The organism is Actinomycetota bacterium (assembly GCA_030682655.1).
In the GTDB taxonomy this organism is placed as follows: domain Bacteria; phylum Actinomycetota; class Coriobacteriia; order Anaerosomatales; family JAUXNU01; genus JAUXNU01.
This window is the reverse complement of record JAUXNU010000032.1, coordinates 1-46,588: the sequence shown is the minus strand read 5'-3', so window position 1 is coordinate 46,588 and position 46,588 is coordinate 1. Positions and strand designations below refer to the sequence as shown.

Below are 46,588 nucleotides of genomic sequence, written 5' to 3'. Positions count from 1 at the left end.
GAATCCGCCCGAGGGTGCGGATCCGTCCGGTGTCATCAAACGACGAGCTCGGACGTCGCACCTCGGCAGCGTCCTTGGCAGGTACCACCACGTACGACTGGAACGCGCTGGGGCAGCTCGCGAACGTCGGGAGCACGGGAGTGACCGCGACGTATTCCTACGGCGCTTCGGGCATGAGGGAGCGCAAGGTCGTCGTGCGGCCGGGGTCGACCAAGACGACCGACTCGTTCTGGATCGGCGAGCAGCTCGTCTCCGAAAAGGACTCCGACGGCCGTGTCTACACCTACGTCTACGGGCCGGGTGGCACCCCGCTGGAGCTCGTCGTGACGAGCGGGGCCACGTCTGTGAGCTACGCGTACGTCACCGACGCCCTCGGATCGGTCGTCGGACTCGCCGATGCTTCCGGGCGGTGGGTCGCGACCTATCGCTACGACCCGTGGGGGCGCGTGGTCGAGGAGGGGGACTGGAACTCCAGCGGCCTCGCCGCCCGCCAGCCGCTGCGCTACCGGGGCTACTACCACGACTCCGAGACCGGCATGTACTACCTGCCCGCCCGATACTACGACCCGGCCGTGGCGCGCTTCATCTCGGTGGATCCTGCACCGCCGAAGGCCGGCAGCCCGGTCTCGCTCAACGCATACGTCTACGCGGGAGACAGCCCGATCATGTTCCTCGACCCCGACGGGCGGGACATCCTGCTCGGGAACTACTATCCGGGGGACAAGGACATGTACGAACCGGACATCGTGCAGCACGATGCGGCGCCCGGCGGGAAGGGCTTCGCACCGAGCCCGGGGCGCACGGGCAGCGCGGGTACGAGAAGCAGCCATGCGCCGTCGAGTTCCGGACAGAGGGAGAGGCAGGCCGCCGAGGCGCGACTTGCACGCGTCAGCTTCCGATCGCCTGATGCCATCGCCGGCAACTCGGCGTCTGCCGGCCCGGATAGGTGGGACTCCCTCGATTCGAAGGGCAAGGCCGGAGTTGGTATCGTGATGGCTGCGGGAGTCGGCGGAGCTGGGACGCTGCTGACCGCGAGCGGATATCTCGTGGGGTCGATCGTCGTTGGTGCATGTGCCATTTCGGTATCGGGTGCGGTGCTTCTCGCGGGCGTCTTCATCGTTGGCAGTTTTGCCTGCCTGTGGAGCGTACACAAGATGGCAGAGATGATCATGCCCAACCGGCTGGACGCAGCGAAGGAGCGGTTCCGATGATTGAGATATACCTGGTGTTCCTGTCCGCAACGTGTCTTGCGCTGGGTGTCTATGTTGCGGTGCGTGTGAGACGTGAGCGCCCCGGATCACTGCTGGAGGCATCTCTGCTAGGACTGTTCACAGCCGAGGGCCTAGCGACGCTTCTGATCGTGATACTCCTCCTTGAGGAGGACGCGAGAATCGGGTTGGCTGCTCTTGCCGCTGCTGTGTGCCTGCCGCCAGTGACCGGAGCCTCCGTTGCAGTTGTCATGAGAAGGAGGCAAACGCAGGAGAGCACTGGGGACAAGAAAGCGGATTCCTCGACATGGTAGCGCAAGGTCGTCGCGCGGCCAGGGTCGACAAGAGACGACCGACTCGTTCTGGATCGGCAGCCAGCTTGTGAGCGAGAAGGACTCGGACGGGCGTGTCTACACCCTACGTCTACGGACCGGGCGGGATGCCGCTGGAGCTCGTCGTGACGAGCGGGACCACCTCGACGAGCTACCGCGTTGCCTGCTCGCATACCTCGCCGACGCAGCTCTTGCTCACCGTAGACCCAGCGACCGCTTCAAGGCTTCGTCGACTTCTCGCATGACGGAATCATCGAGCAATGCAATCCGTCTTCCAATCAACCGTGACTGGTCAATGGTCATGATTTGCTCGCACATGATGGTGCCATGCTTGGGCAACACGCCCTCGGGTACGGGCACATGAAACGGATACCGCTTCCTCATCTCTCTGGTCGTGAGCGATACGACGATGGTCGTTGGCGACAGCTCGTTTCCGGTGTCGTTCTGCACTACCAGCGCAGGACGGTTCCCGCTCTGCTCTGAGCCCCTGGATGGATTCCAGTCGACCCAGTAGATCTCGCCTCTCGCAGCCATGCTCTCTCCAAACGCCAGCCCTTGAGCGCGACGAACAAGTCGTCCTCGCCTCGCTAGCCCCCACGAGGAGATGTCCGACGCACAATCTGTTGGATAACTCCTTCTGGCGAACCACAACAGATAGTATGTACTTACACCATGCATGTCAAGGCGGTATACGGACTGCACTACTGTTGGCGCGCTATTCGCTGTTCACTATTGCACAGTGCCTTGTATGCCGATACTTGTTTCGGTCGACCAATACCGGTTATATTGCACATACAGGCGACCTGAGAAGGAGGCGGCAGGATGTCCATGGGCGCCGTTGGAACCAAACCAGTTCAGTTCAGGTTGCCGGCTTGGGCTCGCACGTTCCTTGAGGAGCAGTCGCGTCAGGCCGGCACTACGAAGACCGACGTTGTCGTCGAAGCGTTGGAGTGTTTGCGCGAGAAGGAGACGGCAGCCCTGATGGCCGAAGGCTATCGCGAGCTTGCTGATCTCAACTCGCAGATGGCTGAGGAGTCTGTTGGGATTGCGTCCGAGACGCTTCCCGAATGGGACTGATCGGACCGCTGCATTGGCGCGAAACGAAGGCCCTCTGCCCGGGGGGCCTTCTCGCATCTTCTGGGCGATTGCGGATCACGACGCGCCCATTCTGCGGAGCGAGTGCAGCGGACTCGTCAACGAGCTGAGAGCTGCGGACTGACCAGCGTCGCTCGGACGCCGTACGGCTCTCGCGTCCTTGGCGGGTAAGGTCGTCGCGCGGCCGGGGTCGACCAAGACGACGAATGAAGCGAGTCCGCTCGATCTCCGGGTCAGTCTACTTCTCCCAGGCCCTCGAGCAACTCCATGCATTCCTGCCTGAGATTGGGCACGTCCGACCGTGCCAGTCCGAAGACGGTCTCATCGTCAACCGCCGCGTAGTCATGTGTGAGAACGTTGCGGAAGCCGATGATCAGGCGAGCATGCGATATCTCCGCGAACATCGCAGGCGCCAGGCGGCCCAAGGCGCCCACAGCCTCCCCGATGATGATGAACTCGCGTTCGACAGCGGAGCGGATGGCGCGAGCGTTCTGGTATGCGGAAAGGTCAACCCCCGACAAGACGTCGTCAATCGCCTCGCACGCCTCAACGATGTCTGAGAGGTAGACTGCAGCGCTACGCGGCATACAGCATCTGCTTCGTACGCTCGATGTCGCGGGCAATGTAGCGGTTCTTCACCGCTCCCGCCATGACGAGATCGACTTCTGTGCCGAGCAACTCTCGCAGTTCGTCGAGCATGTCGAAGTACGCATGCGCTTTCGAGTGTCCGTCCATGGGGCCGAATTCCACGAGGAGGTCGACATCACTCTCGCCCAGGCGGAAGTCGTCGCGCAACGCCGAGCCGAAGACGTAGAGGCTCTTCACCCCGTACTTGCGGCACACGTTGGCGATAGATTCGCGCTTGTCCTCAACGATGGAAACCATGCTCTACCTCCACCGCCTATCCTAACCCCTGGGCGGATGAGCTGCCACGCCGACGAGCTACGTCGCGGTCCGACGAGTACTGCAGTCATCGTTGCGAAACCGTCCCGAAGCGGGCACACTCCAGCCATGAGCAATGCAGCCCACAGTTTCGACAGGCTTTCGGTCTCCGAGCGCATCCAGCTCGTTGAAGACCTGTGGGACAGCATCGCCATCAGCAGCGCTGACATCCCGCTGACGACAGCCGAGATCGAGGAGCTTGACCGTCGGCTTGCTGACATGGGCCGTGATCCCGATGCGGGCGTGCCTTGGGAAGAGGTCCTTGCTCGCATCGAAGAGCGGCTCCGGCTCTGCACCTGATGCGCGAGCTGATCGTCAGACCGGACGCAGAGACTGACGGCTTCTCCGAGGCTCGCTAGCCGGCGGGTGATTCGGGGCAGCAGCGGCGCGCGCCTTCGTTCGCAAGCGTGGAGTGCGTCAACCACGCGCCAGCCACGCCAGGCTTGGTACCCGCGCGGGGCCTGTCGTACAATACGGCTCTACGTCACGGCCGGCACCGCGGCGCACCCGAATTCCCGGCCGGTCCGATCCGAGTTCGTACCAGACCCGAGAAGGGGTCTTTGCACGCTACGGGAGGAAGCTTTGGATAACATCAAGGCATACCAGATGCCCTTCGAGAGCCTGCTGGGCACCACAGAGGTCAAGCTCGACGATACGACGCTGCGTGACGGCGAGCAGACAGCGGGTGTCGTCTTCGCGAACCAGGAGAAGATCCGCATCGCCAAGCTCCTCGACGAGATCGGCGTGCACCAGATCGAAGCCGGCATCCCGGCGATGGGTGGCGATGAGCGCGACACGATCGAGGAAATCGCGCACCTTGGACTGAAGGCGTCCGTCCTTGGCTGGAACAGGGCGAACATCGACGACATCAAGACCTCGATCGACTGCGGAGTCGACGCGGTCGCGATCTCGCTCGCGACTTCGGACATCCACATCGAGACCAAGCTCATGAAGGACCGCGCCTGGGTCATCAAGTCGATGCAGGAGGCCGTTGCGTTCGCCAAGAGCCACGGCGTCTACGTGTCCGTCAATGCCGAGGACGCGTCACGCACCGAGATGGCGTTCCTGATCGAGTATGCCGAGGCTGCCAGGGCCGAGGGCGCCGACCGCATCCGCTTCTGCGACACGATCGGCATCATGGAGCCGTTTCGCACGTTCACGGCGATCCGGACGCTGAAAGAGAACGTCGACATCGACATCGAGATGCACACCCACAACGACTTCGGCATGGCGGTCGCCAACGCCATCGCCGGCATCCGCGGCGGCGCCAACTGGGTCAACGTCACAGTCGCCGGTCTCGGCGAGCGGGCGGGCAACGCGGCGCTCGAAGAGGTCGTCATGGCGCTCAAGTACGTCGAAGAGCTCGAGGTCGAGATGGACACGAGCCGCTTCCGTGAGATAGCGGAATACGTCATGAAGGCGGCCGGCCGCAAGATCCCGATCTGGAAGTCGGTCATCGGATCGAACATGTTCGCGCACGAGAGCGGCATCCACGCCGACGGTGTGATCAAGAACCCCAAGACCTACGAGGTCTTCTCGCCGGCCGAGGTCGGGCTGGAGCGCCAGATCGTCATCGGCAAGCACTCGGGCTCCAAATCGATCGAGATGAAGTTTGCCGAATACGGGATCGAGCTTCCGCGGGAGCAGGCTTCTGAGATGCTTCCGCTGGTGCGCTCGATGGCCATCGAGCTCAAGCGCAGCCTCTTCGACAAGGAGCTGCTCTACATCTACAACGACTACCTAGCGAACAAGGCCAAGCACGACGCTGTATGAGAGGGTGATCCACCATTTCCGGACAGACGATCGCCGAGAAGATCTTCTCGGCCCATTCCGGCACCGAAGCGCATGCGGGCGACATCGTCGTCGCCGATGTCGACTTCGTGATGGGACAGGACGGCACGTCGCCGCTCGCCATCCGCGCACTCGAGAACATGGGTGTCGACGAGGTGTTCGACCCCGCGAAGGTCGCTCTCGTCATGGACCACAGCTCGCCGAGCCCGATCGAGGGCGTCTCCGCGCTTCACACCATGATGCGCGAGTTCGGCGCCAAGACCGGCGCGACCGTCTACGACGTGGGCGAGGGCGTGTGCCACCAGCTCATCCCCGAGAAGGGTCACGTCGTTCCCGGCGACCTCATGGTCGGTTGCGACTCGCACACCTGCACCTACGGCGCACTCAACGTGTTCTCCACCGGCGTCGGCTCCACCGACGGCGCGGCAGCGATGGCGTCGGGCAAGCTGTGGTTCAAGGTGCCCGACACCATGAAGGTCATCTACACCGGCAAGCTCGCGCCCGGCGTGTTCTCCAAGGACCTCATCCTCTACCTCGCCGGCGAGATCGGCGTAGACGGCGCCACCTACGAGGTGATCGAGTTCCACGGTCCCGTGATCGACGAACTCTCGGTCGAGGCGCGCATGACGATCTCCAACATGGCCATCGAGGTCGGCGCCAAGGCCGGGCTCATGAAGGCCGACGCCAAGACGCTCGCCTGGTTCGCTGGCCGAGGAGACAAGCGACCGGCACCGGTTGACCCCGACGCGGATGCCACGTACCTGCGCGAGCTGACCCTCGACGCCTCCGCGATCGGTCCACAGATCGCCAAGCCGCACGCGGTCGACAACGTCTGTCCGATCGAGGAGGTCGAGGGCACGCCGATCGCCGAGGGTGTCCTTGGCACGTGCACGAACGGGCGTCTCGAGGATTTCGCAATCGCGGCGCGCATCCTGGAGGGTCGTCGCGTCCATCCTGACGTGCGCTTCATCGTGGCACCCGCCTCGCGCCAGATACTGCTGGACGCGATCGAGGCCGGCTACATCCAGACGCTCGTGGCGGCCGGTGCCGCGCTCGTGACGCCCGGCTGCGGGCCGTGCGTCGGTACCCACAACGGTGTGCCGTCGGACGGTGAGAACGTCATCTCGACGGCCAATCGCAACTTCAAGGGCCGCATGGGCAACAGCAACGCATTCATCTTCCTCGGCAGCCCGGCCACTGTGGCCGCGTCCGTGATCGAGGGCAAGATCACCGATCCGCGGAAGTACTTCGGGTAGCGCGGACGAGAGGAGGGCTACCGCGTGGACATACGGCTGGGTTTCAGTCGCGCTGCTCTCGCCGTATCCACGGGCATGCTCGTGATTGCCGCCCTCGCTCTCTGTGGGTGCGGCAAGACGACCCCCGGTCCCGAAAGAGTGGACTCGTCTCGCGAGTCTCAGGAAGCGACCGTCGTTCTGTTGCCGCAGGGAATGCCCCGAGGTGTTGCGCCACGTGAAGACGCGCTACCGAGGCAAATGTCCGTGAACCGGCGCCTTGCGGAGCGCATGGCGCAGTACGATGAGATGTACGTTCGCGTGGAAGACACCGTGCCGGTGCGCAAGACGTACGGGATAGACGTAATGCTTCCGGAGGAAGCCGCAGGCGGGAAGCTCGCCGGGCTGTGGATGCAGGTACCGGATGTTGACGGCGGTTTCGCATGGGCGCTCTACGACACCAGCCTCGTTGAGATCCAAGTGTGGATTGCGCCAAGCGAAGGCGAGGCGGAGAGAGGGGCACGGTCGGGCGGAGGGCCGTACGGAGACGAGGCAGAGAGCTTCGAGATCAAGGTGGACGGGCACAAGGCCATGGCAACGCCTCGGGTCTGGATGCCGGCGCAACGGATTCGGTATCCGGGCACCCCGTCCTACTCGGCGGCCGGCTGGAGTTCTGCCGTGATCAGCTGGGCCGTCGGGCAATGTACCATCACTGTCTCCAGCACGGAGCGCGACGTCGAGGAGCTTGTCGAGGTAGCACGTGCCGTGCAGCTGAGCGGTGAGGCTCATCTGCCAACGCCTGTCAAGGAATAGAATCCAGACCGATGGGAGATGTGACGCGATGGAGCTTACGGCCAAGGCCTTCAAGTACGGTGACGACATCAACACCGACTACATCATCGCCGGCAAGTACAAGTTCAAGTCCGCCGACATGGAAGCCATGGCGGTGCACGCCATGGAGGAACTGGATCCGGACTACCACGCAAAGGTGAAGCCGAACGGCGGATTCCTGGTCGCGGGCAAGAACTTCGGAATGGGTTCAAGCCGGGAGCAGGCACCGCTCGTGCTCATCCACAGCAACACGAAAGCGGTGCTCGCGAAGGGGTTCGCGCGCATCTTCTACCGCAACGCGATCAACACCGGGCTGCCGGTCGTTGAGTGCGACACCGATTTGATCGACGACGGCGACGAGCTGACCGTCGATCTAGAAGCGGGCGTCGTGCGCAACGTGACAAAGGGCATAGAGATTCCCTTCGCGCCGCTGCCGCCGGTCATGGCGCAGTTGCTTGCCGACGGTGGACTGGTCGAGCACTTCAAGAAGCACGGCGGATTCGCGCTGTAGCGAGGGGCGCCTACTACTTGGCTTCGTCGAGCGAGCAGACCATCTGAGTCTGCGCCGCCAGCCAGTAGAGCACGCCGGACAGAAGCATCGGGCCCATGACCAGAATCGCCATGGCCACCCACGAACCGGACTCCCATCCTGCGACGACGCCCCAGATGGCGACGCCAACCGCCCCGACTACCAGGAGCGCCGCCGCAAGCACCTCGAAGTACAGGCCTACACGGAAGATGACCACTGCGATAACGAGCGGAACCGCTGCGGTTCTCGCGTACGCTATCGGTGTCCGGGCGGTGTAGCCCATCTCCGCAAACGCTCCGAGCACGGCGACTCCGCATACGAGTACCCCGAGCAGCACCACGCCTCGAGCGACTATTCGCTGTACGTTCATGCGCTCGTAGTTGCAGGTCTTGACGAGGAGATTCACGGTTCGTCCCCTTTCTCCCGGCCTTGGCCGTCCCATCGTGGCCCATCTGTCCCGTATGTTGCCGAGTCAACGGCTCGCGAAACGCGGTCGACGTGCGCGAAGGACGCCTGCCTGCCGCCGCATGCCCGCGCAAACCGTCCCCTCGATGTGAAGAAGTTGGGGTGAATATCCGGTTTCGGCCAGGAGTTGTCGCCCGTGCGGGTAATATGTCTTGGGACACATACGGGGCGGAGCGCCTCGAGACCGGGTCAACACAGGCTAGGAGCGAGTCGGTATGGCGACACAGAAGACACTCGAACTCGGCGACGACAAGAGCCAGATAGCGACGCGGGCGGCCGGGAACGAGAAGTTCCTTGGCAAGGTGCTCGAGGTGCTCAACGGCGAGAACCGTACGCAGAGGGTGCAGGCGGCGCGTGCCGTTCACGAGCTCGCGGTGCATTCGCCGGACACTCTGCGTTCGCACGGCCAGGCGCTGGCCGACGCGCTCGAGAAGCCCGAAGCGCAGACCAGGTGGGAGACGCTCGGTGCGCTCGAGAAGATGGTCGCCTGTGACGCGCGCGTGGTGGACAAGGCGATCGGACCGGCGACGACGGCTCTGCACGACGAGGAGTCCGGCGTCGTGCGGCTGGCGGCTTTCCGGCTGCTTTCGGCCTACGGCGCCACGACCGCGAAGCGCTCAGAGAAGGTCTGGCCGCTCATCGACGAGGCGATTCGCGTCTACCACGGCGATCCCGAGTTCCCGGCGATGCTTACCGGCGTCTACCGGCTCGTGATGGGCGCCGCGTCTGACAAGGTCAAGATCGCCGCCGCGGAGCGGATGGACTTCGACGCCGAGAACGCGAAGGGACTCCTTGGCCGGCGCGCGAAGCGCATCGTCGGTTGCGCACCGAGAAGGCGGCGCAAGACGACGTAGTGCGACCGGACCCTTCTCGCGTACAATCGCATTCGCGCAAACCGCGGAAGCGCGGGGCGCGTCATACATCCGAGGGCGAGCCGCTGTGAGCCGTCCCCGTTCAATCTAGAGGAGCCAACCTTGGCAAAGCACACCGTGACACTCATCCCTGGCGACGGCATTGGTCCCGAGATCACGCGCGCGATGACGCGCGTCGTCGAGGCGACCGGTGTAGACATCGAGTGGGAGTCCGTCGAAGCTGGCGCTGACGTCTTGGAGAAGTACGGAACGCCGCTGCCGGGGCACGTGCTCGACTCCATCCGGAAGAACAAGGTCGCCATCAAGGGCCCGATAACCACGCCGGTCGGCACCGGGTTCCGCAGCGTGAACGTCGCGTTGCGCAGGGAGCTCGACCTCTACGCATGTCTTCGGCCGTCGTTCTCGATCGAAGGCACGGGTGCGCGCTACGACAACGTCGATCTCGTCATCGTGCGCGAGAACACCGAGGACCTCTACGCCGGCATCGAGTTCGAGGAAGGCTCCGAGAGCGCCAAGCGGCTCATTGAGTTCGCGGCCGCCGAGGGCGCGGGCACGATCCGTCCCGACTCCGGGATCTCGCTCAAGCCGATCTCTATCACGTGCACGCGCCGCATCGTCAAGTTCGCGTTCGACTACGCCATCGCCAACGGCCGCAAGAAGGTCACGGCCGTGCACAAGGCCAACATCCTCAAGCACTCCGACGGGCTGTTCCTGAAGGTCGCCCGCGAGGTGGCCGAGGAGTACAAGGACTCCGGCATCGAGTTCGAGGACTACATCGTGGACGCCACATGCATGCAGCTCGTTCTGCACCCCGAGTGGTGGGACGTGCTCGTGCTCCCGAACCTCTACGGCGACATCCTCTCCGACCTGGCGGCTGGTCTCATCGGCGGTCTCGGCATGGCGCCGGGCGCCAACATCGGTGCCGAGTGCGCGGTATTCGAGCCGGTCCACGGCTCGGCGCCCAAGTACACCGGCAAGGACATGGCGAACCCGACCGCACTCATCCTTTCCTCGGTGCTCATGCTCAATCACCTCGGCGAGCGCGATGCGGCCGATCGGATCCTGCACGCGGTCAAGACCGTGCTTGCCGAGGGCACGCACGTCACCTACGACATCAAGCGCACGAACACCGGCAGCACCGATGGCTGTGTCGGCACGCAGGCCTATGCCGACGCGCTCATCGACCGGCTGTAGCGCCGCGACGCGCGACGCGATCTGCGGGAGGAGGCGACATGGAACAGCCGGAGGTCCGGGACGTGCCCGAGTCGTTTCTCGAGCGCATCCGGAAGCACCCTGCGATCGGCATCGGCATCGCCGTGGCCGTCCTTGCGATCTCGCTGCTACTCAACTACTACGTCCCGCGCATGGGGAGCGAGGCCGACGGGCCGACCGGCAACAAGATCGAGGATCCGGTGACTGCCGAGGGGACATCGAGCGCCTCTGCCGAGGCCAGCTCGACCACCACCACGGCCGATCCCGGCAGCGAGCCGTCCACGCCCGACACGGCCAACGATGGTCCCGCGGGGTCGGTCGACTGGCCCGCGAAGCCCGTGAAGCGAGCCGCACTCCTCGCGTACCGCTTCGAGGGCGGTCTGTGGGTGGCCAAGGAGGACGGCACCAAGCCGGTCCGCGTCGTGGAGAAGGCTGCCGACGGCACCTTCTCGCTGTCGCCGGACGGCAAGACGCTGGCCTGGGTGAATGAATCCAAGCACCAGCTGCATCTGACGGACGTCGCCTCTGCCAAAGACAGGACCGCCGGCCCGGCCGACAGCGCCCGGATCTCCTGGGCGCCGGACTCGTCGTGGCTCGCGTTCACCGTGGAGACCCCGGAGCGCGCGGAGGTACGTCGCGTCGCTCGCGATGGGACCGGTCCGGCGACTCTCGGTGTTGGTCATTCCCCGATGCATTCCCCCGATGGCAAGTCGGTCGCCTACGTGACGAACGCGGGACTGCTGCAGGCCGGCGACGTTGCGATTGCCGAACTCGGCGGCCCCACCGTGACCGTGAAGGGGGTCGGCGCGACCGAGGTGGCATGGGGCGCGGACGGGCTCATCTACGCGGTTCCCGGAAGCGGCACCGCATGTGAACTGCGAACGTCTGCGCGCGATGGCAGCGGAATGCGCCTGCTGGTGGGAGCGTCGAAGCAGCCCAGGCCGGTGATGTACGGCTCACTTCACGTGTCCGGCGACGGGCGGTTGCTCGCGTACTCGGCCTCGGGCGACGACGGATTCTCGCGCACCTACACGCTCCAGCTCGGTTCGAACTCGCCGATCGCACTCACCGTTCGTCGCGACACGTACCCGCTCGGTTGGAGCGCCGACGGCCGCTACATCCTCTTTGTCGAGGGCAACGCCTTCCAAGGAGAACCGGTCGCCGTGCTCCGGGCCACTCCCGATGGGCTTGGCCGCGCTGAGATCGTGCCGGGCGGCGGGCTGTAGGGCGGCGAAGAGCGGCCGCGCTCGGTCGGCGATAGTCGGCCGACCTGAGGCACTCCGCCTCTACGTGATCAGCTTCACGCGACAGGACCGGGTGGCGGCTTGGCGGGCGTCGGCGGTGACCAGCTCGGCGTCGAACCGCGCAGCGAGCGCCACGTACACGGCGTCGTAGAGTGCGATGCGCTCTTCGGTCGATATGCGGGCGGCTTCCCGGAGGAGGTCGCGGTCAAGGGGAATCACAAACAATTCGAAGTCAAAGAGCGCGTCGATGGCGGTCGCAAGCTCATCGCCTGCCTGCCGCCGGCCGAGCGCGTGGGTGATCTCGATCAGCATGTGTTCCGGCACCATGAGCGCAACGTGTCCATCGCCATGTTCGGCCAGAACACGAGCGGCGGCATCGGCACCCGGCTCGTGGGTGGCGAACCACTTGAAGCCCACAGACGCATCGACGACCAGCGGGGTTGGGGTCCAGGTTAGGAGGTCGTCAGACATCGCCGGCGTTCTCCTCGCGCGTCAACCGTGGGGGAGCGTCTCGAAGCTCTCGTATCAGGGTCGCTCCGTCGGGTCCGGGGGCCAGGCGATCACCGATCTTGCGCGCACGTTGCCGGGCGCGCTCGACGCGCTGTGCGCGCTCGACACGCTCGTGCTCCTCGGCGGTGGCGGTGATGTAGCGTGCGCCAGCCTCCTGCAAGAAGCCACTGCGCGTCTGGCCGATGGCTCTCGCCGTCCGGTCGATGTCGTCGAGCAGGCCGTCCGGGATGGTGATGTTGACTCGGGCCATGATGCACGCTCCAATACACACGGCAGATACACACTCTGAGTGTACATCGGGGGTCCGACACAGTCGAGCGGTCTTTCGAAAGCCGACTAGCGCCGGACCGTCCTTGCACATGCTACGCTTGCGTGGTTCGGTGTCGATCGCCCAGAGTAGGAGAAGCAGCTTGGCCAGCCACATCTCACCCGCCCAGTTCGTGCGACTCGTCGAGTCCGAGATCACGAACGAGAACGGCGTTCTGCGACTTCGTACGGACCTGGGTCAAGACGCGTATTCGCCCTGCATGATGGTCGTCAACGCGCAGACCTTTCTTTCCGCCATCGCGGATGCCCCGCCGCGAGCGACCGCGACACTCGGCAATCTCGAGCGGGCGTTCGTGGGCCGGGTATTCGAGGCCATGGATGTGCGTTCCTCGGAGAGAGCCCAGATAGTCGCAGGCCGCAAGGTTCTCGACGAGCAGGACGTCCCGCGTTTGCACCACCTGCGCGTGACCCTTGAACTCGCTGGACTGGTGCGGAAGCGCAAGGGCCGGTTCCATCTGACGAAGGCCGGGGCGGCACTTGCAATCCCCGAGCGCATCGGCGATCTGTTCGGCGTCGTGTTTCGAGCATTCTTCGGTAAACTGAACCTCGGATACTTGTCTGCCTTGCTCCCGGAGGATGCGGTCATGCAGCAAGGCATCGCGACCACGTTGTGGGCGATGCGCCAGTGGGAAGGGCCGTTCACCGCCACTGAGCTCGCCGAGCGAGTGCCTACCGACGACGATGTGTGGGTCGGCGATCGCGACGACTTCTTCCCATACGAACTCATGCGCGCGTGGGCGCTCTATGCCTACGTCATGGCACCGCTGCGGGATTTCGGCCTTATTGCCCCGGCCGAGGATCTAGCGCCGCTCTCGGTAGCTGCTTTGATCTCGGTGCCGTGGTCGGTAACGCCTCTGTTTGATGAGCTCATCGGGTTCGATCTGGGTCCGGAAGAGCCGGACAGTGACACTGACGGTCCGGGCTTCGTCCCATCTGAGAGCGTTAGCGCTCGAGACGCGATCGAGCGCTTCTGGGAACACCGCCCCGCTCCTGATGCCGAGGCTGCCGACATCGAGCGCATGCTCGTGGACGGCTGGATCGCGTTCCTCGACCGGAGTGGTCCGGAGACATTGGATGAGTGGGACGGCGCCGTGTTCGACAAGGCGACCCGCGATGATGGGTTGTCGTTCTCCCAGTACTTCGGTCCTGACGGGGCAATGCGGGCGGCGGATCCCTTCATCGAGGCCGTGCGATCTGGTGCACGCCCCGGTGAAGAGGTGGTAGTCGTGCTCGCGGCGTCACTTATCTCGGAATTCGCGCTTTGGTGCGGCGCGACAGGGTTGGTGTCACACGTCGACGTTGTCGAGTGCCTGCAGCGCACCGACGCGCTCGTCACCGAACTCGCGCCGGAACTGAAGGCCAACGTTGGGTACATCGGCGACGAGATGATCGTCCGGCTCAAGATCACGTTGCGAGACGTGCGACCTGCAGTCTGGCGTCGAGTCGAAGTCTGGGATGACGTGACTATGGGCGAGCTACATTCCGTCATCAATGCGGTCATGGGGTGGGAGGAGTGCCACCTGCATCGATTCACCGTCGGCGAGAGATCGATCGGGTATCCCGACGACTTCGGATTCCCCGGTGAGGAGGACGAGGACGAGGAGTCCGTCATGCTCTACGAGATCCTCGATCAAGGTGTGAAGCGGTTCAAGTACGAATACGACTTCGGGGATGGCTGGCGGCACGACGTGATAGTCGAGAACATCGGCGAACCTGCCGACGAGACCGACTATCCCCGCTGCATTGCAGGCGCCAACGCCTGCCCGCCGGAAGACGTGGGGGGCACGTCGGGGTATGCGGGGTTTCTCGCCGCGATGAAGAATCCACGCGCCAAGGACCCGGAGGGGTTCCGGCACTGGTACGGCGGGCCGTTCGACCCGACGGCGTTCGACCTTGGGCGGGCGGACCTCAACGCGCGGCGACGACTCGAGGAGTGGCGGGCCGGGGGCTACGATCGCTAGCTTGCTCACTCGGACGCATGGTGCGCACGCCCATTTCGCGCCCTCATGCAGGTCAGACCACCAAGGATCAAGAAACCTGCGCTTGCCTCCGGGGGGTCCGCTGCGAGACTCGACCTCGGAGACCGTTCCGGCGGCGTTCCCGTCCTGGGGGCCGGGGGCCATCGGAGCTTCGTGCGAAGTGCCGGGCACGCGTGCCCGGCAAGGGGAGAGGGGTTCCAACGGTCCGGAGGCGACCGCGATCTCGCGCCAGCCGCTGCGCTACGCGAGCTACGCCTTCGACGAGCACTCGGGGCTCTACTACCTCTCGCAGCGCTACTACGACCCTGCTACCATGCAGTTCATCTCCAAGGACCCGGCACGGGCCGATCGCGAGGAGAGCGCGTACCAGTACTGCGCGGGCGAGCCGGTGGGGAAGGTGGATCCGAGCGGGGAGTACACCCAGGCATTGTGGGCGAGGTGGATTCCTTCCTACAAGATCCATTCCTGGGTGCTGAGGCAGGTGCTATATGCAATGGCCACTCAGTACGCGGCTTCGGCGGCAAGTAGCCGTCTCTGGGGATACTGCGCCACTCGTGTTCAAGCGACTGCCGTGACAAGGGCGGCGAGAGGACTCATCAACAAGGTGGGCACGGCCCTGTCGTGGGTTGGCGTTGTCGACCGTACATTCGCCAGAGTCTCGGACGCGTACTGCAAGCACCTAACCGGATGGAAGGCACGAAAGGCTCACGTTGGGCTGATGCTCTACCGTGAGACGACGATGAAGGCAACGTATCTTAAGGTTTCGGGTTGGGAGACGCGCAAGCTGTTCACCAACTCTGGATACCGCTGCACCTTTCAGTTCACCCGGCGCATTGCGACAGACAAGCAAGTCGTCAGTGCCGTGAAGACCTACACGTATGTACGGACCTGCCGATGACCCGTCTTCTCGACGCCATCTGGTGCCTGCTCGGACTTGTGGTCATGTGCGCCGCCGGGATACTGCGATATGTCGTTGTCGACTATCTGTCGGCGCCTTGGTCGCTGAGAAGCGGTGAACCTGAACTCGGAGTCAGTCTTGAGGCCGATTTGATGCGCCTCAATCCGTGTCTGCTCGACGAGCGGCGGGCCGCTGTCCTCTATCCGCGAATCGCCCGACAGGCAATCAAAGCCGTCTCGGCGAAGCGTGCCTCGAGCTACCGAGATTGTGAGACTGTGCTCAAGTCAGTATTCGAATCCGAGGGTTGCTCTTGGTCACCCCTGGTGATGAGGCGTGCAGCTCGAACACTGCGCGCATGGGATCGCCGAGTACACAGCCACCGACGCAAACATTGGACTGACCGTGATGGATCCCACGGCCAGGGGACTGCATGAGATCGTCCTTCCCAACCAATTGGTTCTGTGGTGACACGATGGTCGGATGAGTCGCGCGACCGTCACTGTCGTATGTCGCGCCCGACGAGAACGACAGCCCGTCCATGTTCACCTTGACCTGCGGCGGTAGCGAGCCGAAGCGGCTGACTCGGGATGATGATTGAGCGGCGCACAGGTGTGGTCGCTGGTTTGGAGATCCTGTCGTAGCAGAGTGGCGGTCGGCGGCCGACAGTTGCCGTGGCCCGACGCGCTCCGTTCAGTTTCTGCTGTTGTTGCCCGAGGTCGGGTGGCGTATACTCCCGTCCTACAACTGAGAACGCGAATGGCGTTGAAGGGGAGAAGTAGAGGCCAATCCTCGCTTCAGAGAGTCGGGAGAAGGTGGAAACCCGACGCAGGACGTCTCGAAACTGTCCCCCGAGCCACCCGGAAGAACGCAGTGACGACTTCACTCACGCGGATGACCTTCGCAGGGAGTCACGGCAAGTAGGCCGGGTCGGTGGCATCCGTTACCTGCCGTACGAGTGGATCTGCGGTTCTTGGGGCAGATGGATTCCAAGGAAACGCAGGTCAAGCGGGGTGGTACCGCGGGAGCAGTGCTCTCGTCCCGGCGAGGGACGACGCACGTGTCCGCGGTTCTTTTTCGTCCAACCTCGCACCACCCTCGGCCGGTTGACCGGTCGGGAAGCGCGGCTCGTGCGGCACCATCGGGGGCCACCTATGAGGGAAGGTGGATGATGCTGAGAAGCGAGCACATGAAGGCAGGGGTGTCCAAGGCGCCCCACCGCAGCCTGCTCAAGGCCAACGGGCTCACCGACGAGGAGATCTCGCGGCCCATAGTCGCCGTCGTCAACTCGGTCAACGACATCATTCCCGGCCACCTGATGCTCGACAAGATCGCCGACGCGGTCAAAGCCGGCATCTACATGGCTGGCGGGACCCCCCTCGAATTCGCGACCATCGGCATCTGCGACGGCATCGCCATGAACCACGCGGGCATGCGCTACTCGCTCGCGTCGCGCGAGGTCATCGCAGATAGCGTCGAACTCGCCATCCAGGCGCACGCCTTCGACGCGATGGTCATGATCCCCAACTGCGACAAGATCATCCCCGGCATGCTCATGGCAGCCGCCCGGCTCGACATCCCGACCGTCGTCGTGTCCGGCGGCCCGATGCTCGCCGGCCGCTTCCACGGCAAGGACGTCGACCTCGACACCGTGTTCAAAGCGGTCGGCGAGGTCAGCGCCGGGAAGATGGACGAGGCCGATCTCCGCGAGCTGGAGGACGCCGCCTGCCCGACCTGCGGCAGCTGCGCGGGACTCTTCACAGCCAACTCGATGAACTGTTTGACCGAGGCGATCGGCCTGGGACTTCCCGGCAACGGGACGATCCCCGCGGTCTACTCGGAGCGCATTCGGCTTGCGAAGCGCGCGGGCGCTGCCATCATGGAGTTGCTGGAGGCCGGGGTGACCGCGCGGCAGATCATGACGCCCGACGCCATCCGCAACGCGATGACGCTCGACATGGCCTTCGGCGGCTCCACAAACACGGTGCTGCACCTGATCGCCATCGCCCACGAGGCTGGCGCGGACATCACCCTCGATGATTGGGCCGCGATAAGCGATGTTACACCCAATCTGGTGCGTGTCTCGCCGTCATCCGACTACCACATGCAGGACCTCTACGCCGCGGGCGGTATCCCCGCGATCATGCACGAGCTCGACGCGGCCGGGCTGGTCAAGCGCGAAGCGCTGACCGTCGATGGCCGCACCATGGGCGAGATCGCTGACGGTGCGCGAAACACCGACACTGCAATGGTGCGTCCTGTGGCCGATGCCTATGCGGCCATCGGCGGTCTCGCCGTGCTGCGCGGCAACCTGGCGCCCGATGGCGCGGTCGTGAAGCGCTCCGCGGTGTCGGCAGAGATGCGCCAGCACGGCGGACCAGCGCGGGTGTTCGACTGCGAGGACGATGCGGTGACGGCAATCCTTGGCGGGAAGATCGAAGCGGGCGACGTCGTCGTGATCCGCTACGAAGGCCCGAAGGGCGGCCCCGGTATGCCGGAGATGCTCACGCCGACGAGCGCCATCAAGGGCATCGGCCTTGGCAATGCGGTCGCGCTCATCACCGACGGGCGCTTCAGCGGCGCCACGAGCGGCGCCTCGATCGGACACATCAGCCCGGAGGCCGCGAGCGGCGGGCCGATCGCGCTCGTGCACGAAGGCGACCGTGTATCGATCGACATCGACGCCGGGACTATCCAGCTTGAAGTCTCGGACGCGGAACTCGCCGCACGCCGTGAGGCGTGGACGGCTCACGAACCGCGCATCACAACCGGCTACATGGCGCGCTACGCACGGTTCGTCTCGAGCGCGGACAAAGGGGCGGTGGTTTCATGAGTGAGAGAATGACCGGAGCCGAAGCGCTTGTGCGCTCGTTGGAGGCAGAGGGCGTCGAAGTCGTCATGGGCTATCCCGGCGGAGTCGCGCTGCCGATCTTCGACGCACTGTACGACTCCAAGCAGATCCACACGGTGCTTCCCCGACATGAGCAAGCCGCCGTGCACGCCGCGGACGGCTACGCTCGCGTCACCGGCAAGGTGGGCGTCGCGCTCACCACGAGCGGCCCGGGTGCCACCAACACCGTCACGGGCATCGCGAACGCCTACATGGACTCGATCCCGCTCGTCGTGATGACCGCCCAGGTCGCGACCCACGTCATTGGCACGGATGCGTTCCAGGAGTCCGACATCACCGGGATCACACTGCCCATCACGAAGCACAACTACCTTGTGAAGGACCCGGCGGACATCCCCGAGGTCATCAAGGAAGCGTTCCACATCGCAGGCACGGGCCGGCCCGGCCCGGTGCTCATCGACTTGCCCGTCGATATCACGAAGGGCGAGCTCGACTTCGTTTACCCGGATTCCGTGAACCTGCCTGGCTACAAGCCGACCTTCAAGGGCCATGCCAAGCAGATCAAGCAGGCCGCGAACATGATCGCCAAGGCCCGCAAGCCGCTGCTCTACGTCGGTGGCGGCGTGATCGCGGCGGGCGCCTCGGCCGACATCAAGGAGCTCGCCGAGCTCATGCAGCTCCCCGTCACCACGACGATGATGGGCAAGGGCTGCTTCCCCGAGGACCATCACCTCTGGATCGGCATGCCCGGCATGCACGGCGCCAAGTACACGAAATACTCGATCACCGAGACCGACCTGCTCATCGCCGTTGGCGTGCGCTTCGACGACCGTGTGACCGGCAAGCTCTCGACATTCGCGAGCAAGGCCAAGGTCTTCCACGTCGATATCGACCCGGCCGAGATCGGCAAGAACAAGCTCGCGGACGTGCCGATCGTGGGCGATGCGAAGCACATCGTTGCGGCGATTGTCGCCGAGCTGCGCAAGATGGGCTCGGAGCCGCGCACCGATGCGTGGATGCGGGCGATCGACGACTGGCGCAAACGCTTCCCGCTGCACTATTCGACGGAGAGCGGCGATCTGATGCCGCAATACGTCGTGCAGCGGATCAGCGAGCTCACGAAGGACCGCGACACCGTGCTCACCACCGAGGTCGGCCAGAACCAGATGTGGGCGTGCCAGTTCTACACGCTGCGCAAGCCGCGCACATGGGTCTCCTCGGGAGGTCTCGGCACGATGGGCTTCGGCTTCCCCGCAGCCCTCGGCGCCCAGCTCGGCCGCCCCGACGCGCTCGTGGTCAACGTGGCCGGCGACGGTTCGATCCAGATGAACATCCAGGAGCTGGCCACGGCCAAACTGAATGGACTTCACGTCAAGAACGTCATCCTGAACAACGGCTACCTCGGCATGGTCCGCCAGTGGCAGGAGCTGTTCTACGAGCGCCGGTACGCGAGCTCCGTGCTCGACCGGGACGTGCCGGACTTCGTGAAGCTCGCCGAGGCCTACGGGTGCTTCGGCGCGCGGGTGAAGGATCCCGCCGAGCTCGACGACGTGCTCAAAGCCGCCTTCGAGTTCGATGGCCCGGCCATCGTGGACTGCCGCGTGGCCGAGGAGGAGTGCGTCTACCCGATGGTCGCTCCCGGTGGCTCGATCGACGAGATGCTGGGCGGCATCCCAGGCGGATCGGTATCCGAGATGCTCGACGACGAGCTGCTTGAGGAGGTGTGGGAGTAAATGAAGCACACACTCTCAGTGCTCGTTGAGAACAAGCCCGGCGTGCTCACGCGCGTCACGTCGCTGTTCGCCCGCCGCGGCTTCAACATCGACTCCTTGGCGGTCGGTATCACCGAGGACCCGACGCTGTCGCGCATAACGGTCGTGGTCAGCGCCGAGGACACGCCGATCGAACAGATCACGAAGCAGCTGCACAAGCTCATCAACGTGATCAAGATCCAGGACCTCGACCCGGGCGAGATGATCGACCGCGAGCTCGTGCTCTACAAGGTCAACGCACCGCCCGATCGCCGCCATGAGGTCATCGAGATCGCGAACCTGTTCCGGGCCAAGATCGTCGACGTCGGCAAGAACTGCCTCACGATCGAAGCTACCGGCTCCGGAGACAAGCTCACAGCGATGGAAGACCTGCTGCGCGCGTACGGCATCAAGGAACTGGCCAGGACCGGCAAGATCGCCCTCGCGAGGGGCTCGAAGGAAAGCTAGGAGGAGACATGGCCACCATGTACTACGAGAGCGACTGCGACCTGTCGCTCATCAAGGACCGCAAGATCGCAGTCATCGGCTACGGTTCGCAGGGTCACGCTCACTCGCTCAACCTGCACGACTCCGGTTGCGACGTGCGTGTCGGTCTGCGAGCTGACTCGAAGAGCTGGGACAAGGTCAAGGAAGACGGCCTCAAGGTGATGACGGTCCGGGAGGCCGCTGCCGAGGCCGACATCGTTATGATCCTTGCTCCCGATGAGCTGCAGGCCCACATCTACTACAGCGAGATCCACGAGTCGATGAGCGCGGGCAAGGTCCTCGCCTTCGCCCACGGCTTCAACATCCACTTCGACCAGATCGACCCGCCGGAAGGCGTCGACGTGATCATGATCGCGCCGAAGGGCCCCGGCCACATGGTCCGCCGCGTCTACACCGAGGGCTCCGGCGTCCCGTGCCTCATCGCCGTCTACCGTGACGCCTCCGGCTCCGCGCGCGAGATCGCTCTCGCCTGGGCGCTTGGCATCGGTGGCGCGCGTGCAGGCGTCATCGAGACCACCTTCGCCGAGGAGACCGAGACCGACCTCTTTGGCGAGCAGGTCGTGCTGTGCGGTGGGCTCACCGAGCTCGTGAAGGCCGGCTTTGAGACGCTCGTCGAGGCTGGCTACCAGCCTGAGATCGCGTACTTCGAGTGTATGCACGAGGTCAAGCTCATCGTCGACCTCATGTACGAGGGCGGCATGGCCAAGATGTTCGACTCGATCAGCAACACGGCCGAGTACGGGGCGTATGTCACAGGTCCGAAGATCGTGACCGACGATACCCGCGAGGCGATGGCGCAGGCCCTCTGGGAGATCCAGAACGGCTCGTTCGCACGCGACTTCATCCTCGAGAACAAGGCCGGATCGCCGCATTTCAAGGCGACGCGTCGCATCGGTGCCGAGCACCTCATCGAGGACGTCGGTGGCGAGCTGCGCAACATGTTCGCCTGGCTCAAGAAGGACTAGCGACCCGGCGAGTGAGGACATGAGCCGCCGGAGCCGGACGGCGGCGCAGGAATCGTGAACAGGGAGAGAGCACGATGCAGAAGAAGTACCTTATGACACCGGGGCCGACGCCGGTCCCCGCCGAGGTCCTGCTTGCGCAGGCACGGCCAATGATCCACCACAGGACACCGGACTTCTCCGCCACGCTCATGGAAGCGGTCGCGGGTCTGCAGTACGTGTTCCAAACAGCCGGCGACGTGCTCGTCATGGCATGCTCGGGTACCGGTGTCATGGAGTCAGCGATCGCGAACTGCTTCTGCGCCGGTGACACGGTCATCGTGACGCGCAACGGCAAGTTCGGCGACCGCATGAAGCAGCTTTCGGACGCCTACGGGCTCAATGTCATCGACCTGCAGTACGAGTGGACCCAGGTCGTGAACCCCGCTGACGTGAAGGCTCAGCTCGAAGCGAACCCCGGCGTACGCGGCGTGATCGTGACGCAGTCGGAGACTTCTTCAGGAGTCCTGAGCGACGTGAAGGCCATAGGCCAGATCGTGCGCGCCTATCCCGAGTGCGTTCTCATCATCGACTCGATCACCGGCATCGGCGCGGTTGACTGCAAGACCGATGAGTGGGGGCTCGACGTGGTGATGACCGGTTCCCAGAAGGGGCTCATGCTTCCGCCGGGTCTGGCCGCCGTCACTGTCTCGCAGAAGGCGTGGGAAGCGTACAACCGTTCCACGCTGCCGAAGTTCTACTTCGATTGGGGTCGCTACAAGAAGTCCTTGGCCAAGGACACTACGCCGTTCACGCCCGCAGTCTCGCTCATCATCGGCCTGAACGAGTCGCTGAAGATGATCCGCGAGGAAGGCATCGAGAACACTATCGCACGCCACAGCATGCTGGCCGAGGCGACTCGCAAGGGCTGCGAAGCGCTCGGGCTGACGCTCTTCGCCCCGCCGGAGGGTCGCGGCAGCGCGGTGACGCCGGTGTGGGTGCCCGAGGGTGTCGACGGCAAGGCCATCGTGAAGATCATGAAGGACAAGCATGGGGTGACGATCGCGGGCGGGCAGGACGATTACGCCGGACGCATCTTCCGCATCGGTCACCTGGGCTACTTCGGCCCGTTCGACATCATCACAACGCTCGCGGCGCTCGAGATGACCCTGGCTGAGCTGGGATATGGTTTCGAGCCGGCTGCCGGCATCAAGGCTGCCGAGTCCGTCTTCATGAGAACGAGGGGGTAGCACATGAAGGTCCTGGTTGCAGAGAAGATCGCCGCATCCGGTATCGAGATGCTCAAAGGGGAGTTCGAGGTCGACGTCAAGACGGACCTCACTCCCGAGCAGCTGGTCGCGGAGATTGGGGTCTACGACGCGTTGATCGTGCGGTCGGCCACCAAGGCCACTCGCGAGGTCATCGAGGCTGGCGTGAACCTCAAGATCATCGGCCGCGCGGGCGTTGGTGTCGACAACGTCGACGTCCAGGCTGCCACCGAGCGCGGCATCATCGTCTGCAACGCGCCGACGTCGAACATCGTGTCGGCCGCGGAGCAGACGATCGCTCTCATGCTGGCGCAGGCGCGCAGCATCCCGCAGGCGAATGCCTCCATGAAGGAGGGCAAGTGGGAGCGTTCCAAGTTCACCGGCACCGAGGTCTACGAGAAGACGCTCGCCGTGTTCGGTCTGGGGCGCATCGGGTCGCTTGTCGTGGAGCGTGCACGAGGACTCGGCATGAAGATCGTCGGCTTCGACCCCTACATCACGCCCGACAGGGCGGCTGCTATGGGCGTTGAGCTGTACGGCAGCGTTGATGACCTCCTGCCGCTCGCCGACTTCATCACGGTGCATCTTCCCAAGACCAAGGAGACCATCGGGATGTTCGGCGCGGAGCAGTTCGCCAAGATGAAGGACGGCGTTCGCCTCATCAACACTGCCCGTGGCGGCATATACCAGATGGAAGCACTCGCCGACGCGTTGCGTAGCGGGAAGGTCGCCTCGGCGGGCATCGACGTCTTCGAGGTCGAGCCATGCACGGATTCGCCGCTCATCGAGTTTCCCAACGTCGTGCTGACACCGCACCTCGGAGCGTCAACCGAAGAGGCGCAGGATCGGGCCGGTGAGCAGATCGCCGACTTCGTCGCGGCAGGGTTGCGAGGCGAGATGGTGCCCACGGCGGTCAACATCGCCCCGGTCGCTCCCGACGTGTACGAGAAGGTCGGGCCCTACATCCAGCTCGCCGAGAACCTGGGCAAACTGATGGCACAGACGGCTCGCGGCGGGATCGAGTCGCTCAACATCAGCTTCATCGGCGGGCTCGCTGAGGTGGACACGCGGATTCTGAAGACGGCGGTCCTGAAAGGGCTTCTCACGGTCGCCAGCGCCGAGTCGATAAACTTCGTCAACGCCGACTACTACGCCGAGCAGCGCGGTATCCAGGTCAGCGAGACCAAGCGGGCGGAGACGCACGACTACGTCTCACTCATCACCGTGAAGTCCGCGACTCCCACCGGTCCCGTAGCCGCCGGGGCCACGCTCGTGGGCAAGCGTGACGAGCCACGGCTTGTCTCGCTCTACCAACACGACATCGACATGACGCCGAGCCAGTTCATGGCGTTCTTCATCTACGATGACCGTCCCGGCATGATCGGCAAGGTCGGCACGCTCCTTGGCGCACACGAAATCAACATCGCGTCGATGCAGGTCGGCCGCACGACGGTCGGAGGCGAGGCGCTCATGGGCATCAACATCGACACGCCTGTCCCTGCGGAGTTGCTCGAGCAGATCGTAGGCGAAGCGGGCATCAACGACGCGTGGAGTGTCGAGCTATAGGTCCCTCGTTCTCGCGATGGCGTGGTCCCGCACTAGCGGGAGGCCACGAGGCGACTTCGGGTGAGGAGACACGACGGTGAGCACTGACAGGGTCTACATATTCGATACGACGTTGCGAGACGGCGAGCAGTCGCCGGGCGCCTCGATGAACACCGATGAGAAGCTCGAGATCGCGCGGCAGCTCGTGCGCCTGGGCGTTGACGTGATCGAAGCGGGCTTCCCGATATCGAGCCCTGGCGACTTCGAGAGCGTTTCTCGCATCGGCACCGAGGTCGGCGACGCGTGCGTGGTATGCGCTCTCTCGCGAGCGATTCCCGCCGACATCGAAAGCGCAGCCAGCGCGCTCAAGACCGCCGCTCGCCCGCGCATCCACACGGGCATCGGCGTGTCCGAGTCGCACCTGCGCGACAAGTTGCGCATCAGTGGCGACGAGGCGCTAGAGCGCGGAGTCGCCGCGGTTCGCCTCGCGCGTACGTTCGTCGAGGACGTCGAGTTCTATGCCGAGGACGCTGGGCGCGCAGAGCCGGAGTTCCTGCACCGCATGATCCAGGCGGTCATCGCCGCCGGTGCGACGGTGGTGAACATTCCGGACACGACCGGCTACGCGTATCCGGAGCGCTTCGGCGCGCTGATCTCCGGACTCGTAGAGCATGTGGACGGAATCGAGAACGTGACCGTCTCGGTGCACTGCCACAACGACCTCGGGATGGCGACAGCGAACGCGCTCGCGGGTGTACTTGCAGGTGCGCGGCAGATCGAGTGCACCGTCAACGGGCTCGGCGAGCGCGCGGGCAACACGGCCATGGAAGAAGTCGTCATGGCGCTGCACCAGCGCCGCGACATCTTCGGGGTCGACGTAGGTGTCAACACTCGCGAGATCATGCGGACCTCGCGGCTCGTATCCAGCATCACCGGCATCAACGTCCAGCCGAACAAGGCGATCGTGGGCGCGAACGCGTTCGCTCACTCCTCGGGAATCCATCAGGACGGCGTGCTCAAGGAGCGTTCGACCTACGAGATCATCGACCCGGCCGACGTAGGGGTCGGGGGCTCGAGCATCGTGCTCTCTGCACGTAGCGGTCGCCATGCGCTGCGTCACCGGCTGGAGGAGCTCGGTTTCGTGCTGGCCGACGCCGAGTTCGAGCCGGTCTACGAGGCATTTCTGGAGCTGGCCGACAAGAAGAAGGAGGTCTACGACGAGGACCTCGAGGCGCTCGTGGGCGAGCAGGAGCGCACGTTGCGCGAGATCTATCACCTCGAGACGGTGCACGTGATGTGCGGTGAGCCGGGCATTCCGACCGCGACCGTCGAGCTCGTGGACCGCGACGGCAACCACCTCGTCGACTCGAGTCACGGCACCGGTCCCGTCGACGCGGTCTACAAGGCCATCAACCGAATGATCGATGTGGACAACGATCTCACGGAGTTCTCGGTCAAGGCCGTCACCCGTGGCATCGATGCCCTCGGCGAAGTCACCATTCGGGTGCGGAGCGGCGATGACCGCGTGTTCACCGGTCGGGGCGCGCACTCGGACATCATCGTCGCCTCGGCGAAGGCCTACACCAACGCACTGAACCGGCTGCTCGTCAGCCAGACGAAGACCGTTGCCGAAGAGCTGTAAGTCAGGTTCGCGTCCCGGCCTTGCGACAACGCATGGGCGGTCAGCACATAAGGAGTCGCGCAGATGCCTCGACCTATGACGATCACCGAGAAGATCCTGGCCGCGCACGCCGGGCTGGACGAGGTCGAGCCCGGCCAGCTCATCAACTGCCGGCTCGATATCGTGCTCGCAAATGACGTCACCGCGCCTATCGCCATCAAGGAGTTCCGCAAGATCGGCGTCGACAAGGTCTGGGACGCATCGCGTGTCGCGCTCGTGCCAGATCACTACACGCCGAACAAGGACATCAAGAGCGCCGAACAGGCCAAGATGATGCGCGACTTCGCCCGCGAGCAGGACATCACGCACTACTGGGAGGTCGGCTGCATGGGTGTGGAGCATGCGCTGCTGCCCGAGCAGGGTGTCGTCGTCTCCGGTGACGTCATCATCGGCGCGGACTCGCACACGTGCACCTACGGCGCACTCGGCGCGTTCGGTACGGGTGTGGGCTCGACCGATGCCGCCGCCGGCATGGCGACCGGCGAAGCCTGGTTCAAGGTGCCCGCGTCTCTCAAGTTCGAGATCAACGGCGAGCTCGGGCCCTGGGTCTCCGCCAAGGACATCATCCTGCACATCATCGGCATGATCGGTGTGGACGGAGCGCTGTACCAGGCCATGGAGTTCACGGGCGACACGATCCGCGCGCTCGACATGGACGGCCGCATGACCATCTGCAACATGGCCATAGAGGCCGGCGGCAAGAGCGGCATCATCGCCTTCGATGGCGTGACCGCCGACTACGTCGGGGTGCGAGCGCAGCGCCAGTGGGAGGTCCACCAGTCCGATCCCGACGCGGTCTATGCGCAGGTCTTCGAGATCGACGCTGCCAGCATCAAGCCCACCGTGGCCTTCCCGCATCTGCCGTCGAACACCAGACCTGCCGAAGACGCCCGCGACATCACCGTCGACCAGGTCGTCATCGGATCTTGCACGAACGGCCGGTTGGAGGACCTGCGTGTGGCTGCGGAGGTTCTCAAGGGTCGCCGCGTCCACGAGGGCGTGCGCCTGATCGTGATCCCCGCGACCCAGAGCATCTATCGCGAGGCGATGCACGAGGGGCTGTTTGACATCTTCCTTGACGCGGGCGCGGCGATCTCCACGCCCACCTGCGGTCCATGCCTCGGCGGGCACATGGGCATCCTCGCGGCGGGCGAACGCGCGGTCGCTACGACCAATCGCAACTTCGTCGGCCGCATGGGCGATCCCACGAGCGAGGTCTATCTCGCATCACCCGCTGTGGCCGCTGCAACGGCGGTGGCGGGGCACATCGCGCTTCCATCCGATCTGCCGTAGGGGAACACTTCGCGCAGGTTAATACGCTGCAAGAATCGACGCGAGAAGACCGGACCGGAGCACGGCGCCCCGGTCTTTCTTGTGCGCCGGTGTTAAGAAACCCAAAGAAGATTGAGATTTCTTTCACATCGCCGCACGTTGGGCCTGAATCTTGCTTAAAGGGTTGTGGAGATTCTGCGAAGAGCGACCCACCGGGGACGAAACGCAAGTAGTCGCAGGTCTCCGTGACAAGGAAGGAGGTGCACAGACATGTCACTCATAATCGCAAACAGAACTCACAAAGGAGGTAGAGACGTGAAGAAGGCTCTCTTGATCGGCCTTGTCGCTACGTTTGTCTTTGCGTTCGCCGCGACGGCTTTCGCAGTCGCACCGAGCGTCATCGACCCGGCCACTGGTGCTTCTGCCTGGAGCTACCAGGACCTGCATGACGCTGGCGCCAAGTATGAAGGCGGTTATGCCGCGTTCGACAACTCTGGCGAGACCACGTACTCGGTCAACCCGCACGGCGGATACAACACCACGACCAACAAGTGCAAGGTGTGTCACGCCGTTCACCGGGCAGAGGGTGCGTACTATCTGCTCCGCGCCGATAGCCAGGACGACGCATGCTCGTACTGCCACATCGGCTCCGCTCACTCAACGAAGATTGTCTACGACCTGAACGTTGATGGCATCTACACCATGAACGGTCACACGATCGGCGCCCAGGCGCAGATCCCGGATTCGACAATCCTTCAGGAGGCTCAGGCGGTAGTGCTCTCGACGACGGACGCTAACGGCGACCCCGTCACCGAGACGATCCACGTTCGTGGTTACGACTCCGAGAAGAACGAGATGTTCCGCTTCGCCCGTCACCACGGCCAGGCCGCGGTGTCCTTCAACGCTCCTGCCGGCTTCGCAGGTGGGGTCAACTCTTCCTCTCGTAATGGCTACCAGCGGATCGGTCCGCTGGCCCTTCGCTGCATGAGCTGCCACCAGCCGCACAACGCCGTCAACGAAGTATGGCGTCCGCGCGTCTTCGGCACGTTCACGAGTGCTACCTACGCCACGGCCGTCGATGGCGCGTTCGATCCGGACGGCTACAAGCTGCTCCGCCGTTCGCCTTCCGCGACGGTCATCGGCAACCCGTACTTCACGAGCGCTAGCGATCCCACCGAGTACTGGGGCGCCAACCAGGTCGTGAAGGCCATCGAAGACAGTGCCACTTCGGGCGTGAACTTCAGCCAGGAGGAGTCCGGCGAGAAGACCTATGTGGAGAACGGCGTTACCCGCTCTCAGCCGGTATGGATCGCTCAGGACATCCACGCCGAGGGTTCTGGCGCGGACACCGGCATCTACCGCTACCCGAACAAGGTCAACACCATGGCCGTGTCCTGGTGGTGCGCCGACTGCCACAACCTCAACATCGGTGGATGGGAGCCGCTCACGGATCCCGAACTCGGCTTCAAGGCTCACACCGAGCGCACCCACCCGGCTCCGTTCTATGGTGCCTACACCGGTCCGGGCCAGTGCTACAGCTGCCACCGCAACAACCTTGCACCGCAGATGGGCCTCGCTGCAGCAAGCGACCCGACCTCCTCGACCATCGGTGGCGTTGCACGTCGCGCCGCCATGTACGTTGGTCGTGAGTCCTGCACGCAGTGCCACTACGGCACGTCGGACTACTACCAGGAGCGCACCTCGACATACGCCGAGAAGCTCGACTTCCCGCACTCTGGTGCCGCTACCGACATCAAGCTGCTGGGTTCGTACAACGTCAGCAACACTAGCGCGACCGGTGGCTGGACCCCGCGGTACAACGCGGCGACCATCACCCCCACGACCCTCGACCAGGTCTGCCTCCGCTGCCACCCCGGCATCGGCGTCAACCACTAGTCTTGATCGAGTGAGCTTCTGGCTCAAACGAGGCAGGGTCCCTCTCCGGAGGGGCTCTGCCTCATCTTCTTCGGGTCCATAACAGCAGGTTATGTGGGGTTTGTGTGCCCTGGCGAGGTGGAACGTCCCTTGCTATAAGATGAGCGAGATGGACAGTGATCTTCGGAGACCTTCAGATGCAGGACGAGACAGTACAGCCAGAACCGGCGCGATCCACGGCCGCCACACCTGAGTCCCCCCGTGATCCGCTGCGCACCGACCGGCGAGTGCTGAGATGGCTCGGTGTCGCGGTGCTGCTTGCGTTGGCGGTGGCCGTTCTCGTGAACTGGTACGCGCTTCGCGATCGCCCAGGGCAGTTCGCTGCGAACCCGACCCGGCAGGTAGCCGTTTCGGACGGTCTGGCTCTGAACTTCGACGTTGACGCGGCCGCCGTTGATCTGCTGCCGTCGAGCATCATCTCCTACGAGACCATTACCCGGCAGCCCGTTCCCGGACGGGGCAATCAGGCCGCGGAGGCTATCTACGTAACGCTGAACATGGACATCGAGATCCAGGTCCCGATATCGGTGTACGCCCGCGTTGAGACGTATCCGTCCTCGGCGGAGGCCCAGAGCAAGCTCGACGAGCGCATGGCAGAGTTCACGGTCCGTCCCGAGACACTCCTTGTGGGGGTGAAGACCGTCGAAGCCGGATTCAGGGCTGACGAAGGCGCATGGGCGGCCGGGTGGACGACGGGATCCAGCTACGTGTTCGTGCGCTCCGCATTCAAGGACAAGATCCCGGCCACCAAGCGGGACTTCCTTCACAACCTGGGACTGCCTGCAGTCGAGGGCATCGAGAAGTTCCAGCGCACGGGAGAACAAGGGCTGTCGTTCTGAAAGGTCCGACGATCTTGATAACAAGTGAGGCCAATGGGTTGAGCGGCCCCGAGTTGCGCGCCGCGCGGGCCAGCCGTGTCTGGTACATGGTGGTTGGCGTCGTCCTCGCGATTGTCGCCGTCTCACTGCTCGTGAGCGCAGCCGCGGTTAGCCCGACATACTGCGGACTATGCCACGGGTCGGCGCGATCCGCACTGTCGGAGAGCGAACACACGTCGCTGGCCTGCGACAGATGCCATGTAGAGCCGGGCGTCTATGGGCTCATCGAGAGCCGGCTCTCCGTCGTTTCGATGCTTCCGGCCGCGGTCACTCCCGGACGCGGCCAGATCGCAACCTACGTCTCCAATGATGTCTGCCTTGAGTGCCACGTGGACGTTCTGACCACGGTTTCGGCGACGGCCGGAATCCGCATGAGTCATGCCGAGGTGGAGGAGGCAAAGTGGTCGTGCACCCGGTGTCATGCCGGCACGGCGCACGGTCGCGAGGACGTAGCACCTCTCGGTTCCTACACGATGGGAGACTGCCTCCAGTGTCACAACTCGAACCCCGGTCAGACCGAGGGTTGCGCGACGTGTCATGTGGCGGGAGCTCCCGGACAGGGCGAGGATCGGGCGATCACACCCTGGCGCGTGACACATGGAGCCAACTGGGAAAGCGCGCACGGCATGGGAGATCTTGACACGTGCAAGGCATGTCACCGTCCGGACTACTGTGTACGCTGCCACCAGATGGCGATTCCTCATGCGCCGACGTTCAAGAAGACGCATGGCAAGTTCGTGGCAGGCGATGAGGCCCTTCGCACGTCTTGCCAGGTCTGCCACAAGGGCCGTGTTTGCGACGACTGTCACGGGCTGCCTATGCCTCACCCGGACGGCTTCCTCCAGGCCCACTCCAAGAGCGTGACCGAGGATGGCTCCGAGGTGTGCGACAGGTGTCATGCCACGAGCTCATGCGATGAGTGTCACACGCGGCACGCGCACCCTGGCCTGAAGCCCGACTACATCGAGCAACTACGCGACAGGCCGGTGAGCTAGATGCGCCTGTCCGAGGTCATCGCGCGTTTGAGAGACGGCCTGATCGCCGGCGGCGGATCCGGTCAGCTTATGCTACTGCTGGTCATCGTCGCGGTCGTGCTGGCAACGGTCGGTGTGGTCCTGTGGCTCGCGCAGCGGAACACACCAAGCGGCAAGCTGAGGTCGCTTCTCCAGGATCGCGCTCAGACCGCGGTCGTGACGGGCGATGACGCGACGGTCTGGGTGGCCAGGATATCCGTGCCGCTGATCCTCTTGGCTGCGGTCTTCGCGGCGAACGTCTACATGGCGCGTCCGGCCACCTGCGCCCAGTGTCATGGCGGGAGTGTATACAGCGACTCGCTGGGCGAGACGGCGCATGCGGCAGTCGCGTGCATGCGATGCCACACTCCGGCAGGGGCTCTCGGAACGGTGCGGCAGAACGTCACCTACGTGCGATGGCTCGCAACCTACGGGATCACCAAGAGCGAGCCCGAGCCTGATCCGGGCAGCGTTGACTCCGGTGCCTGCTTGCGCTGCCACGGACAGGTGCGCTCCGGGGTTATCGAGTCGCGGGGCATTCGCATGCGCCACAGCGATGTCCTTGAGACCGGCGCGGCCTGTCGAGACTGCCACAACTCCGTGTCCCATCCCGGTGTCGCGATCGAGCCGTCCAAGCCATCGATGGACTACTGCGTGACGTGCCATGACGGCTCACGGGCGCCCTCGGATTGCGAGACCTGCCACATCAAGGACAGCGCGCTGCGCCCGGACACCGGCAGGGGCTACAGCAAGCTCAAAGTCTCGAGCGCCTGGGACGTGTGCTATCGCTGCCACAACGAGAAGCCCTGTCTGAGCTGCCACGGTGTCCGCATGCCTCATCCCCCCGGGTGGTCTCCGGACGAGCCCGGAGGCGGCGGTCTCGGCCATGCTCGCGATGGGTTCGTGAAGCGCGATGTCTGCTGGCGTTGCCACTTCGCCGAGGGCAAGCCCTTCCAGCCGGCCGATGAGGCGTGCTCGTGCCACGGGCTCTTCGGTACGGTGCACGGTGGAGAAGTGTGGGTCCGGGAGCACGGGCTCGAGGCATCGGGCCAGCGCAGCGGTGTCAACGCGGCATGCTTCTCGTGTCACACGCAGACGCTTTGCGACTCCTGTCATCCGCCGTCGTACCGGGAGCGCTATGCCCCGAATCCACTGGCGCCCGCAACCCCCGGGTACGAGGCGCCCGCAGACCCGCTCCTCGACTATTAGGGATGCGGGCCTCTTGGTACGAGATTTGTTGTTAGACCTGTGGTCGCTTGACTTAACAGCGGATTAATCCGCTGGTAGACCAGCAGACCGCTCAAGACGGAGGAAAAGGCCACATGCGAAGAATCTACATTGTGCTCGTTGCCCTGATGGTCGTGTTCGGAGCAGGCGCCGCCTACCTCGTGGTGAGGCCGGAGGCCGTCAAGGAGCTTCGCGGAACCACGGCGATCACCGACGAGAAGCTGATGAACGATACCGCCCGCGTGTTCGTCCGCAACCCCTACAAGGACGACTACGGTGTGGCCCGCATCCCCGGCTATGTTGACAACCTTGGTGCCCAAGACATCGCCTCTGTTTCGCTCGAGATCCAGCTGTACGAGAAAGAGGACAAGCGCGAACTCGTGAAGTACGAGGTTCGCGGCGTCCCCGGGGGCACGCGCAAGAGCTTCGATGCCAATGCGGGCACTCTTGGCGATGCGCGTACCGCAACCGTCAAGATCGTGGGACTTGAGGTGTATAAGTAGCCGTGATGAGGAACCGTCCATCGATAGCAGCGCTTGTCCTTGTCGGCCTCCTTGCGGGAGTCGCTCTGTCGACGACTGCATGTCGCAGCGACTCGCGACAGACCACCGTGCTCGAGCAGACCCCCTCGACCGAAGACACATCGACGATCACTCCGATCGAGCGCGGTGAGATCCGGCGCGATGCACTGCGCGCTACGCAGGCCGGTATCGATGTCTGGCTGAGAGACGACATCGACGGCATGCGCGAGTATTTCGCCGACGACCAGTACGACTACTTCAAGAAGCAAGACGACTCGTATCGCACCGACGGCAAGAAGCGGGTGCGCGCACACGAGGACGCGAGTATGGACGTCATGGAGATGACTCCTGACGGGCGCGAGGTAAGCATCAAGTACCGGTTCATCGACCGCTCGTACTTCCAGGCGGCCGACGGCTCCAGACTCTCCGAGCCCACGGGTAAGGACACAGAGATGACGATCGGCGCGGTGGAGTTCGAAGGGAAATGGCTCCTCGTCCGCATCATTGCCGGCAGCGACGTGCTGCAGTAGGTGACGGCGACCCCTTCGGGGGGCGCACGACGTTCGTGAAAGGTGATAGTTGATGTCGATATCAACCTCAAAGGTCCTTCGTATCGTCAACATCGTGCTGATCGTTGGCATCGTCCTTGGGCTGGGCGGGGTGGCGTACCGGGTTCTAACCACCGATCCCTCAACGCCCACGACCGAGCTCGAGCGTGCGCTGCTCACCGCCGAGGAGGCCGTGAAAGCCAATCCTGAGGACCCGACCGCGCGCATCAAGCTTGCGGCTGCGTACCTCGAAAGAGGCAATCTCACCGGTGCTTTCGAGCAGGCGGACATCGCCGTGCGGCTCGACCCCGAAGACCCCACCGGCTACTACATGAAGGGTCTGGCCGAAGCAGATCTCGGACGTACATCCGACGCGATCAAGTCCCTGTCGAAGGCCGTTGAGACCGAAGGCCAGCTCGCCGGGTTCTACCAGGATGCCTGGTTAGCGCTGTCACGGGCACATGAGAAGGACGGCAACGACGAGAAGGCTCTCTTCTCGATGACCAAGGCGGTGAACAACGGACCCGAGAACGTCGTGCTCCTCAACGAGCGCGGCCAGCTCTACGAACGCATGGAGGATTGGCAGAACGCGATGGACGACTACGCTTCCGCGCTCGAGTACGTGCCGAACTACGAACCGGCACTCGCGTCCTTCAACCGTCTGAAGAAGGATCATCCCGACGTATTCAAGAAGCTCCAGGAGCTCTATGGCATCGAGGACACCTCGACGCCCGCTCCTGGCGACAAGTAGCCGAGGAGGTTACGTCAGTGGCACGCACTTCAACGGGTTCCATGGTCAAGAGCGTGATTGTCACGCTCGTTCTGCTCCTCCTCTTCGGCGCAGTGGCGGCGTTCTACTACACGTTGTCGAAGCCGGCACAGGTGCGCGGTGAGGGCGAGCAAGACCGCAACTTCCTCTTCTCGATCTACGGTTTCGAGGGCGATCTTCTTCGCAGGCCGAGCTCTGTGGCCGTTGCGCCCAACGGCAACATCTACGTTGCCGACACCGGCAAGAAGCGCATCGTGGTCTTTGACGCCGAGGGCAACTTTGTCACCACATACGGAAACGTCGGCGAAGGTGAGACCGACATCTGGGAGCCCCTGGGTGTCGCTGTAGCGCCTGACGGGCGTTCGTACGTCGTCGAGAAGTCCAAGAAGAAGATCGTGTTGTTCGACGCCCAGAACCAGCCGATCAAAGCGGTAACGCTCGAGGAGTACCCCTTGTCGGCACGCGTCGCGAACGACCAGCTGTTCGTGACCACCGAGTCCGGCGTGCTCATCGCTGATCTGGACGGCAATCTCGAGACCGGCTACATCAAGCGCGGCAAGCAGCCGGGCGAGTTCGATCGCCCGGGGGCGGTCGCTGTAGGCGAGGACGGTACCCTCTACGTTGCCGATTCGCTGAACTACCGCATTCAGGCTATCGGTACCGATGGCCAGCCCATCTGGCAGTACGGCCAGCCCCTTCCAGAAGGTGCGACTCAGAACATGACCCAGGACAGTGGCCAGATATTCGGCCTGCCTGCGAGCATAACGATCGACGAGAACGGCTATCTGTACGTCGTTGACGGGCTGAACAGTGAGCTCGTCATCCTGGAGGCGGAGACCGGCGAGCGTATCGAGAAGATCGGCGATGTCGGTCACGACGATGGCAAGTTCTACTATCCCGACGGCATCGACTACGGCGACGGCAGGCTCGTTATCGCCGACAAGTACAACGACCGCGTCGAGGTCTTCTCTGTACCGACGTCGCTTGGCGGCAACGCGTGGGCCCCGCTGGTGCCGTGGCTCGGGCTGCTGCTCCTCGTGCCGCTGCCCTTCCTCTTCCTCCTGCGCCGCAAGCCGCGCTACATCCTGTCCCCGGCGTTCTTCACCCGTCTGTCTGCCGATGAGGCCGATGGCACAACGCTTGCCAAGGCAATCGGCGCGGCTCTTGCCGCGGAGCCTTTCGTCGTCGGCCTTGCGAAGGATTCTGAGAATCGTGGGCTCGAACTGAAACCCAAGAAGGTGGCCGAGGACCGGACGGCGACGGTTGCCGAGCGCTTCGGCCTGGCTGTGCCAGAGGCGGAAGCGCTGGTCCTTGCGACGGACACTCGCGGCAAGCGCGTGCTTCTCGCCAATGACGAGGCGCTAATGGCCGCCGGCCGCGAGCTTGGTCTTGTGACGTTGTCCTACGACGAGATGATCGAAAGCCTTCGCGAGGACGACAAGGCTGCCAGTGAGACCCCGACAGCCGACGACTCGGGTTTCGACGACGGGTCTGGTGATTCGGATGTCTAGGCGCTTCGCGATCGGCCTGGCGGCCCTCGTGAGCGCTGCCCTGTTGCTGCTGTCTGCAGGGTGCAACTCCGGTTCGCCGGGCATTCCCGATCCGAAGGACCTGCCGACGGAGACCACGAGCACGGCCGTGTTCTTCTCCACCGGACGCTCGCTCGTCTCTGAGCCGGTGCGCGTGGATGCGACGAATGCCATCGAGGAGACCGTGAGAGAGATGCTCAAGTCCGCTCCTACGGTCAATCGTGACATCGCGATCGTGCAGACGACCGCAGAACTTCTGTCGTTCTCGATGGACGAATCCACGGGCGTGGTGACTCTCGACTGGGCAGGCGACGTTCTCGCATTCGACGCTGAACCGGCCGAGAAGAGACTGGCCTACGCAGCCATTCTTATGACCCTAGGACAGTTCCCCGAAGTCGAAATGGTGCGGTTCACGGTCGAGGGCAAGGACACTGGTGTCATCGATGGCCGCGACATCCAGGTTTTCTGGGTGGATGTCAGCCTCATGGACCAGCCGTGGGACGCTCTGCGCCCACCGGAGCCCGTTGGGGAATCGAGTACAGAGACCGGCACTGCCGGCTCCGATTAGACTCCGTACGGCGCCGCAAGGCGTCGTACGTCTTTCGGCGCCCGACACGCAGTCCCGTTCTTCGGTCCTCGGCCGGAAGAACGCGCTGCGGCCTACCCCATTTCTGCTGCTCCTTGTAGTAAAATCATTCCTCAACCTTCGCGGGACGGAGGCTTCGCCGACTCCCGCGTTGCACCGCCGAAGGGAGCGCGACCATGAAGTTCCAGGGTACGGCCCACAAGTACGGCCGCGATGTCGATACGGACGTCATTATTCCGGCCCGCTACCTGAATACCAGCGTGCCCGAGGAGCTGGCCAAGCACTGCATGGAGGATCTCGACGCCGGATTCGTTTCCAAAGTCGAGTTCGGTGACATCCTGGTGGCCGAGGAGAACTTCGGCTGCGGGTCGAGCCGCGAGCACGCACCCATTGCGATCAAGGCGGTCGGCGTAAGCGTCATCATCGCCAAGAGCTTCGCGCGCATCTTCTACCGCAACGCCATCAACACCGGGTTGCCGATCATGGAGGCGCCCGAAGCGGTCGACGGCATCGGCGACGGTGACACCGTCACGGTCGACGCCGACCAGGGCGTGATCGTGAACGAGACCACCGGCGAGACCTTCCGGGCACAGCCCTTCCCGCCGTTCATCAAGGACATCATCGAGAAAGGCGGGCTCATCGAGTCCGTGAAGGAGAAGGTGGGCACGTGACGGGCCCCTTGCGCATATGTCTCATACCCGGTGACGGCATCGGTCCCGAGATCACGGCCGAGGCGGTCAAGGTGCTCGACGTTCTCGGCGCACGTCACGGTGTTGCGTTCGAGTACGAGCGCGCGCTCCTTGGCGGAGTGGCTATAGACGAGACTGGCTCACCGCTGCCTGAGGAGACACTTCGCGTGGCCAAACGCGCCGATGCCGTGCTGCTTGCGGCTATCGGAGGGCCGAAGTGGGACACGACCGACCCGGACAAACCTCGTCCGGAGCAGGGGCTCCTTGGCATGCGCAAGTCACTCGAGCTGTACGCGAACCTACGGCCTGTGAGGATATTCCCGGCTCTGCGCGACGCGAGCAGCCTCAAGCCCGAGTTCCTCGAGGGCGTCGACATGCTCATCGTGCGCGAGTTGACCGGCGGGCTGTACTTTGGCGACCGCGCTCGCGAGCGTGACGTGCCGGGAGCAGCCGTCGGTGGCGGCCCGGGCATGCGGGCGTACGACACGATGGAGTATCGCGAGTTCGAGATCGAGCGCATCGCACGTGTGGCCTTTGAGGCCGCACGGGGTCGCGGGAACCGCGTCCACTCGGTCGACAAGGCCAACGTGCTCGAGAGTTCCAGGCTGTGGCGCGAGGTCGTTCATCGGCTGCACGAAACCGATTTCGCGGACGTGGAGCTTGTCGACCAGCTCGTGGACAATAGCGCGATGCAGCTCATTCGCAATCCCGCGCAGTACGACGTCATGGTCACCGAGAACATGTTCGGCGACATCCTGTCCGATGAGGCCAGCATGCTCGCGGGCTCGCTCGGCATGCTCGCGAGTGCGTCGCTCGGCGACAGCACGGCACTCTACGAACCGAGTCACGGCTCGGCGCCGGATATCGCAGGGCAAGGGGTCGCGAACCCGCTCGCGATGCTGCTGTCCGTCGAGCTCATGCTGCGCTACAGCTTCTTCATGGACGATGCTGCCGACGGGCTGGCTGCCGCAATCGAGAGAGTGCTCGACGACGGGTGGCGCACGCGTGACATCGCGGGCCAGGACATTCCGCCGGACAGGGTGCTCGGCACATCGGCCATGGGAGATGCCGTCTTGGAGCGGCTGGCGTAGTGTAGTCTAGAGGTGTGACAGCACCTTTGGTGCGGCACCCGGGTTTCGCGTATCCCGAGCCACGCGCACCGCAGCGGAAGCCAAGAGCAAGACGACTGGGAGATGGCAATGGCTGAGCGGAGGCAAGGCGAAGGTCTCGTACTGCCATCCCTGATCGTCGCCGGACTCGTCGCGCTTGCCCTCGTGGGCACCACAGTCTACCGGAGTGAGGAGCGCAAGCTGTATGAAGAGGCCGAGGCGCAGCTGACGAGCATCGCTGATCTCAAGGTCTCCCGTCTCAGGGAGTGGAGGGCCAACAGAGTAGCCGAGTTCGAGGTCTTGCACGACAACCCGGCGTTCGCTTCGGTCCTGGCGGCGGCGCTCGAGGATGAGCGGGACGCGGTCGCGCAGGCCGAACTCGATGCGTGGCTTGGGGCGCTCGGGCGAAATCCGAACTACGTGCGCTTCTACGTGACGGATTCGGACGGCGGGCTGAGGAGGTCTGAGGGCGAGACCTGGGAGGTATCCTCCGGGCACGTGGAGGGGACCGTGGACGAGTTCCCCTCCGACCGCGTGACGTTCGTGGACATCCACAAGGATGCCGGGGGCAAGCCTCACATGGCCCTGATCGTGCCGGTCAACGGTCCGGATTCGGAAGACAAGGTGGTCGGCACTGTCGTGGCGATCATAGACCCCCAGGTGTTTCTCTATCCCTTCCTAGAGTCTTGGCCGCTTCCGAGTTCCACCAACCAGACAATCATCGCTCGCCGTGAGGGCGATTACGCGCTTGTCCTGAATGACTGCACTCGGACGGGGCTCGCTGCCCTGGAGGACCGTATCCCTATCGACGAGGATGTGCCGGTGGCCCGGGCCGTCCTTGGGGAAGAGGGATTCGCGGAGGCCGTCGGTCACAGCGGGGACTCTGTCGTGGCCGTCATGCAGCAGGTGCCCGACTCGCCGTGGTCTCTCGTCGCGAGTGTCGATCGCGATGAGGCATACGCGGGACTCAGTAGCCGACTCTCTCTGTTCCTGGCCTTGTTCGCGTCCACCGCGACGATCGTCGCGGTGGACGCCGCTCTCATCTGGCGCCACCGGCGCGTGCGGTTCTACCGGGATCTGTACGAGTCGGAGCGCGAGACGGCGTGGCTTCGTGATGTTATCGAACAGAGCGCGAACGAGATCTGTACTTTCGATGCCGAGACGCTTCGGTTCCTCTTCGCCAACAAGGGGGCGCTTCTGAACCTCGGTTACGACACCGGTGATCTCTGCGAAATGACTCCCCTGGATGTGATCGTCGAACCCACGCCGGACGTCTTCCGCGAGACGCTTTCGGTCCTGAAGGAGAGCGGTAACGAGTCCGTTGTCGCCGAGATCACCTGTTGCCGAAAGGACGGGACCACCTATCCTGCCGAGGTCATGCTGCAGTTGAGCCGGGCCGGTGACAGGCCCATGTTCCTCGCCATCGGGAGTGACGTCACCGAGCGAAGGAGCGCCGAGAGATCTCTTCGGGAGAGCGAGATGCGGTTCCGGCTCATCGCCGAGAACATGCCCGGTGTGGTGTACGTGTGTGCGAACGATCCTGAGTGGACGATGCACTACCTGAACGAGGAGATCCAAACACTCACCGGCGTGAGACGTGAGGAGTTCCTCGACGGGACGGTCTCATACTCTGAGATCTGCAGTGCCGACGATATCGAGAGAATCCGCGTCGAGATCGCCAGTTCGGTGGACCTGGGAAAGCCCTTCCACCTGAAGTACAGGATCCGCCACGAGGACGGCACTATCCGATGGGTCGAGGAGTTCGGAGAGGCCATCAGTGGTCCGGAGGACGAGACGCGGCTGGAGGGCGTCATCTTTGACATCAGCGAACGCGTCCGCGACGAGATGGAGCTCGGCGTGTATCGAGACGAACTCGAATCCATTGTCGTCTTGCGCACGGCAGAGCTTGCCGCCGCCAACGAAGAGCTCGACGCGGTCAACGAGGAACTGCAGTCCTTGAACGAGCTGCTGCACGGCACCAACGAACAGCTCGAGCAGGCGAGTGCGGCCAAGAGTACCTTCCTCGCGAACATGAGCCACGAACTGCGGACTCCCCTGAATTCGGTGATCGGGTTCTCGGGCGTTCTACTGCAGGGGCTTGCCGGACCGCTTTCCGATGAGCAGCGACAGCAGATCGGCATGATCAACGGCTCAGGCAAGCACCTCCTGTGCCTCATCGACGACATACTGGACCTGTCGAAGGTGGAGGCCGGCAAGGTTGTGCTGAAGCGGGAGCGCATCGACACGGTGGCTATCGCGAGTGAGGTTGCCGAGGCGGTCAGGCCGGAAGCGCAGGACAAAGGTGTCGACGTTCGTTTCCACTCCCTTGTGGGCGAGCACATGATTCTCTCGGACGGCGGCAAGCTCCGGCAGATCCTGCTTAACCTCGCGGGTAACGCCGTGAAGTTCACCGAGGTCGGTGAGGTGTGTCTGGAGGTGGCCGTGCTTCCCACCGGCACAGTGGCGTTCTCTGTCTCGGATACCGGCCCCGGCATACCGGCCGAGATGCAGGAGCGGGTGTTCGAGCCCTTCACGCAGGTGGACTTCCCGGATCGGGCCAAGTTCAAGGGAACCGGTCTGGGGCTCGCCCTTTCGAGGGAGTATGCGCGCATGCTCGGGGGTGAAGTCACGCTCATCAGCGAGGAGGGGGTCGGCTCGAAATTCACGCTGACGCTTCCGCGGGAGTGTTCGAAGTAGCTCGAGATCACCCCGCGCGCTCCCCGGGAGTGGTCGTGACTAGGGCATCGTGCTAGCCTCCGCTACACTGGTTCCTCACAGCGTGAGAGCACGAAAGGGGACGAGAGATGTCTTTGCCCAAGGTGGACAAGATCTGGATGGACGGCACGCTTGTGGACTGGGATGCCGCCCAGGTCCATGTTCTTACCCACGCGCTGCACTACGGCAGCGGCATCTTCGAGGGCATCCGGTGCTACGAGACCGCCGACGGTCCTGCGGTCTTCCGGCTCCTCGACCACATGAAGCGATTCGACCGGTCGGCGCGCATGCTGCTCATGGATCTCGACTACTCTCCCGAGGAGATGGTCGAGGTCGTGAAGGACACGATCCGCGTGAACGGCCTGCGGTCCTGCTACATCCGTCCGCTGGCGTTTCGCGGCTACGGAGTCATGGGACTCGATCCGCTTCCTGCACCGGTGAACGTGACGGTCGCGGCGTGGCCATGGGACACCTACCTCGGTGAGGACGCGGTTCTGCACGGGGTCGCCGTCGGCGTGTCGTCGTGGCGCCAGCGCTCGATCAACGCCAGTCCTCCCGCGATCAAGGCGACCGCGAACTACCTGAACTCCTCGCTCGCCCGCATCGAGGCGAACAAGCATGGATACGCCGAAGCGGTCTTGCTCAACGAAGACGGCAAGGTCTGCGAGGGCACCGGCGAGAACCTCTTCATCATCCGCGACGGTGTGCTGGCGACTCCGCCGATCTCCGATGGCGTGCTCGAAGGCATCACCCGCGACTCCATCATGAGGATCGCGCGCGACAAGGGTATCGAGGTCGTCGAGCGTTCGATGGTCCGCACCGAGCTGTACACCGCCGACGAGATGTTCATGACCGGTTCGGCCGCCGAGGTAGTGCCGGTGAACTCGGTCGATGGCCGCCGGATCGGCGATCCGGGCCCGATCACCAAGGACCTGCAGGAGACGTTCTTCCGCATCGTCCTTGGCAAGGAGCCTGCTTACGAGGCGTGGCTGGACCGCGTCTAGGGATATCTGCCAAGGAGAGAGGTCCCGGGGGATCGAATGGTTACGCTCTACGACACCACGTTGCGTGACGGCACCCAGCGCGAGGGGCTCTCGCTCTCGGTCGAGGACAAGCTGCGCATCTGTGCTCGGCTCGACGACCTGGGCGTGCACTACATCGAGGGCGGCTGGCCGGGAGCCAACCCGAAGGACACGGAGTTCTTCGTGCGTGCCCGCGACCTTAACCTCGCGCAGGCGGTGATTTCGGCGTTCGGTTCCACTCGTCGCAAGGACACCGAAGTCGAAGACGACCCTCAGGTGGGTGCGCTGCTCGACACCGGCGCGAAGGCGCTGTGCATCTTCGGCAAGGCGTGGGACCTGCACGTGACCGAAACGCTGCACGCTACGCTCGAGGAGAACCTCGCGATGGTCGCGGACACGGTGGCCTACCTCAAGGCGCAGGGCCGCACCGTGTTCTTTGACGCCGAGCACTTCTTCGACGGCTACGCGAACAACGCAGGCTACGCGATCGAGGTCTGCCAGGTTGCTGCCAAGGCGGGGGCCGCCGCGATCGTTCTGTGCGACACCAATGGCGGCACCATGCCCCATGAGATCCTGCGAGCGGTGAATGCCGTCAAGCTCGTGGTCGATGCACCGCTCGGTATCCACGCGCACAACGACGCAGGATGCGCCATCGCGAACTCCCTGCTTGCGATCGATGCAGGATGCGAGCACGTCCAGGGCACGATGAACGGCTATGGTGAGCGTGCGGGCAACGCCGACCTCGTGGCGATCATCGCATCGCTTGTGCTCAAGATGGGTGACGACTGCATCGACGCTGAACAGCTGAAGCTGCTCAGCGAGGTCAGCCACTTCGTTGCGGAGACGGCGAATCTCAGTCCGTATCCGCACCAGCCATACGTGGGCGCGAGTGCCTTCGCGCACAAGGGCGGCATCCACGTGAGCGCCGCCGCGCGGTTGCGTACCGCGTACGAACACATCGATCCTACAGCTGTCGGCAACCTCGCACGCGTGGTGGTGAGCGAGATGGCCGGCCGCGCGAGCCTGACCATCAAGGCCAAGGAGATGGGCATCGACTTGACGTCCGACCCCGAGACCGTCGGCCAGGTGCTCGACAGCATCAAGGAGCTCGAGCACGCAGGCTACTCGTTCGAAGCCGCAGACGCGTCGCTGGAGATCATGCTCAAGAAGCGCCTTGGCACGTACAAGTCGTTCTTCAGGCTCGAGTCGTTCCGCTGCCTCATGGAGAAGCGCGAGGACGGCAAGGTCATGACCGAGGCCACCATCAAGATCCACGTCGGCGGGCACCGATACATCGCCACGGCCGAGGGCAACGGTCCCGTCAACGCGCTCGACAAAGCGCTCCGCATCGCCATCGGCGCGTTCTACCCGGACCTCGAACACATCGCGCTCACCGACTTCAAGGTGCGCGTGCTCGATGAGAAGAAGGGCACCGGCGCGGTGACTCGCGTTCTCATCGAGTCTTCCGACCGCGACAAGGGTTGGGGGACAGTCGGCGTTTCCGAGAACATCATCGAGGCCTCCTGGGAGGCACTCGTCGACTCCGTCGACTACGGCCTGTCCCATCCTCGGCAGGAGAACCCCGCCGCTCATGGAACTTAACTCTCAAGGGGAGTTCCAACGAAGCGGTTCGGAGGGGCACGATGAGGGTCGTCCGCGTGATCAGCGACGGTGATTGTCGGTACGGTCTTGCCGACGATGCCAGCGTGACGCTCATCACCGACGAGCCCTTCGCCGCGTGGGAGCCCGAGGGAAACATAGGCCTTTGCACCGCGGAGCTGCTCGCACCGGTCGTGCCGACCAAGATCGTGTGTGTCGGAATCAACTATCGCGGCCACGCCGAGGAGATGGGGCACGCCATCCCTGACGAGCCCGTCATCTTCCTCAAGCCGCCCACGACCTTGAACACTCCGGGTGGAATCATCGAGCTGCCGAAGAACGCGGGACGAGTCGACCACGAGGCCGAGCTCGCCGTTGTGATCGGGCGGCGAACGCATGGTGCCAGTGTTGCGGAGGTGCGCCAGAACATCCTTGGCTACACGTGCGCGAACGACGTGACCGCCCGCGACATCCAGCGCCGCGACGGGCAGTGGACGCGGGCCAAGAGCTTCGACGGCTTCTGCCCGCTCGGTCCCTGGGTCGACACGGACATCGACCCGCGCGACCTGCTCGTCCAGTGCAGGGTCAACGGCGAGGTGCGCCAGTCCGCGCGGACGTCCGACATGATCTGGGACCCGTTCGAGCTGGTTGCCTTCATCAGCAACGTCATGACGCTCGTTCCGGGCGACATCGTTCTCACCGGCACCCCGTCGGGTATCGGTCCGATTCTGTCGGGCGACACCGTTGAGATCGAGATCGAGGGCATCGGCGTGCTGACCAACACCGTCAAGTAGACGTCCAGGGTTGCGCGGGGTTCCGGCGATGCCGCTACGGAGGGTCTGCCGCCTGTCGGAGTGACCGGCCGTTCGGCTATCCGCAGGCCCGATATGTCGCGGGTGCGTGCTAGACTAGACACATCATATTGTGTCTGGGAGAGGATCAGGGACGCACCCCGTCATGGCCGATGACCGTCTGAGAACCGACGAGGTCGAGGAGTTGTGCCGCGCAATTCTCGCGCTGCGCGACACCGATGAGGCGTACGCCCTGCTGCAGGATCTGTGCACGATTCGCGAGATCCACGACATGGCGCAGCGACTTCACGTCGCAAAGATGCTCGCCGCCGGCGGGCACTACGCAAGCATCCAGGAAGTCACGGGTGCGTCCGCGACCACCATCTCCCGCGTCAGCAAGTGCCTCAACTATGGGGCGGACGGCTATACCGCTGTCCTCGCGCGTCTGCGCGAGGATGAGGAGGCGCCGAAGTAGCACGATGACCGGCTTCGTCCACCTGCATACACATTCCGAGTACTCGCTCCTTGACGGCGCGGCTCGCGTCAAGGACCTCGTGGACCGCGCGCGCTCCCTTGAGATGGGCTCGCTTGCCATCACCGACCACGGTGCGATGTACGGCGCCGTCGAGTTCTATAAGGCCGCCAAGGAGGCGGGAATCAAGCCGGTCATCGGCTGTGAGATCTACTTCACACCTGATTCGAGAATGAAGCGCGACGGCAAACCGCGTCTCTACCATTTGCTCCTGCTCGCCAGAAACAACACCGGCTACCGCAATCTCATGGCACTCGTGAGCGACGCCGCAGTCGCCGGTTTCTACTACAAACCCCAGGTGGACCTCGAACTGCTGCAGAAGCACAGCGACGGACTCATCGCCACGAGCGCGTGCATGTCGGGCATCGTGAGCAAGTCGTTCGAGAACGGGCAGGCCGACGATGCGCGGCACTGGGCGGAGACGTACGCGGGCATCTTCGGCGAGGGCAACTTCTACCTCGAGATCCAGAATCAGGGCATCACGTCGGACAACGGCACGACACAGGCGCAGCTGATTGAGGCTATTGCAGGCCTCGGCAGGGAGATGGGCCTGCCGCTCGTGGCCACGAACGACATCCACTACATCCATCCCGAGGATGCGATCGCGCAGGACATGCTGCTTTGCATCGGCACCGGGTCGATGCTCGAGGACACCAAGCGCATGAAGTTCTCGTGCGAGGAGTTCTACATGAAGACCGCCGAGGACATGGAGCAGGTGTTCTCGGCCTATCCCGAAGCGATCTCGAACACGATCGCGATCGCCGATCGTTGCGACGTGGAGCTTGAGTTCGGCAAGGTTCTCCTGCCCGCGTACGAGGTGCCGGTCGAGCACACTCTCGACACCTACCTGCGCGAGCAGTGCATCGAGGGCCTCAGGGCGCGCTTCGGCGATCCTGTGCCGCCGGAGGCTATGGAGCGTCTCGAGCACGAGCTGGCCGTCATCGCCGACAAGGGATTCGCGGCCTACTTCCTGATCGTCCAGGACTTCGTGTCCTGGGCGAAGGCGCACGACATCGGAGTGGGTCCGGGGCGTGGTTCGGCGGCGGGTTCGATCATCGCGTACTCGCTGGGCATCACGAATCTCGACCCGATCGCCAACGGGCTGCTGTTCGAGCGATTCCTCAACCCGGAGCGCACCGAGATGCCCGACATCGACATCGACTTCGATGACGAGCGCCGTGGCGAGGTCATCGAGTACGTCCGAGAGAAATACGGCCAGGACCGCGTGGCCCAGATCATCACGTTCAACACGATGAAGGCGCGGGCGGCCGTGCGCGACGCGGGCCGTGTCCTTGGCTATCCGTATGGTGTGCCGGACCGCATCTCCAAGATGATCCTCGACGAGCTCGGGGCGACGATCGACATGTCGCTCAAGCAGAACCCGGACCTGAAGGAGGACTACAAGTCCAATCCCGATACGTCGCGCATCGTGGACGCGGCCAAGGCGCTCGAAGGCATCGTCCGAGGTGAGGGTGTGCATGCAGCCGGTGTCGTGATCTGCCGCGACCCGCTCTTCTACTACACTCCGGTCAAGCGCGACACCAAGTGCGATGCCGTCGTCACGCAGTACGAGGGCAACACCATCGCCGATCTCGGCCTGCTCAAGATGGACTTCCTCGGCCTGCGTACCCTTACGGTCATCGCAAAGGCGATCAGCAACATCGAGAAGAACCACGGCGTGCGTATCGACCCCGAGCAGATCCCGCTCGACGACCCGGAGTTGTTCGCGCTGATGCAGCGCGGCGATACGAGCGGCGTGTTCCAGATCGAGTCGCCGGGCATGAGGCAGCTCCTCAAGCGTATGAAGCCGGAGACGTTCGCCGACGTCATCGCGATTCTCGCGCT

General features: G+C 64.0%; 44 protein-coding genes and 1 other annotated feature. Of the genes, 38 read left to right on the top strand and 6 right to left on the bottom strand.

Going from position 1 to position 46,588, the window contains the following annotated elements; translation table 11 throughout:
• Both Q8K99_01925 and Q8K99_01920 read left to right on the top strand, forming a co-directional pair.
• On the top strand, positions 1–1,211 hold a 1,211-nt coding region (locus Q8K99_01925; protein MDP2181314.1), incomplete at its 5' end, for an RHS repeat-associated core domain-containing protein.
• On the top strand, positions 1,208–1,522 hold the full coding sequence (locus Q8K99_01920; protein ID MDP2181313.1) for a hypothetical protein: 315 nt from the start codon (positions 1,208–1,210) through the stop codon (positions 1,520–1,522). The genes Q8K99_01925 and Q8K99_01920, both read left to right, overlap by 4 nt.
• Positions 1,523–1,735: 213 nt before the next feature.
• Here the strand turns inward: Q8K99_01920 and Q8K99_01915 are convergent, their stop codons facing one another.
• A complete protein-coding gene (locus Q8K99_01915) occupies positions 1,736–2,074 on the bottom strand; it encodes a type II toxin-antitoxin system PemK/MazF family toxin (GenBank protein ID MDP2181312.1) in 339 nt (112 codons plus the stop codon).
• A 288-nt stretch (positions 2,075–2,362) separates the two neighbouring features.
• Between Q8K99_01915 and Q8K99_01910 the strand changes: the two genes are divergently transcribed.
• Positions 2,363–2,617: a hypothetical protein gene (locus Q8K99_01910; GenBank protein MDP2181311.1), complete on the top strand. Its 255-nt coding sequence runs from the start codon at positions 2,363–2,365 to the stop codon at positions 2,615–2,617.
• A gap of 251 nt (positions 2,618–2,868) precedes the next feature.
• Here the strand turns inward: Q8K99_01910 and Q8K99_01905 are convergent, their stop codons facing one another.
• A complete protein-coding gene (locus Q8K99_01905) occupies positions 2,869–3,222 on the bottom strand; it encodes a DUF86 domain-containing protein (protein MDP2181310.1) in 354 nt (117 codons plus the stop codon).
• Positions 3,212–3,520 carry a nucleotidyltransferase domain-containing protein gene (locus Q8K99_01900; protein ID MDP2181309.1) on the bottom strand — a complete coding sequence of 103 codons (309 nt, stop codon included), beginning with the start codon at positions 3,518–3,520 and terminating at the stop codon, positions 3,212–3,214. Before Q8K99_01900 ends, Q8K99_01905 begins: the two co-directional genes overlap by 11 nt.
• A 126-nt stretch (positions 3,521–3,646) precedes the next feature.
• Here Q8K99_01900 and Q8K99_01895 point away from each other — a divergent pair, with 126 nt between their 5' ends.
• From Q8K99_01895 to Q8K99_01875, 5 genes are all read left to right on the top strand, one after another.
• The gene (locus Q8K99_01895; protein ID MDP2181308.1) at positions 3,647–3,877 is read left to right on the top strand and encodes an addiction module protein; all 231 of its coding nucleotides are present in this window, start codon (positions 3,647–3,649) and stop codon (positions 3,875–3,877) included.
• A 306-nt stretch (positions 3,878–4,183) separates the two neighbouring features.
• Positions 4,184–5,350, top strand: a complete 1,167-nt coding sequence (gene nifV, locus Q8K99_01890; GenBank protein MDP2181307.1) for a homocitrate synthase — start codon at positions 4,184–4,186, stop codon at positions 5,348–5,350.
• A 14-nt stretch (positions 5,351–5,364) separates the two neighbouring features.
• Complete coding sequence (locus Q8K99_01885) at positions 5,365–6,624, top strand: 3-isopropylmalate dehydratase large subunit (GenBank protein ID MDP2181306.1); 1,260 nt, start codon at positions 5,365–5,367, stop codon at positions 6,622–6,624.
• Between the two features lie 24 nt (positions 6,625–6,648).
• Positions 6,649–7,413, top strand: a complete 765-nt coding sequence (locus Q8K99_01880; protein MDP2181305.1) for a hypothetical protein — start codon at positions 6,649–6,651, stop codon at positions 7,411–7,413.
• A 28-nt stretch (positions 7,414–7,441) separates the two neighbouring features.
• Positions 7,442–7,942: a 3-isopropylmalate dehydratase small subunit gene (locus tag Q8K99_01875; protein MDP2181304.1), complete on the top strand. Its 501-nt coding sequence runs from the start codon at positions 7,442–7,444 to the stop codon at positions 7,940–7,942.
• Positions 7,943–7,955: 13 nt separating this feature from the next.
• On the opposite strand, the gene Q8K99_01870 is transcribed toward Q8K99_01875, so the two are convergent.
• The gene (locus tag Q8K99_01870; protein MDP2181303.1) at positions 7,956–8,366 is read right to left on the bottom strand and encodes a hypothetical protein; all 411 of its coding nucleotides are present in this window, start codon (positions 8,364–8,366) and stop codon (positions 7,956–7,958) included.
• A 274-nt stretch (positions 8,367–8,640) separates the two neighbouring features.
• On the opposite strand from Q8K99_01870, the gene Q8K99_01865 reads away from it, so the two are divergent.
• The 3 genes from Q8K99_01865 (at position 8,641) to Q8K99_01855 (ending at position 11,735) form a co-directional block, all read left to right on the top strand.
• Positions 8,641–9,279, top strand: a complete 639-nt coding sequence (locus Q8K99_01865; protein MDP2181302.1) for a hypothetical protein — start codon at positions 8,641–8,643, stop codon at positions 9,277–9,279.
• A 120-nt stretch (positions 9,280–9,399) separates the two neighbouring features.
• The gene (locus tag Q8K99_01860) at positions 9,400–10,491 is read left to right on the top strand and encodes an isocitrate/isopropylmalate dehydrogenase family protein (GenBank protein ID MDP2181301.1); all 1,092 of its coding nucleotides are present in this window, start codon (positions 9,400–9,402) and stop codon (positions 10,489–10,491) included.
• A 38-nt stretch (positions 10,492–10,529) separates the two neighbouring features.
• The gene (locus tag Q8K99_01855; GenBank protein MDP2181300.1) at positions 10,530–11,735 is read left to right on the top strand and encodes a hypothetical protein; all 1,206 of its coding nucleotides are present in this window, start codon (positions 10,530–10,532) and stop codon (positions 11,733–11,735) included.
• Positions 11,736–11,795: 60 nt separating this feature from the next.
• On the opposite strand, the gene Q8K99_01850 is transcribed toward Q8K99_01855, so the two are convergent.
• Complete coding sequence (locus tag Q8K99_01850; GenBank protein ID MDP2181299.1) at positions 11,796–12,224, bottom strand: type II toxin-antitoxin system VapC family toxin; 429 nt, start codon at positions 12,222–12,224, stop codon at positions 11,796–11,798.
• Positions 12,217–12,513: a type II toxin-antitoxin system HicB family antitoxin gene (locus Q8K99_01845; GenBank protein ID MDP2181298.1), complete on the bottom strand. Its 297-nt coding sequence runs from the start codon at positions 12,511–12,513 to the stop codon at positions 12,217–12,219. The genes Q8K99_01850 and Q8K99_01845 overlap by 8 nt, the downstream gene beginning before the upstream one ends.
• 160 nt (positions 12,514–12,673) lie before the next feature.
• Between Q8K99_01845 and Q8K99_01840 the strand changes: the two genes are divergently transcribed.
• The 27 genes from Q8K99_01840 to dnaE all read left to right on the top strand — a co-directional run.
• Positions 12,674–14,551 (top strand): plasmid pRiA4b ORF-3 family protein, encoded by a 1,878-nt coding sequence (locus tag Q8K99_01840; protein ID MDP2181297.1) that lies wholly within the window; start codon positions 12,674–12,676, stop codon positions 14,549–14,551.
• A gap of 178 nt (positions 14,552–14,729) precedes the next feature.
• A complete protein-coding gene (locus Q8K99_01835; protein ID MDP2181296.1) occupies positions 14,730–15,467 on the top strand; it encodes an RHS repeat-associated core domain-containing protein in 738 nt (245 codons plus the stop codon).
• 753 nt (positions 15,468–16,220) lie between these two features.
• Positions 16,221–16,511, top strand: a binding site (T-box leader).
• Positions 16,512–16,638: 127 nt separating this feature from the next.
• The gene (ilvD, locus tag Q8K99_01830; GenBank protein ID MDP2181295.1) at positions 16,639–18,297 is read left to right on the top strand and encodes a dihydroxy-acid dehydratase; all 1,659 of its coding nucleotides are present in this window, start codon (positions 16,639–16,641) and stop codon (positions 18,295–18,297) included.
• Complete coding sequence (gene ilvB, locus Q8K99_01825; protein ID MDP2181294.1) at positions 18,294–20,048, top strand: biosynthetic-type acetolactate synthase large subunit; 1,755 nt, start codon at positions 18,294–18,296, stop codon at positions 20,046–20,048. Before ilvD ends, ilvB begins: the two co-directional genes overlap by 4 nt.
• Positions 20,049–20,534: an acetolactate synthase small subunit gene (ilvN, locus tag Q8K99_01820; protein ID MDP2181293.1), complete on the top strand. Its 486-nt coding sequence runs from the start codon at positions 20,049–20,051 to the stop codon at positions 20,532–20,534.
• 8 nt (positions 20,535–20,542) lie between these two features.
• On the top strand, positions 20,543–21,538 hold the full coding sequence (gene ilvC, locus Q8K99_01815) for a ketol-acid reductoisomerase (GenBank protein MDP2181292.1): 996 nt from the start codon (positions 20,543–20,545) through the stop codon (positions 21,536–21,538).
• A gap of 74 nt (positions 21,539–21,612) precedes the next feature.
• The gene (locus tag Q8K99_01810) at positions 21,613–22,764 is read left to right on the top strand and encodes an alanine--glyoxylate aminotransferase family protein (protein MDP2181291.1); all 1,152 of its coding nucleotides are present in this window, start codon (positions 21,613–21,615) and stop codon (positions 22,762–22,764) included.
• Between the two features lie 3 nt (positions 22,765–22,767).
• Entirely contained in the window at positions 22,768–24,348 is a 1,581-nt protein-coding gene (gene serA, locus Q8K99_01805; protein MDP2181290.1) for a phosphoglycerate dehydrogenase, read from the top strand.
• A gap of 76 nt (positions 24,349–24,424) precedes the next feature.
• Positions 24,425–25,969 carry a 2-isopropylmalate synthase gene (locus Q8K99_01800; protein ID MDP2181289.1) on the top strand — a complete coding sequence of 515 codons (1,545 nt, stop codon included), beginning with the start codon at positions 24,425–24,427 and terminating at the stop codon, positions 25,967–25,969.
• Positions 25,970–26,032: 63 nt separating this feature from the next.
• A complete protein-coding gene (gene leuC, locus Q8K99_01795) occupies positions 26,033–27,301 on the top strand; it encodes a 3-isopropylmalate dehydratase large subunit (protein ID MDP2181288.1) in 1,269 nt (422 codons plus the stop codon).
• Positions 27,302–27,595: 294 nt separating this feature from the next.
• The gene (locus Q8K99_01790; GenBank protein ID MDP2181287.1) at positions 27,596–29,176 is read left to right on the top strand and encodes a hypothetical protein; all 1,581 of its coding nucleotides are present in this window, start codon (positions 27,596–27,598) and stop codon (positions 29,174–29,176) included.
• A gap of 176 nt (positions 29,177–29,352) precedes the next feature.
• Positions 29,353–30,054 carry a hypothetical protein gene (locus tag Q8K99_01785; GenBank protein ID MDP2181286.1) on the top strand — a complete coding sequence of 234 codons (702 nt, stop codon included), beginning with the start codon at positions 29,353–29,355 and terminating at the stop codon, positions 30,052–30,054.
• A gap of 14 nt (positions 30,055–30,068) precedes the next feature.
• Positions 30,069–31,088 carry a hypothetical protein gene (locus tag Q8K99_01780; GenBank protein ID MDP2181285.1) on the top strand — a complete coding sequence of 340 codons (1,020 nt, stop codon included), beginning with the start codon at positions 30,069–30,071 and terminating at the stop codon, positions 31,086–31,088.
• On the top strand, positions 31,089–32,315 hold the full coding sequence (locus Q8K99_01775; GenBank protein ID MDP2181284.1) for a cytochrome c3 family protein: 1,227 nt from the start codon (positions 31,089–31,091) through the stop codon (positions 32,313–32,315).
• A gap of 113 nt (positions 32,316–32,428) precedes the next feature.
• Positions 32,429–32,836 (top strand): hypothetical protein, encoded by a 408-nt coding sequence (locus Q8K99_01770; GenBank protein MDP2181283.1) that lies wholly within the window; start codon positions 32,429–32,431, stop codon positions 32,834–32,836.
• A gap of 5 nt (positions 32,837–32,841) precedes the next feature.
• A complete protein-coding gene (locus Q8K99_01765; protein ID MDP2181282.1) occupies positions 32,842–33,384 on the top strand; it encodes a hypothetical protein in 543 nt (180 codons plus the stop codon).
• A gap of 52 nt (positions 33,385–33,436) precedes the next feature.
• Positions 33,437–34,153 carry a tetratricopeptide repeat protein gene (locus Q8K99_01760; GenBank protein MDP2181281.1) on the top strand — a complete coding sequence of 239 codons (717 nt, stop codon included), beginning with the start codon at positions 33,437–33,439 and terminating at the stop codon, positions 34,151–34,153.
• A 17-nt stretch (positions 34,154–34,170) separates the two neighbouring features.
• A complete protein-coding gene (locus Q8K99_01755) occupies positions 34,171–35,682 on the top strand; it encodes a 6-bladed beta-propeller (GenBank protein MDP2181280.1) in 1,512 nt (503 codons plus the stop codon).
• Positions 35,675–36,268, top strand: a complete 594-nt coding sequence (locus Q8K99_01750) for a GerMN domain-containing protein (protein MDP2181279.1) — start codon at positions 35,675–35,677, stop codon at positions 36,266–36,268. Before Q8K99_01755 ends, Q8K99_01750 begins: the two co-directional genes overlap by 8 nt.
• 194 nt (positions 36,269–36,462) lie before the next feature.
• Positions 36,463–36,957 (top strand): 3-isopropylmalate dehydratase small subunit, encoded by a 495-nt coding sequence (gene leuD / locus Q8K99_01745; GenBank protein ID MDP2181278.1) that lies wholly within the window; start codon positions 36,463–36,465, stop codon positions 36,955–36,957.
• Complete coding sequence (gene leuB, locus Q8K99_01740; protein MDP2181277.1) at positions 36,954–38,066, top strand: 3-isopropylmalate dehydrogenase; 1,113 nt, start codon at positions 36,954–36,956, stop codon at positions 38,064–38,066. Before leuD ends, leuB begins: the two co-directional genes overlap by 4 nt.
• Positions 38,067–38,174: 108 nt before the next feature.
• Complete coding sequence (locus tag Q8K99_01735; protein ID MDP2181276.1) at positions 38,175–40,781, top strand: PAS domain S-box protein; 2,607 nt, start codon at positions 38,175–38,177, stop codon at positions 40,779–40,781.
• 107 nt (positions 40,782–40,888) lie between these two features.
• Positions 40,889–41,803, top strand: coding sequence for a branched-chain amino acid transaminase (locus Q8K99_01730; protein MDP2181275.1), 915 nt, complete (start codon positions 40,889–40,891; stop codon positions 41,801–41,803).
• Positions 41,804–41,839: 36 nt separating this feature from the next.
• Positions 41,840–43,423, top strand: coding sequence for a citramalate synthase (gene cimA / locus Q8K99_01725; protein ID MDP2181274.1), 1,584 nt, complete (start codon positions 41,840–41,842; stop codon positions 43,421–43,423).
• Positions 43,424–43,464: 41 nt separating this feature from the next.
• On the top strand, positions 43,465–44,214 hold the full coding sequence (locus Q8K99_01720; protein MDP2181273.1) for a fumarylacetoacetate hydrolase family protein: 750 nt from the start codon (positions 43,465–43,467) through the stop codon (positions 44,212–44,214).
• A 163-nt stretch (positions 44,215–44,377) separates the two neighbouring features.
• Complete coding sequence (locus Q8K99_01715; GenBank protein MDP2181272.1) at positions 44,378–44,686, top strand: YerC/YecD family TrpR-related protein; 309 nt, start codon at positions 44,378–44,380, stop codon at positions 44,684–44,686.
• Between the two features lie 4 nt (positions 44,687–44,690).
• The coding region (dnaE, locus tag Q8K99_01710; GenBank protein ID MDP2181271.1) for a DNA polymerase III subunit alpha at positions 44,691–46,588 on the top strand (1,898 nt) is incomplete at its 3' end.

Bases quoted from the DNA above. Each gene is read 5' to 3' on its own strand.
- Q8K99_01920 (MDP2181313.1), top strand. From the start codon at position 1,208: ATGATTGAGATATACCTGGTGTTCCTGTCCGCAACGTGTCTTGCGCTG.
- Q8K99_01915 (MDP2181312.1), bottom strand. From the start codon at position 2,074: ATGGCTGCGAGAGGCGAGATCTACTGGGTCGACTGGAATCCATCCAGG.
- Q8K99_01910 (MDP2181311.1), top strand. From the start codon at position 2,363: ATGTCCATGGGCGCCGTTGGAACCAAACCAGTTCAGTTCAGGTTGCCG.
- Q8K99_01905 (MDP2181310.1), bottom strand. From the start codon at position 3,222: ATGCCGCGTAGCGCTGCAGTCTACCTCTCAGACATCGTTGAGGCGTGC.
- Q8K99_01900 (MDP2181309.1), bottom strand. From the start codon at position 3,520: ATGGTTTCCATCGTTGAGGACAAGCGCGAATCTATCGCCAACGTGTGC.
- Q8K99_01895 (MDP2181308.1), top strand. From the start codon at position 3,647: ATGAGCAATGCAGCCCACAGTTTCGACAGGCTTTCGGTCTCCGAGCGC.
- nifV (MDP2181307.1), top strand. From the start codon at position 4,184: ATGCCCTTCGAGAGCCTGCTGGGCACCACAGAGGTCAAGCTCGACGAT.
- Q8K99_01875 (MDP2181304.1), top strand. From the start codon at position 7,442: ATGGAGCTTACGGCCAAGGCCTTCAAGTACGGTGACGACATCAACACC.
- Q8K99_01865 (MDP2181302.1), top strand. From the start codon at position 8,641: ATGGCGACACAGAAGACACTCGAACTCGGCGACGACAAGAGCCAGATA.
- Q8K99_01855 (MDP2181300.1), top strand. From the start codon at position 10,530: ATGGAACAGCCGGAGGTCCGGGACGTGCCCGAGTCGTTTCTCGAGCGC.
- Q8K99_01850 (MDP2181299.1), bottom strand. From the start codon at position 12,224: ATGTCTGACGACCTCCTAACCTGGACCCCAACCCCGCTGGTCGTCGAT.
- Q8K99_01845 (MDP2181298.1), bottom strand. From the start codon at position 12,513: ATGGCCCGAGTCAACATCACCATCCCGGACGGCCTGCTCGACGACATC.
- ilvB (MDP2181294.1), top strand. From the start codon at position 18,294: ATGAGTGAGAGAATGACCGGAGCCGAAGCGCTTGTGCGCTCGTTGGAG.
- ilvN (MDP2181293.1), top strand. From the start codon at position 20,049: ATGAAGCACACACTCTCAGTGCTCGTTGAGAACAAGCCCGGCGTGCTC.
- ilvC (MDP2181292.1), top strand. From the start codon at position 20,543: ATGGCCACCATGTACTACGAGAGCGACTGCGACCTGTCGCTCATCAAG.
- Q8K99_01810 (MDP2181291.1), top strand. From the start codon at position 21,613: ATGCAGAAGAAGTACCTTATGACACCGGGGCCGACGCCGGTCCCCGCC.
- serA (MDP2181290.1), top strand. From the start codon at position 22,768: ATGAAGGTCCTGGTTGCAGAGAAGATCGCCGCATCCGGTATCGAGATG.
- leuC (MDP2181288.1), top strand. From the start codon at position 26,033: ATGCCTCGACCTATGACGATCACCGAGAAGATCCTGGCCGCGCACGCC.
- Q8K99_01785 (MDP2181286.1), top strand. From the start codon at position 29,353: ATGCAGGACGAGACAGTACAGCCAGAACCGGCGCGATCCACGGCCGCC.
- Q8K99_01775 (MDP2181284.1), top strand. From the start codon at position 31,089: ATGCGCCTGTCCGAGGTCATCGCGCGTTTGAGAGACGGCCTGATCGCC.
- Q8K99_01770 (MDP2181283.1), top strand. From the start codon at position 32,429: ATGCGAAGAATCTACATTGTGCTCGTTGCCCTGATGGTCGTGTTCGGA.
- Q8K99_01765 (MDP2181282.1), top strand. From the start codon at position 32,842: ATGAGGAACCGTCCATCGATAGCAGCGCTTGTCCTTGTCGGCCTCCTT.
- Q8K99_01760 (MDP2181281.1), top strand. From the start codon at position 33,437: ATGTCGATATCAACCTCAAAGGTCCTTCGTATCGTCAACATCGTGCTG.
- Q8K99_01750 (MDP2181279.1), top strand. From the start codon at position 35,675: ATGTCTAGGCGCTTCGCGATCGGCCTGGCGGCCCTCGTGAGCGCTGCC.
- leuD (MDP2181278.1), top strand. From the start codon at position 36,463: ATGAAGTTCCAGGGTACGGCCCACAAGTACGGCCGCGATGTCGATACG.
- Q8K99_01735 (MDP2181276.1), top strand. From the start codon at position 38,175: ATGGCTGAGCGGAGGCAAGGCGAAGGTCTCGTACTGCCATCCCTGATC.
- Q8K99_01730 (MDP2181275.1), top strand. From the start codon at position 40,889: ATGTCTTTGCCCAAGGTGGACAAGATCTGGATGGACGGCACGCTTGTG.
- cimA (MDP2181274.1), top strand. From the start codon at position 41,840: ATGGTTACGCTCTACGACACCACGTTGCGTGACGGCACCCAGCGCGAG.
- Q8K99_01720 (MDP2181273.1), top strand. From the start codon at position 43,465: ATGAGGGTCGTCCGCGTGATCAGCGACGGTGATTGTCGGTACGGTCTT.
- Q8K99_01715 (MDP2181272.1), top strand. From the start codon at position 44,378: ATGGCCGATGACCGTCTGAGAACCGACGAGGTCGAGGAGTTGTGCCGC.